Source organism: Streptomyces sp. NPDC001822 (genome assembly GCF_042892135.1).
Classification (GTDB): domain Bacteria; phylum Actinomycetota; class Actinomycetes; order Streptomycetales; family Streptomycetaceae; genus Streptomyces.
Genome location: NZ_JBIATW010000006.1, coordinates 227,279 through 284,004, shown reverse-complemented (window position 1 = coordinate 284,004; position 56,726 = coordinate 227,279). Strand labels below are relative to the sequence as shown.

At 70.9% G+C, this 56,726-nt stretch carries 51 protein-coding genes and 3 tRNA genes (2 of these 54 running past the window's edge); 38 read left to right on the top strand and 16 right to left on the bottom strand.

Annotation, left to right across the window (positions count from 1 at the left end; translation table 11 throughout):
- A protein-coding gene (locus tag ACFYY2_RS16835) for a class I SAM-dependent methyltransferase (RefSeq protein ID WP_388743018.1) crosses the window boundary here: on the bottom strand, positions 1-682 show its 5' portion. 140 nt of this gene lie to the left of the window's left edge; the window shows 682 of its 822 coding nt (coding positions 1-682); it begins with the start codon at positions 680-682; its stop codon lies beyond the left edge, outside the window.
- Between the two features lie 56 nt (positions 683-738).
- On the opposite strand from ACFYY2_RS16835, the gene ACFYY2_RS16830 reads away from it, so the two are divergent.
- The 8 genes from ACFYY2_RS16830 to ACFYY2_RS16795 all read left to right on the top strand — a co-directional run bounded on the left by ACFYY2_RS16830 (position 739) and on the right by ACFYY2_RS16795 (position 7,417).
- Positions 739-1,455: a GntR family transcriptional regulator gene (locus ACFYY2_RS16830; protein WP_388743014.1), complete on the top strand. Its 717-nt coding sequence runs from the start codon at positions 739-741 to the stop codon at positions 1,453-1,455.
- A gap of 614 nt (positions 1,456-2,069) precedes the next feature.
- Positions 2,070-2,336, top strand: coding sequence for a DUF6284 family protein (locus ACFYY2_RS16825; RefSeq protein WP_388743011.1), 267 nt, complete (start codon positions 2,070-2,072; stop codon positions 2,334-2,336).
- Positions 2,333-2,785, top strand: coding sequence for a Pycsar system effector family protein (locus ACFYY2_RS16820; protein ID WP_388743009.1), 453 nt, complete (start codon positions 2,333-2,335; stop codon positions 2,783-2,785). The genes ACFYY2_RS16825 and ACFYY2_RS16820 overlap by 4 nt, the downstream gene beginning before the upstream one ends.
- The gene (locus ACFYY2_RS16815) at positions 2,782-3,648 is read left to right on the top strand and encodes a protein spdB (protein WP_388743007.1); all 867 of its coding nucleotides are present in this window, start codon (positions 2,782-2,784) and stop codon (positions 3,646-3,648) included. Before ACFYY2_RS16820 ends, ACFYY2_RS16815 begins: the two co-directional genes overlap by 4 nt.
- The gene (locus tag ACFYY2_RS16810) at positions 3,648-4,004 is read left to right on the top strand and encodes an RRQRL motif-containing zinc-binding protein (RefSeq protein ID WP_388743425.1); all 357 of its coding nucleotides are present in this window, start codon (positions 3,648-3,650) and stop codon (positions 4,002-4,004) included. Before ACFYY2_RS16815 ends, ACFYY2_RS16810 begins: the two co-directional genes overlap by 1 nt.
- Before the next feature lie 4 nt (positions 4,005-4,008).
- Entirely contained in the window at positions 4,009-4,563 is a 555-nt protein-coding gene (locus ACFYY2_RS16805; protein ID WP_388743005.1) for a hypothetical protein, read from the top strand.
- Positions 4,564-4,631: 68 nt separating this feature from the next.
- On the top strand, positions 4,632-6,749 hold the full coding sequence (locus ACFYY2_RS16800) for an ATP-binding protein (RefSeq protein WP_388743003.1): 2,118 nt from the start codon (positions 4,632-4,634) through the stop codon (positions 6,747-6,749).
- 209 nt (positions 6,750-6,958) lie between these two features.
- On the top strand, positions 6,959-7,417 hold the full coding sequence (locus ACFYY2_RS16795; RefSeq protein ID WP_388743000.1) for a hypothetical protein: 459 nt from the start codon (positions 6,959-6,961) through the stop codon (positions 7,415-7,417).
- A 266-nt stretch (positions 7,418-7,683) separates the two neighbouring features.
- On the opposite strand, the gene ACFYY2_RS16790 is transcribed toward ACFYY2_RS16795, so the two are convergent.
- Entirely contained in the window at positions 7,684-8,691 is a 1,008-nt protein-coding gene (locus tag ACFYY2_RS16790; RefSeq protein ID WP_388742998.1) for an HNH endonuclease, read from the bottom strand.
- A gap of 188 nt (positions 8,692-8,879) precedes the next feature.
- Between ACFYY2_RS16790 and ACFYY2_RS16785 the strand changes: the two genes are divergently transcribed.
- From ACFYY2_RS16785 to ACFYY2_RS16760, 6 genes are all read left to right on the top strand, one after another.
- A complete protein-coding gene (locus ACFYY2_RS16785; RefSeq protein ID WP_388742995.1) occupies positions 8,880-9,578 on the top strand; it encodes a DNA cytosine methyltransferase in 699 nt (232 codons plus the stop codon).
- Positions 9,575-10,474, top strand: coding sequence for a bifunctional DNA primase/polymerase (locus tag ACFYY2_RS16780; protein WP_388742993.1), 900 nt, complete (start codon positions 9,575-9,577; stop codon positions 10,472-10,474). The genes ACFYY2_RS16785 and ACFYY2_RS16780 overlap by 4 nt, the downstream gene beginning before the upstream one ends.
- Positions 10,471-10,812: a hypothetical protein gene (locus ACFYY2_RS16775; RefSeq protein WP_388742991.1), complete on the top strand. Its 342-nt coding sequence runs from the start codon at positions 10,471-10,473 to the stop codon at positions 10,810-10,812. The genes ACFYY2_RS16780 and ACFYY2_RS16775 overlap by 4 nt, the downstream gene beginning before the upstream one ends.
- The gene (locus ACFYY2_RS16770; RefSeq protein ID WP_388742988.1) at positions 10,809-11,969 is read left to right on the top strand and encodes a DUF3631 domain-containing protein; all 1,161 of its coding nucleotides are present in this window, start codon (positions 10,809-10,811) and stop codon (positions 11,967-11,969) included. The genes ACFYY2_RS16775 and ACFYY2_RS16770 overlap by 4 nt, the downstream gene beginning before the upstream one ends.
- A gap of 167 nt (positions 11,970-12,136) precedes the next feature.
- Entirely contained in the window at positions 12,137-12,334 is a 198-nt protein-coding gene (locus ACFYY2_RS16765) for a helix-turn-helix domain-containing protein (RefSeq protein WP_250288263.1), read from the top strand.
- Positions 12,334-13,608: a tyrosine-type recombinase/integrase gene (locus tag ACFYY2_RS16760; RefSeq protein WP_388742985.1), complete on the top strand. Its 1,275-nt coding sequence runs from the start codon at positions 12,334-12,336 to the stop codon at positions 13,606-13,608. The genes ACFYY2_RS16765 and ACFYY2_RS16760 overlap by 1 nt, the downstream gene beginning before the upstream one ends.
- Positions 13,609-13,689: 81 nt before the next feature.
- Here the strand turns inward: ACFYY2_RS16760 and ACFYY2_RS16755 are convergent.
- Together ACFYY2_RS16755 and ACFYY2_RS16750 are read right to left on the bottom strand one after the other, a co-directional pair.
- Positions 13,690-13,762, bottom strand: a tRNA-Arg gene (locus ACFYY2_RS16755).
- Positions 13,763-14,013: 251 nt separating this feature from the next.
- Positions 14,014-14,104 (bottom strand) — tRNA-Ser (locus ACFYY2_RS16750).
- Between the two features lie 477 nt (positions 14,105-14,581).
- Between ACFYY2_RS16750 and ACFYY2_RS16745 the strand changes: the two genes are divergently transcribed.
- Both ACFYY2_RS16745 and ACFYY2_RS16740 read left to right on the top strand, forming a co-directional pair.
- Positions 14,582-15,049, top strand: coding sequence for an SSI family serine proteinase inhibitor (locus ACFYY2_RS16745; RefSeq protein WP_388742982.1), 468 nt, complete (start codon positions 14,582-14,584; stop codon positions 15,047-15,049).
- Positions 15,050-15,553: 504 nt separating this feature from the next.
- Positions 15,554-19,678: a PAS domain-containing protein gene (locus ACFYY2_RS16740; protein ID WP_388742980.1), complete on the top strand. Its 4,125-nt coding sequence runs from the start codon at positions 15,554-15,556 to the stop codon at positions 19,676-19,678.
- Between the two features lie 142 nt (positions 19,679-19,820).
- On the opposite strand, the gene ACFYY2_RS16735 is transcribed toward ACFYY2_RS16740, so the two are convergent.
- From ACFYY2_RS16735 to ACFYY2_RS16725, 3 genes are all read right to left on the bottom strand, one after another.
- A complete protein-coding gene (locus ACFYY2_RS16735; protein ID WP_388742977.1) occupies positions 19,821-21,467 on the bottom strand; it encodes a long-chain fatty acid--CoA ligase in 1,647 nt (548 codons plus the stop codon).
- A 192-nt stretch (positions 21,468-21,659) separates the two neighbouring features.
- The gene (locus ACFYY2_RS16730; RefSeq protein WP_388742974.1) at positions 21,660-22,214 is read right to left on the bottom strand and encodes a SigE family RNA polymerase sigma factor; all 555 of its coding nucleotides are present in this window, start codon (positions 22,212-22,214) and stop codon (positions 21,660-21,662) included.
- A 216-nt stretch (positions 22,215-22,430) separates the two neighbouring features.
- Complete coding sequence (locus ACFYY2_RS16725; RefSeq protein WP_388742972.1) at positions 22,431-22,748, bottom strand: hypothetical protein; 318 nt, start codon at positions 22,746-22,748, stop codon at positions 22,431-22,433.
- 319 nt (positions 22,749-23,067) lie between these two features.
- Here ACFYY2_RS16725 and ACFYY2_RS16720 point away from each other — a divergent pair, with 319 nt between their 5' ends.
- The 3 genes from ACFYY2_RS16720 to ACFYY2_RS16710 all read left to right on the top strand — a co-directional run bounded on the left by ACFYY2_RS16720 (position 23,068) and on the right by ACFYY2_RS16710 (position 25,558).
- Positions 23,068-23,949, top strand: a complete 882-nt coding sequence (locus tag ACFYY2_RS16720; protein ID WP_388742969.1) for a bifunctional DNA primase/polymerase — start codon at positions 23,068-23,070, stop codon at positions 23,947-23,949.
- 551 nt (positions 23,950-24,500) lie between these two features.
- A complete protein-coding gene (locus ACFYY2_RS16715) occupies positions 24,501-25,052 on the top strand; it encodes a SigE family RNA polymerase sigma factor (RefSeq protein WP_388742966.1) in 552 nt (183 codons plus the stop codon).
- Positions 25,049-25,558: a hypothetical protein gene (locus ACFYY2_RS16710; RefSeq protein WP_388742963.1), complete on the top strand. Its 510-nt coding sequence runs from the start codon at positions 25,049-25,051 to the stop codon at positions 25,556-25,558. The genes ACFYY2_RS16715 and ACFYY2_RS16710 overlap by 4 nt, the downstream gene beginning before the upstream one ends.
- A gap of 302 nt (positions 25,559-25,860) precedes the next feature.
- Here the strand turns inward: ACFYY2_RS16710 and ACFYY2_RS16705 are convergent.
- Positions 25,861-25,945, bottom strand: a tRNA-Ser gene (locus tag ACFYY2_RS16705).
- A 60-nt stretch (positions 25,946-26,005) separates the two neighbouring features.
- Positions 26,006-27,487: a S1C family serine protease gene (locus tag ACFYY2_RS16700; protein WP_388742960.1), complete on the bottom strand. Its 1,482-nt coding sequence runs from the start codon at positions 27,485-27,487 to the stop codon at positions 26,006-26,008.
- 197 nt (positions 27,488-27,684) lie between these two features.
- Here ACFYY2_RS16700 and ACFYY2_RS16695 point away from each other — a divergent pair, with 197 nt between their 5' ends.
- The 3 genes from ACFYY2_RS16695 to ACFYY2_RS16685 all read left to right on the top strand — a co-directional run bounded on the left by ACFYY2_RS16695 (position 27,685) and on the right by ACFYY2_RS16685 (position 30,468).
- Positions 27,685-28,512: a glycerophosphodiester phosphodiesterase family protein gene (locus ACFYY2_RS16695; RefSeq protein WP_388742957.1), complete on the top strand. Its 828-nt coding sequence runs from the start codon at positions 27,685-27,687 to the stop codon at positions 28,510-28,512.
- 140 nt (positions 28,513-28,652) lie between these two features.
- A complete protein-coding gene (locus tag ACFYY2_RS16690) occupies positions 28,653-29,261 on the top strand; it encodes an ATP-binding protein (protein WP_388742955.1) in 609 nt (202 codons plus the stop codon).
- Between the two features lie 241 nt (positions 29,262-29,502).
- Positions 29,503-30,468, top strand: coding sequence for a DUF5926 family protein (locus ACFYY2_RS16685; protein WP_388742953.1), 966 nt, complete (start codon positions 29,503-29,505; stop codon positions 30,466-30,468).
- A gap of 693 nt (positions 30,469-31,161) precedes the next feature.
- Here the strand turns inward: ACFYY2_RS16685 and ACFYY2_RS16680 are convergent.
- Positions 31,162-31,845 carry a bifunctional DNA primase/polymerase gene (locus tag ACFYY2_RS16680; protein ID WP_388742950.1) on the bottom strand — a complete coding sequence of 228 codons (684 nt, stop codon included), beginning with the start codon at positions 31,843-31,845 and terminating at the stop codon, positions 31,162-31,164.
- Positions 31,846-32,448: 603 nt separating this feature from the next.
- Between ACFYY2_RS16680 and ACFYY2_RS16675 the strand changes: the two genes are divergently transcribed.
- On the top strand, positions 32,449-33,873 hold the full coding sequence (locus ACFYY2_RS16675) for a PP2C family protein-serine/threonine phosphatase (protein ID WP_388742947.1): 1,425 nt from the start codon (positions 32,449-32,451) through the stop codon (positions 33,871-33,873).
- A gap of 100 nt (positions 33,874-33,973) precedes the next feature.
- Positions 33,974-35,437 (top strand): aminopeptidase P family protein, encoded by a 1,464-nt coding sequence (locus ACFYY2_RS16670; protein WP_388742945.1) that lies wholly within the window; start codon positions 33,974-33,976, stop codon positions 35,435-35,437.
- Between the two features lie 48 nt (positions 35,438-35,485).
- Here ACFYY2_RS16670 and ACFYY2_RS16665 read toward each other — a convergent pair whose 3' ends face one another.
- The gene (locus tag ACFYY2_RS16665) at positions 35,486-36,082 is read right to left on the bottom strand and encodes an ATP-binding protein (protein ID WP_388742942.1); all 597 of its coding nucleotides are present in this window, start codon (positions 36,080-36,082) and stop codon (positions 35,486-35,488) included.
- A gap of 258 nt (positions 36,083-36,340) precedes the next feature.
- On the opposite strand from ACFYY2_RS16665, the gene ACFYY2_RS16660 reads away from it, so the two are divergent.
- From ACFYY2_RS16660 to ACFYY2_RS16615, 10 genes are all read left to right on the top strand, one after another.
- Positions 36,341-37,135, top strand: a complete 795-nt coding sequence (locus ACFYY2_RS16660; RefSeq protein ID WP_388742940.1) for a hypothetical protein — start codon at positions 36,341-36,343, stop codon at positions 37,133-37,135.
- A gap of 101 nt (positions 37,136-37,236) precedes the next feature.
- Positions 37,237-37,986 carry a YcnI family protein gene (locus ACFYY2_RS16655; protein ID WP_388742937.1) on the top strand — a complete coding sequence of 250 codons (750 nt, stop codon included), beginning with the start codon at positions 37,237-37,239 and terminating at the stop codon, positions 37,984-37,986.
- Between the two features lie 45 nt (positions 37,987-38,031).
- On the top strand, positions 38,032-38,688 hold the full coding sequence (locus tag ACFYY2_RS16650; RefSeq protein WP_388742934.1) for an SCO family protein: 657 nt from the start codon (positions 38,032-38,034) through the stop codon (positions 38,686-38,688).
- Complete coding sequence (locus tag ACFYY2_RS16645; protein ID WP_388742932.1) at positions 38,685-39,131, top strand: copper chaperone PCu(A)C; 447 nt, start codon at positions 38,685-38,687, stop codon at positions 39,129-39,131. Before ACFYY2_RS16650 ends, ACFYY2_RS16645 begins: the two co-directional genes overlap by 4 nt.
- A gap of 14 nt (positions 39,132-39,145) precedes the next feature.
- On the top strand, positions 39,146-41,218 hold the full coding sequence (locus ACFYY2_RS16640) for a copper resistance CopC/CopD family protein (protein WP_388742929.1): 2,073 nt from the start codon (positions 39,146-39,148) through the stop codon (positions 41,216-41,218).
- Between the two features lie 5 nt (positions 41,219-41,223).
- Positions 41,224-42,531 carry an iron uptake transporter deferrochelatase/peroxidase subunit gene (efeB, locus tag ACFYY2_RS16635; protein WP_388742926.1) on the top strand — a complete coding sequence of 436 codons (1,308 nt, stop codon included), beginning with the start codon at positions 41,224-41,226 and terminating at the stop codon, positions 42,529-42,531.
- A gap of 32 nt (positions 42,532-42,563) precedes the next feature.
- A complete protein-coding gene (pheA, locus tag ACFYY2_RS16630; RefSeq protein ID WP_388742924.1) occupies positions 42,564-43,499 on the top strand; it encodes a prephenate dehydratase in 936 nt (311 codons plus the stop codon).
- Positions 43,500-44,100: 601 nt separating this feature from the next.
- Positions 44,101-45,378, top strand: coding sequence for a serine--tRNA ligase (gene serS / locus ACFYY2_RS16625; RefSeq protein WP_388742923.1), 1,278 nt, complete (start codon positions 44,101-44,103; stop codon positions 45,376-45,378).
- Complete coding sequence (locus ACFYY2_RS16620) at positions 45,375-46,205, top strand: HAD family hydrolase (RefSeq protein ID WP_388742920.1); 831 nt, start codon at positions 45,375-45,377, stop codon at positions 46,203-46,205. The genes serS and ACFYY2_RS16620 overlap by 4 nt, the downstream gene beginning before the upstream one ends.
- A gap of 442 nt (positions 46,206-46,647) precedes the next feature.
- On the top strand, positions 46,648-47,220 hold the full coding sequence (locus tag ACFYY2_RS16615; RefSeq protein WP_388742918.1) for a DUF3291 domain-containing protein: 573 nt from the start codon (positions 46,648-46,650) through the stop codon (positions 47,218-47,220).
- 68 nt (positions 47,221-47,288) lie between these two features.
- On the opposite strand, the gene ACFYY2_RS16610 is transcribed toward ACFYY2_RS16615, so the two are convergent.
- The 5 genes from ACFYY2_RS16610 to ACFYY2_RS16590 form a co-directional block, all read right to left on the bottom strand.
- Positions 47,289-47,978: a hypothetical protein gene (locus ACFYY2_RS16610; RefSeq protein WP_388742915.1), complete on the bottom strand. Its 690-nt coding sequence runs from the start codon at positions 47,976-47,978 to the stop codon at positions 47,289-47,291.
- Positions 47,979-48,254: 276 nt separating this feature from the next.
- On the bottom strand, positions 48,255-48,974 hold the full coding sequence (locus tag ACFYY2_RS16605) for an ABC transporter permease (protein ID WP_388742913.1): 720 nt from the start codon (positions 48,972-48,974) through the stop codon (positions 48,255-48,257).
- Positions 48,975-49,004: 30 nt separating this feature from the next.
- The gene (locus tag ACFYY2_RS16600; RefSeq protein WP_388742910.1) at positions 49,005-49,916 is read right to left on the bottom strand and encodes an ABC transporter ATP-binding protein; all 912 of its coding nucleotides are present in this window, start codon (positions 49,914-49,916) and stop codon (positions 49,005-49,007) included.
- Positions 49,913-50,821 carry an ABC transporter permease gene (locus tag ACFYY2_RS16595; protein ID WP_388742908.1) on the bottom strand — a complete coding sequence of 303 codons (909 nt, stop codon included), beginning with the start codon at positions 50,819-50,821 and terminating at the stop codon, positions 49,913-49,915. Before ACFYY2_RS16595 ends, ACFYY2_RS16600 begins: the two co-directional genes overlap by 4 nt.
- Positions 50,811-51,884 carry an ABC transporter ATP-binding protein gene (locus tag ACFYY2_RS16590; RefSeq protein WP_388742904.1) on the bottom strand — a complete coding sequence of 358 codons (1,074 nt, stop codon included), beginning with the start codon at positions 51,882-51,884 and terminating at the stop codon, positions 50,811-50,813. Before ACFYY2_RS16590 ends, ACFYY2_RS16595 begins: the two co-directional genes overlap by 11 nt.
- Positions 51,885-52,198: 314 nt before the next feature.
- On the opposite strand from ACFYY2_RS16590, the gene ACFYY2_RS16585 reads away from it, so the two are divergent.
- The 4 genes from ACFYY2_RS16585 to ACFYY2_RS16570 all read left to right on the top strand — a co-directional run.
- Positions 52,199-53,992, top strand: a complete 1,794-nt coding sequence (locus tag ACFYY2_RS16585; RefSeq protein ID WP_388742901.1) for an SDR family oxidoreductase — start codon at positions 52,199-52,201, stop codon at positions 53,990-53,992.
- A 339-nt stretch (positions 53,993-54,331) separates the two neighbouring features.
- Positions 54,332-54,874, top strand: a complete 543-nt coding sequence (locus tag ACFYY2_RS16580; RefSeq protein WP_388742899.1) for an RNA 2'-phosphotransferase — start codon at positions 54,332-54,334, stop codon at positions 54,872-54,874.
- A gap of 232 nt (positions 54,875-55,106) precedes the next feature.
- Positions 55,107-56,018, top strand: coding sequence for an LLM class flavin-dependent oxidoreductase (locus tag ACFYY2_RS16575; RefSeq protein ID WP_388742896.1), 912 nt, complete (start codon positions 55,107-55,109; stop codon positions 56,016-56,018).
- A 143-nt stretch (positions 56,019-56,161) separates the two neighbouring features.
- A protein-coding gene (locus ACFYY2_RS16570) for a Cof-type HAD-IIB family hydrolase (protein ID WP_388742894.1) crosses the window boundary here: on the top strand, positions 56,162-56,726 show its 5' portion. 281 nt of this gene lie beyond the right edge of the window; only the first 565 of its 846 coding nucleotides appear in the window; it begins with the start codon at positions 56,162-56,164; its stop codon lies off the right edge, out of view.

Sequence of the window (56,726 nt, the reverse complement as noted above, 5' to 3'; positions counted from 1 at the left end):
GTTGCTCGGTCGCCTTCACGAGGGACCATGCGGGCCCCTCGATACCGAATACCTGCACGTCCGTCAGACCGGAGGATGCCAGCTCGGCCGCGAGCTCATCGGCGCGGTGGAAGTAGGACAGGGTGAATCCGCGCACTCCGTCATAGACGGCCGTCTCAAGGATCTTGGAGACGGACTCGTGAATTCGCTCAGTGTGCAGGTGGGCGTATGTGACGTGCTCGAAGAGCGACGCGTAGCGGTTGATCGCGGCAGCAGCGATCAGCCCGCCCGGCTTCACCACACGGCGTGCTTCCGCCAGCGCCTTACGCCGGTCGTCCGGGTCGGGGAGGTGGTAGAGCGGCCCGAGCAGCTGCACTACGTCGAAGCTGCCGTCCGGTTGCGGCAGATCGCGGGCATCCCCCACGAGCGCTGAGCACACGGCCGCGGCCCTCTTGACGTGGCGGGGCACGGGGTCCACCAGCGTGACTTCGTAGCCGTCCTTCACCAGCCATTCAGCGTGGATCCCGGTTCCCCCTCCCACGTCGAGCACGCGTGCCGGCGCGGGAGGCAAAAAGCGTCGGAGGAGCTCTTGAGTCCTGGCCAGCTCCATTCGTCCGTCTGCCGAGCTGCGCAGGCGGTCATCCTCGTTCACTGTCTCGCCGTAGAACCGCATCACGGAGGGAGCCAATTCGAGATTCGACATGGTCGCAGTATCGTGTGTACCGGTGGACCAGTCCAGCGCGGGAAATAGGGGAAACCATGGCAGTCCTGAAGTACGAAGAGATCGCAGAGTTCCTGCGCGCCCGCATTGCCGCTGGTGAGATCGCTCCTGGGGACACGATCCCGTCGGGCCGCGAGCTTGCCGAGCAGTGGGATGTGTCACGAGCTACCGCCATCAAGGCCGTCGACGTGCTGCGCAACGACGGCGTGGTCGTGGCCAAGCAGGGAACCGGGTTCGTCGTCACGGAAACGCCCGTGGCGCGCCCTGCCGGCGCTCGCCGAGCAGGGTCGGCGCGCATCCTGGGCGGCATGCCGTTCCTGCGCGTCGGTACGCCTGACTGGGCGGAACCCCCCGCCCACGTCGCCACCGCTCTCCGCCTCCCCCCCGGGACTAAGGCGCTCCGGCGCGTTCGCGTCCTCCAGCTCCCGGACGGAACCCCGAATAGCTGCGTTGAGGCGTGGTTCCCCCCGGATATCGCGGAGGTGGCCCCACGCCTCGCCGACACCAACCCGATCGCCGAAGGCTCAACGCGCTACGTCCGGCGTCAGACTGGGCGAGGCCCAGTCGAAGGCGTGGACGTAACCACCGTGCGCCTTGCCTCGGAGACGGAGGCAAACCGCTTGAAGGTGCAGCAAGGGGCACCTGTGGCCGTACTTCTGCACACAGCGTATGACGAGCAAGGAAAGCCGCTGGTCTGCGAGGAGGGCGTAACGCCGTCCTCGCTCTTCGAGCAGGTAGACACCTACGCCATGTAGGCGCAGCACGAGCAGCAAAGGCGGCTGGACCGGTCCACCGGTTCAGCTTTTTTTGTAGCCCTGAAAGCACTCCTCACCTGCCCCTTTCATCGCGACGACGTGGCGGCGCATGGATTCATCGCTTGACTGGACCGGTCCACCGGTCCAGTCTCTTGCTGTGGCCATCGTCCAATCCGGAATCTCCGGAGGGGGCCGATTCAGTCACGCCAAAACTCAACAGCGTGATCCACCGCAGTACGGCGGCCCGTGACCCTTCCGGCCGAGGCGAGTGGAGACCAGCCGACCGAGAACCGGCCCCCTTCACACCGGGGCCCACACCTCCTGACCGGGGAACGCCATCGGCTCTAAGAACCGCACGGCACACCTTCGAAGCTGCCACCTCAGACTTCCGGGATTTCGGACCTCCCCGGAACGAGCAGCGCCGTGCGAACAGGAGATCCGGAGCACCAGCGCTCACGGTGCCCGGCATTCGGGCCTGCCTCTCTGGCGGGCTGTGGTGCCGGGTTGCCGTGGTCGCTCGTAGCCCACGAACGACTCTCAGACAGCGCGAGGCCCCGGTGCTCGAACACCGGGGCCTCATTTCGGGCCGTCCCACCGCAAGGAGAAAACGACCCATGAAGACCATCGTTGCACTTCCGGCCCTTGTTACGGCCGCGCCGCTCGATATCGAGCCGTCGGCCGCTGAGCTGGACGCGATCGAGCAGGAGATGCCGCTGATCCTGGCGCAGGTCGAGCTGCTGGACGCGCAGATCATGACCATCGACCGCCCGGTGAACGAGCTGGACGAGCGCCGTGTTCGCCGGGCCCGCCGGCGGGTGCTGGCCGCTCGCCGCGTGCTGGCGAACAAAGCCACGGCGCAGGTTCCGGGGGTGAGGGTATGAGCACGCTCACCCCTGTGCAGGCGCTCACCGCCGCTCACGCGGAAGTGAAGGCCGAGATCGCCCGGACCGACACCAAGGCCGGTCTGCTGCTCGCCTTCGTCGGCGCGCTCCTGGCCGGTGCCTGGACCGTCGCCAAAGACGCCCCCCTGAACCTCCCCGCCATTCTGGTGGGTGGTCCCGGGATGGGGCTGCTGGTCGCGGCTGCCGGGCTGCTGCTGCGGTCGGTCCGCCCGAGTCTTGGCGGCCGGCACGGCTTCCCGCTGTGGGCCACCCTCGCCGCCGAGGAAATTCCCGCCACCCTGTCCGCCGACCTGGGCGTGGCCGTGGCGGGTCTGTCCCGCGTGGCGGTCGCCAAGTTCACCCGCTTGCGCCGCGCGGTTGACCTGACCTGCGCCGGCGGCGCCCTGCTCGTCCTCGCCACACTCCTCACCCTCGGAGGTGCCGCGTGAACGCCAAGACTGTTCTGCCCGCCGTCGGGATGACGGCGGTGTCCATGGTTCTCACCCTGGCTGTGGTGATGATGTGGCTGGGTGCGGCGATGCCGTGGCCGGTCGCTCTGGTCGTCGGTCTCGGGATCGACGGCGGATGGCTCGCCACCCTCGCCTACGAACGCCGCCTCGCCGCGCAGGGCGACCACAGCAACCCGGTCACCGCCGTCGGCTGGTCGTTTGGCCTCATCGCCACCGGTGTTCTGATCGCGCATGCCCTCACCGCCGAAGAGTCGACGGGTGCGTGGCTGGCCGTGGCGTGGCTCCCGATTGCGGCCAAGGCCCTGTGGCTCGTACACGGCCTGTGGGAGCGCACTGCGCTCACCGGTGAGGCCCTGGACGCGATCCAGGGGATCCAGCAGGAAGCGCGCGACGAAGCCGCCGTTGCCCGCGCCCGGCTCCGCGCGGAAGCCTCCACCGAGGAGACGCGCTTGACGGCCGTGACGCAAGCCGGTGCTCGCGTCGCACGCGTACAAGCCAAGACTGCCGACACCCTCTCCCGGGCCTGGTCGACGCTGGAGGCGGCGCGGGAGGGTGAGGACACGGGACGGGCGCTGACCAGCGTGACGACCCGCGTCACGCCTGGCGTCACGCCCCGCTGGGAACTCCCCGTGTGGGGGCCCACGGAGCCGGTTTCGGCGTTCGCGTTGGAGTCGGCCGGCGCCCTCTCGGATGAGGCGCTGGACGCGCTCGTGGACAAGATCCGTCACAGCGAGACCCCGGCGCTGTCGTACCGGGAGATGGCGTCACGCTTCCGCACCGCCGGTCACTCCGCATCTGAGGTCCGGCTGCGGGCCGCGTGGAAGCGCGTGATGGCCGCCTGATGGGCGCGCTCCCCGTCTACCGGTGGCGCCTGGCCCCGGACGGATACGCCACCCGCCGCCAGCTCCGTGCCCTAGGGCTTCGGCCCGGCGGTCAGGACGTCGCCGCGCAACTCGAACGGCCGCGCCGCCGGCGTGGCCCGCTGGTCGCCTACCTCTACCGCGTCGACCGGGCCAAACCGGTTCGGCCGATGACGCCTGGCCGTCGGGCTGCTCTCGCGAAGGCGATGGCGGCCCGCCGGACTTGCCCGAACTGCCGTCGCGACGTCGGGTACTGCATCCCGCGTTCGCTCGGCATGTGCGTGCCCTGCTCAGACCTTTTCAGCAGCCGCCCGAGCTGCGGCGACGAGACGGAGTGACACGGTGAAGCTGGACGTCAGCACACACAAGCTCTTCGGCTACCGCTCCACCCTGCGCACCGCCAAGCGCCTGACCGAAGAGGCCGTCCGGGTCGTGGACCGGTCCGTGGCCGGCCGCATGCCCGACCTGCGGGTCGTGCTCACCTCGGAGCGGAACTTTGCCGAGGTGAGCACGACGGCTGAGTGGGAGACCGCAGGGTGCACCGACAAGCGCACCCAGTCCCGCGCCCTGCGGGCTGCGAAGAAGCTGGCCCGCGAGACCGCGGCCCGGGCCGTCCCGCTTGCGGACGGCGGGGTGTTGATCGTCGTCAACGTCGACCAGCACCCCAATGAGGCGACTTTCGCGATCACGCTCGTGCACGAGCTGGTCCACGCGATGCAGACCAGCCGCAAGGGCGTCCGCGACCGGCTCATCGCCGGTCTGCGGCACGACCTGGGTGTCGAGCGTCTGTCACGCCGCCAGAGCCGCGAACTCGACCGCCTCTTCGAGGCCGACGAGAAAGAGGCATACGGCGCGGAACACCTCGCCGGCCGCCTCGTCCCCGCCGCCGCAGCCTGACCACCCCACCCCCGCACCTTCCACCTTCCTCGCCCCCACCCCTGGGGGCAGTCAGGAGTCGTTCCGTCATGAGCGACAACGTCGTTCCCCTCTTCGAGAACACCACCCCCACCCCCGTGGCGCCCCCGAGTGTCGAGGCGGCTGCTGTAGCAGCGCCCACCGCTGAAAAGCCGTCTGTGCCCCTGTGGGTCCGCTCCGCACGCGGAATCCGCACGGTGGCCACGCACGAGAGCACCAAGACCGCATGCCGGGCCACCGCCCGCCACGGCCTCTACGTCCTGGGCGGGACACGGATTGTGGCGCGCCGGACGTGGGAGGGCCGCACCGCCTCCCGGTACGAACGTCTCCTGCGCGCTGCGGAAGCCGCGGGGAACATGGAGGCCGCCGCCGAGTGGGAGGAGCGCGGCCAGCGCTTCCGCCAGGAACGCCACCGCCGGCGGATGGACCTGCTCACCGCGCCGATGGATGCGGCCAAGGGCATTGCGGCCGGCGCCGGGATCGGGGCGGGTGGTCTCTTACTGCTCGGCATCATGCTCGCTGTCGCCAACAAAGACTGGCGGGACGTCTACGCCCCCACCATGGCCGTGGTGGAGCTGGTCCGCTGGATCGTCTTCATCATCACCGTGACCTGGGGCCCCCTGGTCACGATCGGCCCGTGGGCGGCCCTGCTCGGGCTGTGGGCCGTCGGCAAGAACCAGCAGGCAGCACCCCAATGGGCACTCCCCGCCAACGTCCGGTCCGGTGAGGGTGAGCCGATCACCCCGTCCATCGTCGTTCTCGCCCTGCGGAACCTCGGTATCGCGCCCTTGCGGACCGCCATCAAGGAGATGGGCGACGCCGGCGCGTCGATGTTGGGCCCGATCCGGATCGCCGGATGCGGCGTCGAAGTCGACGTCACCCTCCCGTCTGGTGTCTCCACGAACGAGGTGCAGAACCGGCGGCGCAAGCTCGCTGAGAACCTGTCGCGGCATGAGCACGAAGTGTTCATCACCATCCCGCAGGCCGCCCGCACGGTCCGGCTCTGGGTCGCGGACTCCGGGGCGCTGGACGAGCCGATCGGCCCGTCCCCGCTGACCACGGACCAGGACCTGACCGCGAACTACAAGACGGGCAAGGCCCCATGGGGTCAGGACCTGCGCGGCGACGCCGCAGCCCTGTCCCTCTACCAGCGGCACTTGCTCATCACCGGCCTGTCCAACCAGGGCAAGACCGCCGCACTCCGTGGGCTGGCCCTGTGGTTGGCGCTCGACAAGTCGGTGGAGTTCCGACTTGCCGACCTCAAGGGCGCGGGTGACTGGGCGATGTTCGACGGCCTGGCCACGGTGCTGATCCAGGGTCCGACCGATGATCACGTCGTCCAGGCAACCGAGATGCTGGAAAGCGGGGTGAGCGAGATGGAGCGCCGTCTCCAGGCACCGCCCGGGACAGCGTTCCCGCCGCTGGTGCTGCTGGTCGATGAGGCGCAGGTGGCGTTCATGTGCCCGGTCGTCGACGAGGAGAAGCGCCCCTACGGCGGGTCCAAGGCCACGTCCCGCTACTTCATGGCCGCGAGGAAGATTCACAACCAGGGCCGGGCAGTCAACGTGACCCTGTGGCAGGGAACCCAGGACCCCACGGACCAGAACCTTCCCAAGCTGGTCCGCGAGGGCGCCCACACCCGGGCGTCCCTCGCACTCGGCACCGAGTCGCAGGCCCGCATGGCGTTGGGTGACAAGGCAGTCGACGGCGGGGCCGCCCCGAACCTCCTGCGCCCCGGACTGGACAAGGGCACGCTCGTGGTCGCGTCGGACGGCATCGAGATCCCGGCCGGCCAGGCATCCATCACGGTCCGCACGCACTACATCGACACCGACACCGCCGCCCTCATCACCGCCCGCGCCCGGGCAATGCGCGACGGCGTCACCACCCTCCACGTCATCGAGCAGAACGAGGTGCGCGACCCGCTCGCGGACATCGCGACCGTCGTCGGCGACACGAAGCGCGCCCTGACACAGGACGTGCTGCAGCGCCTCGCGGTGCTGTCCGAGGACAGCTACGGCGCCTGGACGCACGCCGACCTCAAGCGCGTTCTCGACGGCACCGCGGCTGAGCCGTACAAGTCGGACGGCCGGATGGTCGTGGGCCGGGAGCGCATCGCCCGCGCCCTCGCGAACCGGAACGCCGACGGTTCCGCTTCTGCTTCCTGATCACAGGGAGCGCACCCCGCGCGGGTCAGGGAGACAGGGAGAACTCCCTGAACGCCTCCCTGACCCGCCTCCCTGGACCTGAACTGCACAAATGATGTCCAGGGAAGCAGGGAGTCACCCCAGCTCAACACCCCAACACCCCCCCCCTCACAGCGCCTCCCGAGGGGGGTGCTTCCGCCTCCCTGACCCAGCAGAGGAAGGGATTCCGCATGTTCCCCGAGAACACCACCCACCGGCCCGTCCAGCAGGCCGTGACCATCCACCAGCCCACTCCCATCACCCCCTACCCGGCCGCCCCGGTCGTGCCCGTGCAGCCCGGAACGCTTCCTGCGGTGACGTCAATCGTGCTGCCGGACGGGCGGGTCATCACCGGCTACGCCATCGACCCGGGCCAGCCCGAACCGGTCGTCGCCAAGCCGCTTGTCTCCCGCACCGCAGTGAACATCGCGCTCGGAGGGATCGGGTTCGGCGCCGTCTGCGGCGGGCTCGTTCTGCTGACCACGTTCATCGCCGCACTCGCCGCTCTGGTCCAGCAGCTCATCATCCTGGCCGCCGTCATCTTCGGCGGCTGGATCGCCGTCCAGGTCCTCACCGCCGGCCGCGAGCAGGGGTCCACGACGGTGAACATCCGCAAGGCCGTCATCAAGCGCAACCACTTCCACGGCTGACCACCCCAAGGAACAGCGCCCTCCCACATCGCACCCCAACCGGTCAGGAAGGCCGAGATGAGCGACAGCCGAGGAAAGGCCAACAAGCCCACCAGCAGCGGTCCTGCGATGCCGTGCGGGTCGGGCCCGGGCCGCTGGAACCCCGACAGCGGTAGTCGACCGTCCACCGCGACCACGCGCACGCCGACCCGCCCCAAGGGGCCGAGGGCTTCGTAGCCGCCCGGCCCCCAACCGTCGCCAATCGCCCGGCCGCTCGCGAGTTCCCGTTAAAGGGCCAAGCCCATCACCGCCGCGGCAGAGGGCTTGGTGCTCTGGCCGGGGATGGTATTCGTGGTGCGGTGCATGTCCCAGTGCTCAGCGATCCACTTCTTGTGAGCCTTGGTGACGGGCACGGTCAGCGGTTGGCCATGCAACTTGCCGTAGTCCGGATACTTCCGAGTGCCGGCCGTGACGTCGAGGGTGAGCGCGCTGGGGTCAATCGCGATCTGCCCCAGGTCGAAAAGCCGGTGGACGTCGCGTCGCAGCAGCAAGCCGCCGAAGGTGTGGTGCTTGCCGTTCGCGGCGTAGCTGTAGAGGTGCGCCGCCTCCAGCACCACGGCGGGCATGGGACCGGTGAAAGCGCACACCTCGCCGAAGTCCTCAAGCAGGGTGGATCGGAAGGCGGCCTGGCCGTTGCGGGCCCTGACCGTCCTGGTCGTGTGACCGTCGGCGATGACCTTGCGGGTCTTGTCGATGATGTCGAGGGGGGTGGCGTTCTTGCCGGTCTCCACGCGGGTTCGGAAGTCGTCCCAGCGAAGGCGCCGCAAGGCGTTCTGCGAGGTGGTCTCCTCGCACAGGTCGCGCAGTTCCTTCCCGTCGACGTGGCCGCGCAGGTCGATCCAGCCGGCTTCGTAGCGGGCGCGGTAGGTGACTACCGAGACCGTCTCCACCGTCGGGGTGTCGAACTCCGCCTTGCATGTCTTGGTCCAGCAGCGGTATTTCGGCGTCATCGTCTTACGCGCGGCGATATCCGCCTTTCCGCAGGACGGACACGAGCTGCAGTCCTTGGTCCCGGTACCGGTCGCGACGTCCTCGATCACGGACAAGCCCAGCAGGGTGTCCCCGTCCCACAGCACGATCGTGTCTCCGACCCGCACATAGGCGTGGTTGGGCACCTTGCTGTCCCAGCTGTAGTGCGTGGAGGGGCTGTCGTCATACCCGCCCCCCACGCGCTTGGGGCCATCACCCAGATACATCAACCACGCAACCATCAGACTCCCCACGTCACCGGACACCGCGCCCACTTGGGCGGCGGAACTGTCCTGATCAACGTATCGGGCACCACTGACAGTCCCGCCCGCCCAAGCGCGGCTCCGGGATGCCCTCACCCACCTGGTGAGGGCGGGAGCGACCGCCTCTCGGCAAAAGACCGCGACCGCTCCCCCTTCCCCACGTCCAACCAGACCTGTGGAGGTCCTCCAGCATGACTCAATCCACCAGCATCCGGCGAGAGCCCTGCAATCGGCCACGCTTACTCGACCTGTTCTGCCACCGCGGTGGCATGGCCATGGGCTATCACCAGGCCGGCTTCGACGTCGTCGGCGTCGACCTGGACGCCGACTGCGCCACCGAGTACCCGTTCCCGTTCATCCACGGCGACGCCATCGAGTACCTCCTCGCCCATGGCCACGAATACGACGTGGTCCACGGCTCGCCGCCCTGCCAGAAGTACAGCGCGCTCAACGCCTACAACCACAAGACGTATCCCGACCTCATCGCCCCCACCCGCGACGCCATGCGCACCGTCGGCCGGCCCTACGTCATCGAGAACGTCGAAGCCGCCCGCCCCGAGATGCGAAACCCCACCACGCTGTGCGGTCCGATGTTCGGGCTGCGTATGTACCGCCACCGCCTCTTCGAGACCAGCTTCCCCCTCACCCCACCGGACCACCCCGCGCACACGGCGCTCTGCACCCGCAACGGCTACCTCCCTACCCCTGAGAAGCCGTTCATGACCATCACCGGCGGCCGGCACTCCCGCGCCTGGCAACGAGCCGCCGCCGAGACCATGGGCACCCCCTGGATCACCACCATCCGTGGCGTCTGCGAGGCCATCCCACCCGCCTACGCCCAATGGATCGGCGGCCAGTTCCTCACCCAAGACAGGATGGCCGCGGCATGACTACCCACCTGCTGTCCGCCGCTCTAAACGCGGCGGAGCGCGGATGGCATGTCTTCCCGCTCCGCCCCGGCGACAAGCGCCCCGCCCTCCACGGCGAGAGCGCCTGCCCCCGCACCGGCCCCTGCACCACCGGCCACCTGAAGTGGGAGCAGCGCGCCACCACCGACCCCGCCCGCATCCGCGCCGCCTGGTCCACCGGAGCGTGGAACATCGGCATCGCCACCGGCCCATCCGAGCTGGTCGTCATCGATCTCGACATGCCCAAGCCCAACAGCAGTGCGGACACGCCTTGCGGCGTGACGACCTTCACGGCGCTCTGCGAGCGCGCCGGACACCCGGTGCCCCGCACCCGCACGATCCGGACCGCGAGCGGCGGATACCACCTGTACTTCAGTGCCCCCGCAGCCGCCCGCCTCCACAACACCGCCGGAACTCTCGCACCCCTGGTCGACACCCGGGCATGGGGCGGATACATCGTCGCCCCCGGCAGCACCATCAACGGCCACCACTACGCCATCGACGGCCCCGCCCTCATCAACCCCCTGCCCGGCTGGCTCCGGCAACGCCTCATGCCCCCGCACCCCAAACCCGCAGCCGTGCCGGGACCTGCTCCGGTGCCGCTCCGGGCCCGCCGGTACGCGGACATCGCCCTCCAGCGCGAACGCGAGACCGTCCGGGCGGCAGGGGAGGGCAGGCGCAACGCCACCCTGCTGGTGTCCGTACGGGCCGTGGGCCGGTTCGTGGCATGGGGAGACCTTCCCCGCCACATCGTCGAAGCGGCTTTTCAGGCAGAAGGCGAGGCAGTCGGGCTCACCGCAGCTGAGTGCCGCGCCACCATCGCCAGCGCCCTGGACTGGTCCATCCGCACCTGCCGGCCACGACCGGAGGCAGCATGACCACCCCGGCCAGTCCCCATCTGAAAAGCCTTCCCAACCTGCCCCAGCCACGCCAAACCGGCCCCAGCCACGCGAGCGATGGGGCGCCGAAGGTCGTCGCCGAAGGCGTCCGCGTTGCCGCTCTCCCCGCCCCGCACACGGTCACCGTGACCGGCATCCAGCCCGGTCTCACCGTGCGCGGGCTCGGCCGCTACGAACTCCCCGTCGCCGACTGGCTCTGCACCTGCGGCCACCACGAGCGCGCCCGGGGCCGCCAGGCCGTCACCGAACTCACCACCCGCGCAAGCGTCCAGCAGTGCCTCCACACCACCTTCGCCATCGGGAGGGCCGCCGCATGACTGATCCCGCAACGACACCGCCCATTGACGGCGCCGCGCTGCTCGACGAGGTGGAGGCCTTCCACCGCCGCTTCAACGTCTTTCCCAGCGAGGCCGCGTTCGTTGCAGTCGCCCTGTGGGACGCGCACGCCCACCTGCTCGACTGCTTCGACTCCACCCCCCGCATCGCCTTCCTGTCCCCCGAACCGGGGTCCGGGAAGACCCGGGCACTGGAGATCGTGGAAACCCTCGTCCCGCAGCCCATGACGGCCGTCAACGCGTCCGCCGCCGCCCTGTTCCGGTCCGTCTCTGCCGGCAGCGGAAAGCCCACCATCCTGTTCGACGAGATCGACACTGTCTTCGGGCCCAAGGCAGGGGACAACGAGGAACTGCGCGGCTTCCTGAACGCCGGACACCGCCGTACCGGGGTTACCTACCGGTGCATCGGCGACGGCGGGCAGCAGACCGTGCAGGCCTTCCCCTCGTACTGCGCGGTCGCGGTCGCCGGTCTCGGCTCGCTCCCGGACACGATCATGAGCAGGGCCGTCATCGTCCGCATGCGACGCCGGGCCCGCAACGAAACGGTCGAGCCCTTCCGGGCACGTATCCACGAGGCCGAGGGGCACAAGCTCCGGGACCGGCTCGCTCAATGGGCTGAGCACGCCCGCGGCTTCGTCATGGGCGCTTGGCCGGACATGCCGGATGGGGTCAGCGACCGGCCGGCCGATGTGTGGGAACCGCTGCTCGCCATCGCCGACGCGGTCGGCGGTCACTGGCCTGAGCGGGCCCGCGCCGCGTGCGTGACCCTCGTGACCGCCTCCCGCGCCAACGACAAAGGCAGCATCGGTGTCCGGCTGCTCACCGACCTGCGTGACCACGTCATGGTCGGCATCGACCGCCTGCCCACCGTCGCCATCCTTGACAGGCTCAACGCCCTGGACGACGCCCCGTGGGCCGACCTCCACGGCAAGCCACTCGACAACCGGCGCCTGTCCAAGATGCTCGCCGAGTACATGACGGCCGACAACGAGCCCATCGCCTCCCGCAACATCAAGACCGTCGGGAGCGTACTCAAGGGCTACTACACCGCCGATCTCTGGGACGCCTGGGCCCGCTACTGCCCCCCACCCCCGGAAAGTCCGCTACCTCCGCTACCCGGCACCGAAAACACCATCTGACCAGCACAAACCCGGTAGCGGCAAGCTGTCTCGCTTGCCGCTACCCATCCGCTACCGCTACCTCGTCCGCTACCTCCGACAGGCCATCTGACCTGCGAGGTAGCGGCGGTAGCGGAGGTAGCGGCTCTCAGAGGTACGCCCCAGGAGCATCCCGGAGGAGCCCCCGCATGACCACCGCCATGCCCGCCAGTCACGAAGCGCTCAAGGTCCCTGAAGTCATGGCGGCGCTTCGTCTCAGCCGCAGCAAGGTCTACGACCTCATCCGCTCCAAGCAGCTCCCCAGCTTCACGGCCGGCAGGGCGCGACGCATCCCGGTCGACGCCGTCCGCGAGTACATGCGCAACCAGATGGAGGAGGCCGCCTGATGGCCAAACGACGCGCCAATGGCGAAGGAACAATCACCAAGCGCACCGACGGCCGCTACCACGCCGCCGCCTACGTCTACCGTCCGGACGGGACGCGAACGCGGAAGTTCGTCTACGGCAAGACCCGCGAGGAAGTCGCCAACAAGCTGACCGAGTTGCAGGAGAAGACGCGTCAGGGCATCCCGGCCGCTTCCTCCACGATGGCACTCGGCGACTACCTGACTTACTGGCTCGCCGCCATCGCGCCGGAACGGCTCAAGCCCGCCACGCTCAACAGCTACGAGGGGCTGACTCGGCTCTACATTCGGCCGGCACTCGGCAAGAAGCGGCTCAACCGGCTCTCGCCTGCGGACGTGCGCCGATTCCTGACCGAATTCAAGGGCTCTTGCCTGTGCTGTCTGCGACGCGCCGACCACGAACGACCGGAAGGAAAGCGCGGGTGCTGCGCGGTGGGCAAGTGCTGCAAGCGGCTTCCGTCCGCTCGGACCGTCCAATACGTGCACGCCGTACTGCGGTCGGCCCTACAACAGGCGATGCGCGAAGAGCTGATCGCTCGGAACGTCGCACGCATCGTCGAGACCCCGACCATCACACGCAAGGAGGTGCGCCCCCTGGACGGCGCCGAAGTCCGAATCCTGCTCAAGACCGCCCGCCCGCACCGGCTGTACGCGCTGTGGCTGCTGCTCGTGTCGACCGGCCTGCGGCGCGGGGAAGCTCTCGCCCTCACATGGTCGGACGTTGACCTCACGAACCGACAGCTCCGGGTACGCCGGAACGTGCAGCGCATCCGGCGGGAGCTCCTCTTTGGGACACCGAAGACCACTCGGTCGATCCGCACGGTGTCCCTGCCGCGGCACCTCGTACGGGCGCTCACCCACCACCGCGAGCAGCAGGAGCGCGAACGCGCGGTCGCGGGCAAGAAGTGGCAGCCGACGCCTGGGCAGCCTGACGGGCTGATCTTCACCACACAGACAGGGAGGGTCATCGACCCGCGCAGCCTCAACCGGATGCTGACGATCCTGTGCAGGAACGCGAACGTACGGCGCGTCAGGGTCCACGACCTACGGCATACCTGCGCGTCAATCTTGCTCTCACGAGGGGTGGACGCTCGCACGATCATGGAGACGCTCGGCCACAGCACCATCACCATGACGCTGGACACCTACGCGCACGTGATGGACACGACGCTGCGGGCGGCTGCGGAGCGCATGGACGACGCGCTGAATCTCGATGACCTAGACGACGGGTCGGAGGAGGAAGTGTCGGACGACTGAGAGCGTCTTTCCGGGCGCGTTGATGTCACCCGCTGATGTCAAAGGCCCCCTGGACGATGTCCAGGGGGCCTTTGAGCTGCGTGCACTCGGCAGGATTCGAACCTGCAACCTTCTGATCCGTAGTCAGATGCTCTATCCGTTAAGCTACGAGTGCGTGGTCGCGGTGTTGGCCGGTGACCTTGCCTCCCGGTTTTTTTCTCCCCGGTCGGCGTTGCGAGAACAACATTACATGACCTGCGCCGTCACGCGAAATCCATTAGCCACACCTCGCCTGACCTGCGGAAACACCCATCTGGAGCAGGTGCCGCCGCCGAGCTGTCCCGCAGCCGCACCCCAGCGACCCGCACACGTACGGCCGGAAACGACCGAAGCCCCGTGCCAGTGGCACGGGGCTTCGGGATCTTGCGGAGGCGGAGGGATTTGAACCCTCGATGGGCTTTAAGACCCAAACCGCATTAGCAGTGCGGCGCCATAGACCGGACTAGGCGACGCCTCCAGCACACCCTGCGCGAGCGCGAGTGGTGCGTGCAGATGATGACACAGATGAGCGCGCTGTCACCAATCGCTATTCACGGTACTAGGCAGGCGGGTGGCGAGGCAAAGCGCCCCGGGCGGGTGAGGCATCCCGATCTGTCCGGACGGCCCGCGTGGCCGGGACGTGCCGTCCGGCCGCCGCAGCAGGGGCGATCCGCACGGCCGCGCCAGGGCCCGAGGCGCCCGGGCAGGCCCAGCGCCGGGACCGCACGCCTGCCCTGATGGCCCCCGGACGGGCCCGCACTCCGCTGCACCCGCTTGGGCGGGTCTTCCGGTCGGCCCCCCAGGAGTTGCGCAACGTGCGGGCGTGCGGAGCGTTAGAGAGGCGAGGGCTCCGCCCTCCGTCCGTGACCCCGTGTGCCCGGTGCGCCCGCAGTCCAGGTGCGTGCCTGAGCAGACCGGCGCGCCCCCGGGTGCGCCAGAGCAACTGGAGCCCCGCATGCTGCGCCGTCTCACCCTCACCGCTGTCGCGTCCGTCGCCGCGCTGACCGCCGCCACTCCCCTCGCCACCGCCGCGGCCCCCGCGCTGCCCCTGCCCCCTCTTCCGATCCTTCAGGGGGACTGGCCGGCCGAGGACGCGCAGACCAGGCTGACGGTCACGGTCTCGGACTCCGGCAACCCCGCGGCCGACGGCGTCTTCGAGCTGGAGTGCGACCCCGCGGGCGGCAGCCACCCCGCCGCTCAGCGGGCCTGCGACCTGCTGGACGAGGCGGCGGAGTCGGGCGACAACCCCTTCGTGGCCACCGACCGCAACGCCATGTGCACCCAGCAGATGGGCGGACCCGCCGCCGCCCGGGTCGAGGGGACCTGGCAGGGGCAGAAGGTGGACGCCCGCTTCAGCCGGGCCAACGGCTGCGAGATCTCCCGCTGGAACGCCCTCGTGCCCGTACTTCCCTCGGCCAGGTGACCTGGGCTGCCCCGGTCACGCAGACGGTTCGACGACGGTCACGCAGACGGTTCGACGACGGTCACGCAGCCGGTTCGACCCCGGTCACGCACACGGTTCGACGACGGTCACGCAGCCGGTTCGACCGCGGCCCCGTCGCCCCTCCACCGCGGCGGCGTAACCGGTTCGGCGGGGCGTGCGCCGGGACTTGGACCGGCCGCGGCGGCGCACACCGGGGCGTGAAATCGGCCGACCGGTGGTGCGTGACTGCCCCATTCCGGACTCTCCGCAGGCAGGTTGCGGCGGGCGCGGAACCGCGTTCGAGCACGTCAGAGGGGGCGCGCGGGGTCACATCGTGGACCACCGGCGTACACCGTGTGCACAGAACCTTGGTGAGAGCTCCCCCTCATCCGCCGCCCCTCACGCGCTCCCTGCCTTTAGACTCCTCCAGTGACAGCCTGAGGCCCGAGGGGCAGGATGGGGCCCGCTGTCGGCAAGGTGCGGTATTCAGGGAGGAAGCGTCTCGTGAGCAGCAGGCCATCCCGAGGCGCTGCTCGCCTCGCAGCCATACTCGACGCCCTTCCGGACGGGCTCCTGCTCGTCAACTGCAACGGCACGGTCGTCAACGCCAACACCATCGCGCTCGAAATGTTCGAGACCCCGGGCACCGCGCTCGTGGGACGCGGACTGCTCGACCTGCTTCCGGAGTTCGACTCCAGGCTGATCCCGGGGTCGATGCGCAGGCCGGACGCCGCGGACGAGCAGGGCAGGACCAAGCCCACGCGCATGGTCGCCCGCCGGACCGACACCACCGAATACCCCGCCGAGGTCACCAGCGCCTCCCTGGACAGCGGGCAGGCCGGGTACAACGACATCCACTCCAGCTACACGGGCGACGAGCTGCTCATGCTCGTCGTACGCGATCTCTCCGGCACCGTGGACACCGAGGCCGAGCTGGCCCGTTCGCAGCGGCAGACCGAGATGATCCTGCGCGCCGCGTCCGAGGGCGTCGTGGGTACGGACACCGACGGCCGGGTCGTCCTGGTCAACCCCGCCGCCGCGCAGATCCTCGGCTTCCGCGCGAGTGATCTCGGCGGCAAGGAACTCCACACGCTGGTCCTGCACTCGCGGGCGGAGGGGGAGCCCTTCCCGTACGACGAGTCGCCTCTCGCGGACACCCTGAGGTCCGGCCGCAAGCACCGGGTGCGCGGACAGGTGCTCTGGTCCAAGAGCGGGGCCCAGGTGCCGGTCGACCTGACCACCGCACCGGTGCGCGACGGGGACCAGCTGGTCGGCGCCGTCATGACGTTCACCGACCGCCGGCCGTTCGAGGAACTGACGCAGCAGCACACCGGCGAGGTCTCCGGCCTCACCGAGCAGCACGCCGCCGAGATCGCCGAGCTCACCGAGAAGCACCGCGCCGAAGTCGAGGCGCTCACCGAACGGCACGCGGCCGAGACCGCCGACCGCACCGAGCGCTACGCCTCCGAGGTCGAGGACATGACCGAGCGCCTGGCGGACCTCGGCGAGCGTCACGCCCAGCTGACCGCCGTCCTGGGCGAGTCCCTGCGGGGGCCCCTGGAGGAGCTGCGCGGCGAGCTCTCGGCGCTCGCCGCCGACCCGGCCGGCCAGCTCTGGCCCGAGGCCAACCAGATCCTGCACCACCTCGCCGCCGGCTACGCGCGTATGACGACGCTCGTCGACAACGTCCTGAGCTATCAGCGGCTGGACAGCGGCACCGAGGAGCTCAGCAAGCTCCCGGTGCTGCTCGACTCCGTGGTGACCGCGGGCATCGACGGGGCGGTCGAGCTCATCGGTCCCGGCCGTGCCCAGTTCGCGGTGCACGCGCCGCCGATCGAGGCCGAGGTCGACGCGGGCCGTCTGATCACGGCGCTGGCCCATCTGGTCGCCGACGTGGCCGGCGTCGACTCCACGGGCAAGGCCCGGCTGGTCCCCGGCGGCGGATACGTCGACTCCACCGTGGTCGTGGCCGCGGCCCAGCGGGGCGATGTGGTCAGGATCGAGGTGCGCGGACCGTTCGCCGGGGGCGACCCGGTGCACGTGCCGATCGTGCGCGGGATCGTGCGGGCGCACGACGGCGTGCTCCAGACGCATGAGATGCCGGGCATGAGCGGCAGCGCCTACGTCCTGGAAGTGCCGATCGGCACGGGTGCGGGCACGATCGCGCCGGTACCGCCGCCGGTCCTGGAAGTACCCGTCGCACCCGAACCCGTCGCACCCGAACCCCTCGCAACCGAGCCTCTCGCGCCGGAGCCCGTCGCACCGGAACCCGTCGCACCGGAACCCGTCGCACCGGAACCCGTCGCACCGCAGCCCGCCCCGGAACCCGCCTCGCAGCCCGCTCAGGGCGGGCGCCGCCGGGCGCGCAGGGCATCCACGGACGCCTTCCTGGACAGCGCGGTGGAGGGCCCCGCAGCGGACGGGGACACCGCGGCGGCGGAGCCGACCGGGCGCCGCAGGGCCCGGCGGGAGTCCGCCGCACCGCAGGAGCAGCAGCCCGAGGCGGAGATGACCCCGCCTCAGCAGGGCGAGGGCTCCGGGCGCAGGCGTGGCCGTCCGAGCCCCGCGGAGTCCGCCGCACCGGTCCAGGAGGAGCGTTCCCGGCAGGCGCTGGCTCTCCCCCCGGCGGCGTCCACCGGCGCCTCGGAGGGTTCCGTGGTGACGGCCGCCGAGGGCGCTCAGGGAGGTGGCGGACGCCCCCAGCTCGGGCAGACGGTGCCGCCGCAGGGCGTGCCGCTCGGCGCGTCCGGCCGGACAGGTCGTCAGGGTTCCCCCGAACAGCCCGCCCTGCCCGCTCTCGCCCCGGCCGAAGCCCCTGCCGGGCCGGAGCAGGGACAGCAGGCCGGCGGCCGGCGTGCACGACGGGCTCTCGCGGCCGCGCAGGAGCGCTCGGTGGCCGCCGAGCCCACAGGGCCGCGTACCGCGCTCGCGCTGCCCCCGGCAGCCGCGGACCGTATCCCGCCCGTGGCGCCGGGCACTCCCGTGGTGGCACCCCCGCAGGCCGTGCCTCAGGCCCCCGCGCCCGCCCGCCAGGACGGCCGGCCCGTCCAGGCGGCGCACCCGCGCAGGCCCGGGACCAGCCGGCCCGACGTGCCGGGCGCCCTGCCCGCGGGCATTCCGCCCGCCGAGCGCCACGACGCCGTACGGACGGAGCCGGACGCGGATCACACCCCGCCGCAGCCGCACCCCCTGCCGTCCGGCCGCCGGAGGGCACCTTCCGCCGAGGCTCCCGATGCCCACGCCGGTCCCGGGCAGCCGCTGCCCGTCGTCCCGCCGCAGCCGGACTGGTCGCAGTCCGGCACGTCCGGGCAGGGTCTGGCCGGACTGGGGGACGAGGCCGGTGCCGAGGCGCCCGGCGACGAGCCGTGGGAGGCCTCGGGCACCACCGCGCACACCACGGGCACGGCCGCCGCGTCGGCCGTCCAGGCCGCCCCGGGGACGGCCGAGGGCCGCCCGGCCGACGGCGGTTCACAGGCGCCGGACGCGCTGCGCCGGCCGCTGCCCGCCGAGGCCCCGATGCCGGCGTCGTCCGACTCGACCCAGGGCCGTGCGTTCAGCGTGCGGACCCTGGGCCAGGGCGTGCCCTTCGCACAGCACCTCGCGCATCAGCAGAACCAGACGACGGTCGGCGCCGGACGCCGGCGCAAGCTCACGGCACCGCCGGAGGCCGAACCCGCCGCGCAGAACACCCCGGCTCCGGTGCCGCCGCAGCCTGCGGCGGCCCAGGGCAGCACCACGCAGGGTTCGGGTTCCGGCCGGCTGCTGTCCGCACCGACGTCCGAGGGACGTGCGTACGCGATAGGCGCACCGGACGAGGGCGCCGAGGGACCGGAGCCGCTGGACGGCCCCGGTGGCGCCGTGGAGGTGGCCAACCGGCCGCAGCCGCACCCCGTCGACGACGAGTTGCCCCCGGAGCCCCTGGACAACCCGCGCCGGCTGCTCGTCTGGCCCGCGCCCGACGTCTCGACCCAGCAGGCCCTCAGCGACCGGGGGTACCGCCCGGTGATCGTGCACTCGCGGGAGGAGGTCGACGCCCAGATCGCGGCGTTCCCCGCCGCGCTGTTCGTCGACCCGCTGACCGGCCCGATCACCCGTACGGCGTTGCAGTCGCTGCGCCAGGCCGCCGTGGCGGCCGAGGTCCCGGTGCTGGTGACCGCCGGGCTCGGGCAGGCCACGAGGGAGGCGGCCTACGGCGCCGACCCGGCGGTGCTCCTGAAGGCGCTCGCCCCGCGCGACAGCGACCAGCATCCGCCGCGCGTCCTGGTGATCGAGGAGCACGAGCCGATCGCGCTGGCCCTGACGGAGACGCTGGAGCGGCGCGGCATGCAGGTCGCCCGGGCCTCGGGCGACAGCGACGCGGTCGAGCTCGCCACCCGGATCCGCCCGAACCTGGTCGTGATGGACCTCATGCAGGTACGCCGCCGCCGGGCGGGGATCATCGACTGGCTCCGCGCGAACGGCGCTCTGAACCACACTCCGCTGGTCGTCTACACCTCGGCCGGCATGGACGAGTCCGAACTGCCGAGGCTCAGCTCGGGCGAGACCGTGCTGTTCCTCGCCGAGCGTTCGACGAGCGACGAGGTGCAGTCCCGGATCGTGGACCTGCTGGCGAAGATAGGGACGAACTGACCGTCGTACGCGCGGAGTGCACGCGAAGGGCGCACGCGGGGCACACGGGACGAGGGCGGTACGGGAAGTCCCGTACCGCCCTCGTGCTCCGGCCCCGTGCCCCGGCCCTCGTGCCGTGCCGCGGCCCGGTGTCCACCCGGGGTCAGAGCTGGGTGACGTCCAGCTCGCCGGCCGCGTACTGCCGGCGGATCACCTTCTTGTCGAACTTGCCCACGCTCGTCTTGGGCACCGCCGGGATGACCGTCCAGCGCTCGGGCAGTTGCCACTTGGCGACGGACTGGCCGAGGAAGGTCCTGAGCGCCCCGAAGTCGGCCGTGGCCCCCTCCTTGAGCACGACGGTCGCGAGGGGGCGCTCGCCCCACTTGTCGTCCGGGACGGCGACGACCGCGGCCTCGGCCACGTCCGGGTGGGCCATGAGCGCGTTCTCCAGTTCGACGCTGGAGATCCACTCGCCGCCGGACTTGATGACGTCCTTGGCCCGGTCGGTGAGCGTGAGGTAGCCGTCCGCGCTGACCACACCGACGTCACCCGTCTTCAGCCAGCCGTCCTCGCTGAACTTGTCCTCGGGCCGCAGGTCCTCGCCGTTCGCACCGCCGTAGTACGCACCGGCGATCCAGGCGCCCCGCACCTCCAGCTCTCCCGCGGACTCACCGTCCCACGGCAGGTGTTCCCCGCCGGGGCCGACCAGGCGCGCCTCCACACCCGCCGGGAAACGGCCCTGCGTGATGCGGTACGGCCACTCCTGCTCCTCGGTGAGCCCGGCCGGAGGGTTGGACATGGTGCCCAGCGGAGACGTCTCCGTCATCCCCCAGGCGTGGCAGAGCCGGACACCCAGCTTGTCGTACGCCTCCATCAGGGAGGGCGGACAGGCGGCGCCGCCGATGGTGACGCTGGCCATGGAGCTGAGGTCGCGGGGCCTGGCCGTGACCTCGGCGAGCAGCCCCTGCCAGATGGTCGGGACGGCGGCCGCGTGCGTCGGCCGCTCCTTCTCGATCATGTCGGCGAGCGGTGCCGGCTGGAGGAACCGGTCGGGCATGAGCATGTTGACGCCGGTCATGAAGGTCGCGTGCGGCAGTCCCCACGCGTTGACGTGGAACTGGGGCACGACGACCAGGGTGGTGTCCTTGTCGGTCAGGCCCATCGACTCGGCCATGTTGACCTGCATGGAGTGCAGGTAGACCGAGCGGTGCGAGTAGACGACGCCCTTGGGGTCACCGGTGGTGCCGGAGGTGTAGCACATGGCGGCTGCCCGGCGTTCGTCCAGCTCCGGCCAGTCGAAGGCGGTGGGCCGTCCGGCGATCAGGTCCTCGTAGTCGTGCACCCTGGGCGTGACGCCCTCCAGCACGGACCGGTCGCCGGGTCCGGAGACCACCACGTGCTCGACCGATGGCAGGTGGGGGAGCAGCGGTGCGAGGAGCGGCAGCAGCGAACCGTTGACGAGGACGACCTTGTCGTCGGCGTGGTTGACGATCCAGATCAGCTGCTCGACGGGGAGCCGCAGGTTGAGCGTGTGGAGCACGGCGCCCATCGAGGGGATCGCCAGATACGCCTCGACGTGCTCGGCGTTGTTCCACATCAGGGTCGCGACGCGCTGGTCGCCGTCCACACCCAGCTCGTCGCGCAGGGCGTTCGCCAGGCGCGTGGCGCGTTCGCCGATGTCGGCGAAACTGCGCCGGTGCGGCTCGGGCTCGCCGGTCCAGGTCGTCACCTGCGACTTGCCGTGGATGGTCATCCCGTGGGTCAGGATGCGGGTGACAGTCAGCGGTACGTCCTGCATGGTGCTCAGCACGGCGTCCTCCCGGTGGGCGCTACGCGGCGGTAAGAGTGCGCTGATTCTGCTCACATACCACGCGGTATGTCACTACTTCCGGGAGTTACGAATCGATGCCGGGCGGCACGGCCGGTCCGGGACGGGGCGGCACGGGAGGCCGGGTTCACCGCACAGGGCCGGACCCGGAGGCCGCCGCGCGCGAGGCCGGGATCACCGTACGGTGCTGAGCTCCGGGTCCTCGCGGAGCTTCCCGAGCGCCCGCGACACGGCGCTCTTGACCGTCCCGACGGACACCCCCATCACCTCGGCCGTCTGCACCTCGCTCAGGTCCTCGTAGTACCTCAGGACGACCATGGCCCGCTGGCGGTCCGGCAGCCTGAGCACGGCCCGCCACATCGCGTCGTGCAGCGACTGCTGCTCGGCGGGGTCGGGGGCGGGCGGCGCCTCCTTCTCCGGCAGCTCCTCGCAGGCGAACTCGTCGACCTTGCGCTTGCGCCACTGCGACGTGCGGGTGTTCACCAGCGCGCGGCGCACGTAGCCGTCGAGAGCCCGGTGGTCCTCGATCCGCTCCCAGGCGACGTACGTCTTGGTGAGAGCGGTCTGCAGCAGATCCTCGGCATCGCTCGGATTCGCGGTGAGGGAGCGGGCGGTGCGCAGCAGCACGGGCCCCCGCGCCCGTACGTACGACGAGAACGACGGATAGCGGCGGTGTCCTGCGGATGCGGCGGCCGCCCTGGAGGCACCGGCACAGACTGGCGTGGTCATGTCTCCACGCTAGGAGCGGGCGCCCGCGAGGGGATCGGCCCCAGGTCCCGAAGCCACGTCCGCCTCAGGTTGTAGGGGTGGGGCGGGCTCCACCTCCTGAAGGTGGAGGGCGTCTCCACCGTCCTCAGGGTCCTCACCCCGGGGACACCCGGTCCCCGGGGCGGGCGGGACAGGCCCGTGCGGCAGGGGCGGCGCCACCGCCGCACGGGCTCCCGGTCAGTTCACCCAGAGCGGGGAGAAGGTGACATAGACGAAGGTGGTGGACTGGTCGATGTAAGCGAAGGGTGACCCGATCACCTGCGCGGAGTTGCTGTGGTTGGAGGCCCCCGCGCCGACGGCCTGCTGCTGCGAGGTGGACGAATTGCCGGAGTTGTCACCACCGACACCGCCGGACCCGATGGTCGCCACCCCCGCGTTCGATCCGTCACTCGCCAACGCGCCGTTGTCGGCCGCGGCGACTCCACCGAACAGAGCGACGGCCAGAGGTGCGGCGGCCAGCACGGCGAGGGCGCGGGCGGTACGGGTACATGCCATGTCAATTCCTCCAGGAACCGGAAAACGGCTTGGTACGGCTTATTACGGCCTGTTACGTCTTGATCCAGCCCGTTACGGCTTGCTATGACCCATTGCGGCTTGCCAGGGCTGATTCCGGAGCGGCCGGCCGACCGCTCCGACGCAGGGTCGCGACGTCGCGGTGCAGAACTGCCCATCGCCTCCCGGGCGAACCGCACGGACCCCTCGGTTCCCCCGCACGGATGAGGGAGGCCGGTCAAACCTCCCGCGCGCGGGACGGCGCACCGCCACCCGCACACGCCCCCTTCCCTTCTTCGAACGCCTGTACGAAAATATCCGTATGGCCACCACCGACCGGCAGACCGCCACTCTGGCCCTGGCCCACGCGCTCTCCGCCGCCGAGCGCGGGCTCCCCGTCTTCCCACTGTCCGCCACCAAGCTCCCCGCCCTGCGTTCCCCGCACCACGACGAGGTCCCGCCCGTGCGCTGCCGGGGTGAATGCGGGCTGCCCGGTCACGGCGTCCACGACGCCACCACCGACCCGTCCGCCGTGCGCGCGCTCTTCGCCGCCGCGCCCCGAGCCACCGGCTACGGCATCGCCTGCGGACGCCCCCCGCACCGCCTCATCGGCATCGACCTGGACATCGACACCACCCACGGCAACGACTCCGTCGCCGCGCTCCAACAGCTGGCCCTCGAGCACCTGTTCACCATCCCGCCCACCGTCACGGTGCTCACACCCAGCGGCGGCCGGCACCTCTGGCTGACGGGCCCGTCAGGCGTCCGCGTCCCCAACTCCGCCGGCCGCCTCGCCCCCGGCATCGACGTCCGCGGGGCCGGCGGCTACCTGGTCGGCCCGGGCTCGGTGACCACGCACGGCAGATACCTCCTCGCCACCGGCACCGCCCACCTCGCACCGGCCCCCTGCCCCAGCGCCCTCCTGCACCTGCTCAGGCCACCGCCACGCCCGCACCACCCCAGGAGCCGGAACTCCCCCGCCCGGCAGGGCCAGGGCCTGGTCCGGTTCGTACGCGCGGCGCACGAGGGCCAGCGCAACACCCGCCTGTTCTGGGCGGCCTGCCGCGCATACGAACACGGCTTCGGCGACGCACTCGCGGACGCGCTCACGGACGCGGCGATCAGCACGGGTCTCAGCGAACAGGAGGCCCGCGCGGCCATAGCCTCGGCGGCCCGGCTCACGACACCCCGGCGGACAGCCTGACCCCACGGCCGGCTCCGTCCACCAGGCCCCGGTACCGCGCCCGGCCGGGGCCTGATGGACACACGCGCACCATCCGTAAGTGATCTTGAATTAGTCCGCACTCAGCCGCGACAGGGACCCGAAGTCCCGTCCCGTACCCCGAGCCCAGTTGCGCGAACGGACGGCGCATCGCAGCAGTCCGTACCGGCGTCCCACGTGCCGACGTGCTGGAACGCAGAGATGCGCAGACGTTCGCGTGAACCGACTACTCCCCTACTTCACCGGTCAGGCCAGCACCAACGCCCCTGCGTGACTCGTGGCTTGAGTCGGCAGCCTCCCGCCGGACCTTCGGTGGCCCACACACGGCCGGCTCGCGGCAGAGCGGCGCACTCGAAGTCGCCCGACAGACTCCCGGACCCACTCCCACCCCGGCACCGCCGCACCAGCCGGCGGTGCGGATCTGTGACCCAGGTCTCACGATGTGCGTGCAGCACACGGAGCCGCCATCCCGTTGGGGAGGGGTGACAGGAAGGGATGGGGATGTGGATCTGGCAACCGAGCGCGTTATCCGTATGAGAGTCCGTGAGTCCGGGCCGGCGGAAGCCGGGTCGGCGTACGACTTCCACGACTTCGTCGTCGCCCGGTCCGCCGTACTGTTCCGCGGGGCCCTCGTCTTGACGGGGAACCGCGACACCGCGGAGGACTTGGTCCAGGAGACGCTGGAACGGGCCTGCCGCAAGTGGCGCACCATTGCCGCCAAGGAGGCTCCGGAGGCGTACGTGCGGCGGATCATGGTGAACCTGGTCAACGACAGGTGGCGGAGGTTCCGTCGCATGGCGCCGCACCACCACAGCGGCGAACCTGCCGCGCCTGGGGACCAGTACGGGCAGGTGGACACGAGGGACCAGCTGGTCCGGGCACTCCAGGGTCTGCCGGTTCGCATGCGGACGGTCGTGGTCCTGCGGTATTTCCACGACCTGCCGGATGACGAGATAGCAGCGGACCTGAAGATCTCGCCCAGCACCGTGCGGTCGCAGCTCGCTCGCGGGATCGACAAGCTCAGAGGTCAGTTCCCCGCACTCTCCAGCCCTTCACCACCGCAGCCGACGGAAGGAATCCCATGAGCTCACACGACTCGCAGCCTTCCGGCTGCGGACTCTTCGAACAGGAACTGGTGAACGCCATGAACGACTTCGTGAAAACCGCCGAGACGCCGCACTTCGACACGGCCGTCATCAGGCGCGGGGCCCGCCGCAAGCAGGCCATCACCACCGCGGGCATCGCCGCCGCCCTGATGGTGGCCTGCGGCGCGGGCACGGCCCTGGCCACCAACGCCGCGGGCGGCGCTTCGCACACCTCGGTGCAGACCGCCGCGACCAGCACCGCCGGCGACGGCACCACCGTGCTCGTCCGCACCAGCAACGGCAAGATCGTCAGGCAACAGCTGGCCGGCGTGAGCTCGACGGCCGCCAGGGCGGCGCTCATCCGCTACGACCTCACGCCCGCCTTCACCCGGGTGAAGATGTCCGACTGCGCGAAGCAGCAGGACGCCGTGGCCGCGGTTTCGCCGCACGCCCCGACGCTCGTCCACGCCGGTGACACGATCCGCATCACCACCTGCTACCGCTGAGCCCAGCGGAACCGGCCTGACCGGACAGAGGAGCGAAAAGGGTGGTGGCCCCGTCGGAACCGGGGCCACCACCCCCCGCATTCCACCACGCGTGCACCCGCGAGCGATGGGCGCACCGCGTGCTGCCAGGGTCGGCCGGAACCGCCGAACGCGGCGCCAAGCCCTCCGGACAGCCTTGGCCCCCGGTCCACCGCGCCACGCACCCGAGCAGTGCGCACGTTGGTGGAACAGGGGGAGTGCAGGAAGGGCGGGCCTCCATTCCGGAGACCCGCCCTCTGACGTGCTGCTTCTCTGACCTGCTGCGGTGGGTGTGGGATTTGAACCCACGGTGACTCGCGCCACGACGGTTTTCAAGACCGTTCCCTTAGGCCGCTCGGGCAACCCACCCCGCTTCGGAGCCCGTCCCGGTGCCCGGGGCCAGCTCGATGCGTGGAACAGCCTAGCCGGTCAGCTGTCGCCCTTGCGCTCGCCCAGGGTGACTTCGGCCGTCGCCGTCTTGCCGTCGCGCTTGTAGGTGAGCGTCACCTTGTCGCCGGCCTTGTGGGTCCAGATCTCGCCGATCAGGGTCGGGCCGCTGTCGACCACCGTGTCGTCGAACTTGGTGATCACGTCGCCGGCCTTCAGGCCCGCCTGGGCCGCCGGGCCGTTCGGGGTGACGGCGGGGGTGCCGCCCGCGCCCTCCTCCGAGATGACGGCGCCGCCGGTCTTCTCGTCCATCGTGACCGTCGCGCCGATCACCGGGTACACCGGCTCACCGGTCTTGATCAGCTGCTCGGCGACGTTCTTCGCCTGGTTGACCGGGATGGCGAAGCCCAGGCCGATCGAGCCGGCCTGCGACTGGCCGACGCCGCCGCCGCTGGTGGACTGGATGGCGGAGTTGATGCCGATCACCGCGCCGCCCGCGTCCAGCAGCGGGCCGCCGGAGTTGCCCGGGTTGATCGAGGCGTCGGTCTGCAGGGCGCTCATGTACGAGTTCTTGCTGCTGGATCCGTCACCCGAGGCCACCGGGCGGTGCTTGGCGCTGATGATGCCCGTGGTGACCGTGTTGGACAGACCGAACGGTGCGCCGATCGCGATGGTGGAGTCGCCCACGGCGACCTTGTCGGAGTCCCCCAGGGCCAGCGGGGTCAGTCCGTCCGGGGCGTTCTTCAGCTTCAGCACGGCCACGTCGTAACCCTGGGCGCGGCCGACCACCTCGGCGTCGTACTTCTTGCCGTTGGAGAAGGTCGCGGTCAGCTGACCGCTGTCCGCCGCGGAGGCCACCACGTGGTTGTTGGTGAGGATGTGGCCCTCCTTGTCGTACACGAAGCCGGTCCCCGTGCCGCCCTCGCCGTCGCCGGACTGCGCGTCGATGGTCACCACGCTGGGCAGCGCGCTCGCCGCGACACCCGCGACCGTGCCCGCGGCGCGCTTGAAGTCCTTGGGGCTGTTCGAGGCGGCGACGGTGGTCGACCCGGAGGAGGAGCCGGAGTCGCTGCTGTCGGCGGCCCAGTAGCCGAGGGCTCCGCCCACGCCGCCCGCGACGAGAGCCGCGACGGCGACCGCGGCGACCAGGCCGCCCGCACGGCGCTTGCGCGGGTGCTCGGGCGTCGCGTGCGCGGGGGCGCCCCAGGCCGGCGGGCTGCCGCCGTCGGCGTACGAGGGGATGGCGGGCGCGGGCGGCGGCCAGGCCGCGGAGCCGGCGGGGGCGTGCTCCGGTGCCGGCGGGGTGTACGGGTACTGCGGGTACTGCTCGTGCCCGGCGGAGGCCTGCTCGGCGTCTCCCTGGTGCGCGGCCGGAACCTGGGCCGTCGGCGCGTCCGCGGGCGTGGCGGGCGGGGCCCCCTGCGGGGTGCCCTCAGGAGCGGCAGCCGGCACGGGAGGTGCGGACGGAACAGACGGTACGGACGGACCCGCGGTGCCCTCGTAGCCCTCGTTCTCGGTGCTCACAGCTCTTTACTCCTCGGTTCCACTCGGCATTCGGCAAGAGATCCGCTGTGCACGTGTCTGCAGTCAGCTTTTCCCACAGCACGTCAGGCCACTGTAAGCAGGACCTGTGCATCCGCACACCAATCTTTACATCAGGCAAAACGGTCGTACACAACAAGCTGTCGGCACCCGCCGCGTCTCGGTGACACGATGGCGCCGTGACCCACGCACGCCTCCCCTCCGAGAAGCCTCCCATCCAGGTCATCGCCCACCGCGGCGCCTCGGACGACGCACCCGAGCACACTCTGGCCGCGTACCGGAAAGCCATCGACGACGGGGCCGACGCCCTGGAGTGCGACGTACGTCTCACCGCCGACGGGCAGCTCGTCTGTGTCCACGACCGCAGGGTGAACCGCACGTCCAACGGCCGGGGTGCGGTCTCCGCCCTGGAGCTGGCCGATCTGGCCGCGCTCGACTTCGGTTCCTGGAAGGACCACGAGGAGTCCCCCGACTGGGATCCGGCACCGGGTGAGCTCACGTCCGTACTCACGCTCGAACGCCTTCTCGAGCTGACCCATGACACCCGGGCGGGCGGGCGGCCGCTCCAGCTGGCCATCGAGACGAAGCATCCGACCCGCTGGGCCGGCCAGGTCGAGGAGCGGCTGCTCCATCTGCTCAAGCGCTTCGGCCTGGACGAGGCGCCCGCCGAGGGGCCGTCCCCCGTGCGCGTCATGAGTTTCTCCGCCCGTTCCCTCTACCGGGTGCGGGCCGCCGCCCCCACGCTGCCGACCGTCTTCCTGATGCAGTTCGTCTCTCCGAGACTGCGTGACGGCCGACTCCCGGCGGGGGCACGGATCGCCGGACCCGGGATGCGGATCGTACGCAATCACCCCGGTTACATCGAACGCCTGCACGGGGCGGGCCACCGGGTGCACGTGTGGACGGTGAACGAGCCGGAGGACGTCGACCTCTGCGTGGACCTCGGAGTGGAGGCAATCATTACGAACCGCCCCAAACAGGTCCTGTCACAACTTGGCCGTTCTTAACATCAGTTACACGGTGTGCACCGGCGCATTCACTCCGCATTCGATCGTTACGAGTGCATCACTGCCAGGGCTTTGGCCGGTTTCCGGCACATCCCAGGAGGGCATCCAATCCCTGGCGTGGGGCAAAGGAGGTCTCGGGGGTGGCGTTTGTGGTGGCACAGGAAGTGCCGACGTCGTCGAGCATGGCCGTACCCCATGGCCCAGCGGGTGTGGGGCAGGCGCGGCACCGTATGCGCGAGCAACTGCGCAGCAACGGGGTCTCGGACACCGTGGTCGACGACGCTGTACTGATTCTCTCGGAACTCCTCAGCAACGCCTGCCGGCACGGCAGACCGCTGGGGAGACACACGGAGGTGGGCGACGGCGACATCCGCGCCGCGTGGCGCGTGGACGGAGAGGGTGACCTGACCGTCGAGGTCACGGACGGCGGCGGACCGACCAGGCCCGTCCCGGCGACGCCCTCGGTCACCGCGCGCGGCGGGCGCGGGCTCAACATCATCAGCGCCCTCGCCCGGGAATGGGGCGTGCGGGACGATCCGGCGGGTGAGGTCACCGTCTGGGCCCTGGTCCCCGCGGCTCACAGGCGTCGCGGGTTCCCCGCGGTCGGCCACGGCCGTGCCGCGGCCACCCGCCGGGACCCGTCCGGCGGGCCGGGCGGCCTGGCGGGATTCGCCGGGCCGGGAGGGCTGGGTTCGCTGGAAGGCCTGGAACTGGCCGCCGCTCTCGACGCCTTCGACGACGCGGGCTGAGAGCTCCGCGGGTACGCCGGCCGGCAACTCCTGGGCGCCACCGGCCGAGAGGTCCGTGAGGGCACCGGCCGACCTGAGGACCCCGGCCGAGAGGTCCGTGAGTCGGCACGGCGGGTGGACGTGCGGGCCGTCGGCGGCCGGACAGGCGGCCGGGCACCGCGAGATGTGTGCCCCAGGGGGTGACAGGGACGGCTAGGCTCGCGCCCGAGACCGCACTGTCGCAATCGGGAGAACGTCCACCATGGCCAAGAAGCGCCCTCAGTCCAAGGCCGGGAAGCCGCAGCTCAAGGATGGTGAAATCCCGGTCGTCGGGGCACGCGAGCCCTGCCCGTGCGGTTCGGGCCGCCGCTACAAGGCGTGTCACGGACGCGCCGCCGCCCACGCCGTGACCGAGCTGGTCCAGCGCCCCTTCGAAGGGCTCGCCGGCGAGTGCGACTGGATCGCCCTGCGCGAGCTGGTCCCCGCCGCGACCGTCGGCCTGACGCTCAAGGGCGGGCTGCCCGAGGGCGTGCCCTCCGTGACCCTCGCGACCGTACTGCCGATGGCCTGGCCCGCGCTGCGCCGTGACGACGGCTCCGTCCTGCTCGCCCTGCAGAACGACACCTCGTCCGGCGACCTCAGCCGCGACCTGGCGGACACCCTGCAGCGGGCACTGGAGGCCGAGCCCGGTTCACCGGTCGCAGCCCGCCGTGTCCCGGCGGACGGCCCGCGCCTGCAGGACGTACTCGACCCCGAAGCGGCGTTCGAACCCGTCGTGCACACGGGCTTCGAGTTCTGGGTCCCGGACGCGGAGAACGCCACGGCGGAGGTGTCGGCCTCCCTGGAACGCGCCAACGCGGCCGCCATCCCCACGACCCGGCTCGCCGGTGTGGACGCGGCCTACTGGTGCGAGACGCCGGAGAAGAACCACCTGCGCTGGGTCATGCCGCACCCCGAGGAGCAGCTCCTCGACGCCCTCGCCCGTCTGCACGCCGCGGGCACCTCCTCGCTCGGCGAGGGAACCCGCCTCGTCGGCTCGTTCCGCGCCCACGGGCTCATGGTCCCGGTGTGGGACCTGCCGAGCGCGATGGGCGCCGAGCAGTGCGAGAAGCCCGCGGCGCAGTTCGCCGAGCGGCTCTCGGAGGCCCTCGCGTCCGACGCCCCGCTCACCGCCGACGAGCGCCGGGCCCGCGGCGGGCTCACCAACCGCCAGGTGACGCTCAGCTGACGGTCGCGGCGCGGGACGTGGCGGTGACTCCTGTCACAACTCCCCGTACCCGTCGGTGAATAGCTGACCGAATAGACGAGATCGAATTTGCTCACGGCAGATCTCTTGTTACGGTTCTGGAAGTCCGGTCGCTGGTGCATCCCCCGTCGCCAGCGGCCGGACCTTCTCGTTTCCGGGCCCGGGCGCCCACGGCGCACGCCGGAGCGCGCGGTGGACCCGCGGCCTGCGGCAACCGCCCCGGCCCTCACCCGCCTTCGGCCCCCGGCGCCCGTGGCTCCACAGGTCCGTGGCTGTTCGCCACCGGTGTGCGGGGCGAGTTCGGATCCGCACGCCGACTGTGCGCCCCCACGGAGCCCCTTGGACCCGGGCCGTTCGCTTTCGGACAGAATTTCGAGCTCTCCGCCCGCACCGCGAATGCACCGGCAACACCTCGGAAATCACCCGCACCGGCACCACCGCGCGCCCGTTCCGGCGCTCCGTGGAAAGAGCGTCAGAAAGCGGTCCGGCAGTAACCCCCTCGCACCGCGGAACGGGACGCGCGGGGCGTGCGGGGCCCTGAGCCGAGGTGCGGTCGCCGCCCGACGCCCGTGCGGGTGAGCCGTCCGCTCGTCCCGCACACGCCGCGGCCGCGTACCGCGCGGCGCCCACCCCGGCGGCCGGAGTGCCGTCGACGGGCCGCCGCGCCTACTCCGGTCAGTAGGAGAGCCGGCTGCCGCCGTCAGGAGCGCTGTTGCTCGCCTCGACGAGCGCGTCCAGGACCGTCTCCACGTCGGGAAGCCACGGCGCCGCGTCGCCCGCCTCCGGCGCACGCTCCCAGCGCACCTGTCCCGTACCCACCTCGGACGGAGGCAGGACCATATATCCGCCCTCCCCGTGGAACCGCAGGGAGCTGGGCACCCGGTCCTTGGCGTGCAGGAGCTCGCCGAGACGTTCCAGCGTGTAGGGGGAGACCATCAGCGACCAGCGGGTCGGGGTCGCGACGACGGGCCCGAGCCGCAGCCCCATGCCGTCGAGGGCCACCAGCGCACGGGCACCGGCGACGGCCGGCAGGCTCAGCGCGCAGGGGGCCGCGCCGCCCGTGGCCAGGACGACGGGGGCGCCGGGCCTGTTGGTCCACCACCAGCGCACCATGCGCGCGTCGGTGGTCGCCGCGAGGAGACCGGGATCGAAGGGGTGCGCGCCGGGTACGGCGCACTCGGGGTCGGGACAGGCGCAGCCGCGACCGCGTTCGCCGCGGACGGCTCCCGCGGCCAGCCCCGCTCCTGGGAGCACGGGCCACTTCCAGACGGTGGCACAGGTCAGCGCCGCGTCGAGCTGGGCGGAACTTTCCTTGCGCCGGGGCCGGCGCCTGCGTCGCCTTCCGAGGATCTCGCGCATGAGCGCTCGTTCCTTTCCGTTGAACGCCGAGGTCCACATCACACCACGCGTGTGCGTTACACCACGTGTGCGTCTCTTCGCCGTGCGTGCCTGCTCACCGGATTCCGGGCACGGACGAACCGTCGATGCCGGACGTGAGCCGAGCCGAGCAGAGTGGAACCGAACAGAATGGGGCTGAGCCGAGTCGAGCCGGGTTGAGCCGAGCCGAGTCCAGTTGAAACATCGCGCGGTCGGCGTGCGCATCGCGCGTGCCGTCCCTTGTGCTGCCCCGCCACTCAGGGCCGGGCGGGCGGCCGTCATCGGTGAGGACGCCCGGGCTCGCTGTCGGGTTCCGGGGCGATCGCGACTGCCCCTGGCCATCCACGGTTACGTACCCAGCATGCCCGGGATGACGCTCCCTCCGGCACTTCACCCCGAGGGTTCCCGCTGTCGAGCACGCCCAGTCGATCGCAAATAGCCGCCCGGGGGTGCATTTTTTGGCCAAGTTGACAGACGCCACGGACACCATAAATACCGCGAGGACAATGCTGGACATGACCTCAGTTGTGCGTGTAGATGTGGGGACGTGTACATGCGGATGCACTGATAGCGGCGCAGAACGACATGGGGGTTTGCGATGCTATTCGACAGAACGCACCGGTCGGAAAGACGGCCGGCGTGAGCGCCCCCCACCTGCCGAAAGTGGCTGGAATCGATCCCATGGTTCCCGTTTCAACGCAGACTGACGCGCCGCCGAGAGAAGTGCCCCCCGCTCCAGGGGTGTTCCTCCAGGACCGCCTGGCAGGCTGGGTCTCCGATCTGACCACCCTGCACGAGCTCACGGAGCGGCTGGCCGGAACCGGCACCCTCGACCACGCCCTGCCCGAAATCCTGAGCGCCGGAGCCGCCCTCGTCGGCGCCGCCCGCGGGCTCCTCGTCCTCGAACCAGCCGACGGCGGCGGACCGGTCCGCACCATCGGACTCGGCCTCGCCCACGCGGAACTCGGTCACATCGAGACCGTGCCCCGCAGCGCCACCCCGTACGGCCGCTTCCTCGACGGCCTCACCCACACCGACAAGCCGCTGGCGAGCCCTGACATCCTCGGCGACACCGGCCTGGACCCCCGTTGCCGCGAGGTCGCCGCCCGGCTCGGGTACGCCGCGAGCTACGCCCTGCCCCTCTCCACCGACGCCACCGGAAGACTCGGCGTGGCCGTCTGGCTCTACGACGAGCCCGCCGAGCCCCTGGAACGCCAGTGCCATCTCGCCGGGGTGTACGCCCGCTACGCGTCCGCGCACCTGGCCCGCCTGCTGGAACTCGAACGCTCCAGGGCGGACACGGCCGTCATCACCGAGGAACTCCTCCCCACCCGGCTGCCCCGCGTGCCCGGCGTCCGGCTGGCCGTGCGCCACCGCACCGCCGAGGGCGGCGGGGGCGACTGGTTCGACGCGCTGCCCCTCCCGGACAACGCGCTCGGCCTGGCCGTGGGATCGGTCGGAGGTTCGGGGCCCGCCGCCCTGGCCGCCATGGGGCGGCTCCGCGCGGGTCTGCGCGCGTACGCCGTGATGGAGGGCGAGGATCCCGTCGCCGTACTCTCCGACCTCGAACTCCTGCTGCGGCTCACCGAACCGGCTCGCGCGGCGACCGCCCTCTACGCGTACTGCGAACCCGAGCGGCGCACGGTCGTACTCGCCGGCGCCGGGCACACGCCTCCGCTCGTGATCGGCGACCGGCGCACCGAATTCGTGGAGACGACCCTGTCCGCGCCCCTGGGCATGCTCTCCTGCTGGGAGGCGCCGAGCGTGGAGTTCACGGCAGCGCCGGGCGAGACCTTCCTGCTCTACACCGACGGCCTCCTGCGCCGCGCCAGCGACTCCATGGACCGCGCGTTCGCACGGCTCCACGCGGCGGCGGCCGCGGTGCCGAGGACCGCCCGCCAGGACCCCGGGGCCGTCGCGGACCACATCCTGCGAGCCGTGCTCCCGGAGGACCACGGCCGGGACGACGCCGCCGAGGACGTCGTCCTGCTGGCCGCCCGCTTCGACTGACGGCCGCTCCCCGGACGGGTAATAGTTCCTCCGCACCTGTGCCCCCTTCCGTACGCCCGTACGATGGGCACGGCCCAGTGTCATAAAAGGAGGACAAATCGTGTCTGAGGAGCTCACCCCGGAGACCCCGGAAACAGCTGAGACAGAGCCGATCAAGCAGCGGAAGAACGGCCTCTACCCGGGCATTTCAGACGAGCTCGCCGAGAACATGAAGTCCGGCTGGGCCGACACCGAGCTGCACGGCCTGGAGCCCATCGCCCAGGCCTCGCAGACCGCCGCCCGCCGCGCCGCGCTCTCCGCGCGCTTCCCGGGCGAGCGCCTGGTGGTGCCCGCGGGCAATCTGAAGACCCGCTCCAACGACACCGAGTACGCCTTCCGGCCCGCCACGGAATACGCCTACCTCACCGGCGACCGGACCCAGGACGGCGTCCTGGTGCTCGAACCCACCGAGGACGGGCACGAGGCCACGGTCTACCTGCTGCCCCGCTCCAACCGCGAGAACGGCGAGTTCTGGCTCAACGGCCAGGGTGAGCTGTGGGTCGGCCGCCGCCACTCCCTGAGCGAGGCCGAGCAGCTGCTGGGCATCCCGGCGAAGGACGTCCGCGAGCTCCCCGCCGCGCTGGCCGAGGCCACCGGCCCGGTCCGCAACGTCCGGGGTCACGACGCCGGCATCGAGGCCGCCCTGACCGACAAGGTCACCGCGGAGCGCGACGAGGAACTGCGCGTCTTCCTCTCCGAGGCCCGTCTGGTCAAGGACGACTTCGAGGTCGCCGAGCTCCAGAAGGCCTGCGACGCCACGGCCCGCGGCTTCGAGGACGTCGTGAAGGTCCTCGACAAGGCCGAGGCCACGAGCGAGCGCTACATCGAGGGCACCTTCTTCCTGCGCGCCCGCGTCGACGGCAACGACATCGGCTACGGCTCGATCTGCGCCGCCGGTCCGCACGCCACCACGCTGCACTGGGTGCGCAACGACGGCGAGGTCCGCCCCGGCGAGCTCCTGCTGCTCGACGCCGGCGTGGAGACCGACGAGCTCTACACGGCCGACGTGACGCGGACGCTGCCCATCAACGGCACCTTCTCCCCGCTGCAGCGCAAGATCTACGACGCGGTGTACGAGGCCCAGGAGGCGGGCATCGCGGCGGTGAAGCCCGGCGCCGCCTACCGCGACTTCCACGACGCCGCGCAGCGGGTGCTCGCCGAGAAGCTGGTCGAGTGGGGCCTGCTCGGCGACCTGTCCGTGGAGAAGGTGCTGGAGCTGGGTCTGCAGCGCCGCTGGACGCTCCACGGCACCGGGCACATGCTCGGCATGGACGTCCACGACTGCGCCGCCGCGCGCACGGACTCGTACGTCAACGGCACCCTGGAGGCCGGGGTCTGCCTCACGGTCGAGCCGGGGCTGTACTTCCAGGCCGACGACCTGTCCGTGCCCGAGGAGTACCGCGGCATCGGCGTCCGGATCGAGGACGACATCCTCGTCACCGAGGACGGCAACCGGAACCTGTCCGCCTCGCTGCCGCGCCAGGCCGACGAGGTCGAGGCGTGGATGGCCGGGCTCAAGGGCTGACATGGGTGGGCGCGGGAATCCGCGCCCGCGCACCGGAGGGCGCGCTGCTCAGGACACCATGAGCAGCGCGCCCTCCCGCCATTTGAGGATCTTGTCGAAGCTCACCACGGCCCCCCGCCCCGGGCGGTTGCCGAAGTGGACGTGATCGGCGAGCTCTTCGATCAGGCCGAGTCCCCGGCCGCTCTCCGCGGTCTCCGGAGGGTGCACGGTGGTGCGCGCCGGCCACGCGTCGGCCGCTGGACCGACGGCGGACGGCTGCTGGTCCACGGAGTGTCCGGCGGCGGACGGCTGCTGGTCCGCGGAGTGTCCGGCGCCCGGTCGTGCCGCGGCGCGAAGCGTGCGCCGTACGGGGAAGCCCGGCCCCGAGTCGGCGACTTCGATCCGGCACTTCTCGCCGTCCAGATACGCGGTGACCCGGTACTGGCCGCACGCGTGGCCGGCCCGATCGTGGCCGGTCTCGTCCGCGTCGTCATGTCCGCCGCCGTGCTCGACGGCGTTCGCGCAGGCCTCGCTGAGCGCGACGGAGAGATCGTAGGAGACGTCCGGGTCCACCCCGGCGGTCTCCATGGTGCCGAGCAGGAAACGACGGGCGAGCGGGACGCTCGCAGCCTCGCGCCGCAGATGCAGTGACCACCACATGCTCATGCTCCAGCCTCCTGGCTGCGGCTCGACATACCGTTACGTATTGCCGGGGAGAACCCTCCGTAAGCACAAATCCCCTGTGACAGCGCTCATTCGGCGGATGCGGATATTCCGGTCCTCGGTGTATACCCGGCGGGACGAGGGCCTCGGAGGGGGCGTGAACAGGTGCAACACGTCCCGATCACTCCCGGATGGGACGGATGCCGACCTTCCGGACCTGCCGTACGGGGACCGGGGGCCGGGTGCGATGATGACCCGGCCATGTCTATCCCCGTCGCACGCGCCGGAGCCGGTATGCGGCTCCTGAGGACCGCGGTGTTCACCGCGGTCTGTGTCGTGCTCGCCGCGGCCGGGCATGGGATGGCCGCGGGCACGGGAGTCTCCGGGTGGCCCCTGGCGGCCGGTTTCGCCGGGGTGTTCACCGTGGCCGCCGTGCTCGCCGGACGCGAACGGACCCTCCTGTCGATCACCGCCGCTCTCGCGGCCGGGCAGGTCGCCCTCCACGTCCTCTTCGGACTGGGACGGCACGCGCCCGGCGCCGCGGCGGACGACTCGCTGATCCGCTTCGCCGCAGGGCTCGTGTGCGGCGAGGGATCGACGCGGCTGAGCGCAGGTGAGGCCCACCGCATCGTGACGACCGCCGGGCTCGACCCCGCGACCGTGACCCAGGGGCACACGCACCTGGCCTCCGGGGCGGACCCGATGTCCATGGCCTCGTTGCTGACCGGGCTGCCCAGCCTGCCGATGTTCCTGGGACATCTGCTCGCCGCGGTCGCCACGGGCTGGCTGCTGCGGCGCGGTGAGATCGCGCTCTTCCGGCTGGCCACGATCTCGGCCAGGGGCGGCCGTCAGCTCGCCGCCGGGGCCCGGCTCGGAGCCCTGCGCGCGGCGATGGCACTCGTGCGCGCCCTGCGCGCGGGACTCCCCGGGCAGCTCACGACCGCGCCGGCCTTCCCCCGCAGCGGCGCGGACGCACGTGTGCCCGCCACCGGGGATCCTCTGCAGCACATGGTGATCAGGCGCGGGCCGCCGCCCGTATACGTACGCGCAGCCTGACGCGACCCCTCCGCCGGACCCGGTGAAGAGGCGGTCGTGATGCCGTCGTGCGTCCGCGCGCCGGACCGCCTTCCCTCTCGTCCTGTGGAGTGATCACCGCCATGAACGTTTCCCGCATCGCCCTCGCCGGCGGCGTCGCCGCGTCCGCCGTCGTGCTGCTCGCCGGTACCGCCTCCGCACACGTCAGCGTGCAGCCGCAGGGACCCGCCGCGAAGGGCGGCTACGCCACCGTCAACTTCAAGGTTCCCAACGAGCGCGACAACGCCTCGACCGTGAAGCTCGAGGTCAGCTTCCCGGCGGACCACCCCCTCTCGTCGGTCAGCCCGCAGCCGGTGGCCGGCTGGAAGATCGACGTCACCAAGAGCAAGCTGGCCAAGCCGCTCGACGTCCACGGCAAGAAGATCAACGAAGCCGTCTCCAAGGTGACCTGGACCGCGGAGGGCGACGGCATCAAGGCCGGGTTCTTCCAGCAGTTCCCGCTCTCCGTCGGGCAGCTTCCCGAGGACGCCGACCAGCTGGTCTTCAAGGCGCTCCAGACGTACAGCAACAAGGAGGTCGTCCGCTGGATCGAGGAGCCCACCGCGGGTGGGGAGGAGCCCGAGAACCCGGCTCCCGTCCTCGCGCTGTCGGCTCCCGCCGAAGGCGCCCACGGTGCCGCCGCGGACGACAAGGACGACGCGGACGCCAAGGACGACCACGCCGCAGAGGCGAAGAAGGAGACGGCGGCCACCGAGACCGCGTCCTCGTCGAACAGTGACGGCACCGCCCGCGTCCTGGGCATCGTCGGCATCGTCGTCGGCGTCGCGGGGGTGGCGTTCGGCGTCCTCGCGGGCCGTCGCCGCACCGCCTGATCCGCCAGGGACCACCACTCGTACGACAGACCAGGGATCAGCTCCATGCACAGCAAGAAGACGGTGCTGGCCGCGGCGTTCGCCGCCGTGGCCGCACTGACCCTGTCGGCCTGCGGCAGCGGCGAGGCCGCGGCGGACAAGTCCGTCGCCGACGTCTCCACCCAGCCCCCGTCCAAGCCGGGGACCGTGCTCGACCAGCCGTTCACCAAGCCCGACCTCGTCCTCACCGACACGCACGGCGAGAAGTACGACCTGCGCGCACGGACGAAGGGCAAGCCGACCCTCATCTACTTCGGCTACACCAACTGCCCCGACGTCTGCCCGCTGACCATGAGCAACATCGCGCTCGCCAAGCGCGCCCTGCCCAAGGCCCAGCAGGACGCACTCCAGGTCGTCTTCGTCACGACCGACCCGGAACGGGACACCCCGGCCTCCCTGGGCAGCTGGCTCAAGGCCCAGGACCCCGCCTTCACCGGCCTCACCGGCGACTTCCCGGCCATCCAGGCGGGAGCGCGGCAGATCGGCATCGGCATCGACCCGCCGAAGAAGGAGAAGGACGGCACGGTCGTCTCGATGCACGGCGCCCAGGTCATCGCCTTCTCCCCGAAGACCGACCAGGGCTATGTGCTCTACGGCGAGGACACCACGGCCGAGGACTACGAGAAGGACCTGCCGAAGCTCGTCGAGGGGGCCACCCCGTGAGGCGGCGCACGGCCGTCGCGGGGACGCTGACGCTCGCCACCGGGCTGGCCCTGACCGCGTGTTCGTCGGACGGTCCCCCACGTCTGGAGGTCACCGGGGCGTTCATGCCGCAGCCCGTCAGCGACATGGCGGCCGGTTTCCTCCTCGTCAGGAACAGCGGCGGGGCCACCGACCGGCTCACCTCGGTGACCAGTTCGCTCTCCGACCACGTCTCCATCCACGAGACGCGGAATCAGACGATGCGGATGGTCACGTCGTTCGAGGTGCCCGCCAACGGCGAACTCGACCTCGAACGCGGCGGCAGCCACATCATGTTCACGGACCTCAAGCAGCGGCCCAAGCAGGGACAGACGGTTTCCGTGGAACTGCACTTCGAGAAGGCCGACCCCATCAAGGTCGACATTCCCGTGAAGGAGACCACCTACAACCCGAAGAAGCAGTGAGGTACTGACACCCCATGACAGCCACCGCCCCGCACTTCGGGCCCTCCCCGGCACGACGGCCGCTCGCCGCGGTCCCGCTCCTCGTCGCTCTGATCGGCCTGCTGTTCGGCCTGGTCCTGGCCGGCGCGAGCCCCGCGTCCGCGCACGCCGCCCTCACCGGGAGCGACCCACAGGACGGGGCGGTGGTCGCCACCGCCCCGGAGGAGGTCACCCTCACCTTCTCCGAACAGATCGCCATGGGCGACGACTCGATCCGGGTGCTGGACCCGGACGGCAAACGCGCCGACGACGGCGCACCGCGTGACCTCACGGCGGGCGGTGCGGTGCGCTACGGCGTCACGCTGCACAGCGGTCTGCCCGACGGCACCTACACCGTGGCCTGGCAGGCCGTCTCCGCGGACAGCCACCCGGTGTCCGGGGCCTTCACCTTCTCCGTCGGCGCCCCCTCGGAAACGACCGTGGCACTGCCCTCCTCCGGAGCCGGCGGGGGCCTCGTGGGGGTGCTCTACGGCATCGCGCGCTACGCCGCGTACGCCGGATTCATCCTGCTCGCGGGCGGATCCGCCTTCGTGCTGGCGTGCTGGCGGCGCGGAGCCGGGTCCCGTCCCCTGCAGCGGCTCGTCGTACGCGGCTGGATCACGCTCACCGCCTCCACCCTGGCCATGCTGCTCCTGCGCAGCCCGTACACCGGTTCCGGCAAGCTCTCGGACGCCTTCGACCTCGACGGGCTGCAGACGGTGCTGGACACCAAGCCGGGGGCCGCGCTGGTCTCGCGGCTGCTGCTCCTGGGCGCCTCCGCACTCTTCATCGCCGTGCTCTTCGGGGCGTACGCCAAGCGCGAGGAAGGGAAGGAGAAGCAGGACCTCACCTTCGGACTCGCGATCGGCGGAGCGGTCATCGCGGCGGGCATCGCCGGTACGTGGGCCCTGGCCGAGCACGCGTCGACGGGCGTCCAGCCCGGTATCGCCATGCCGGTCGACGTGCTCCACCTGCTGGCCGTGGCCGCCTGGCTGGGCGGTCTCGCCGCGCTGCTGGTCGCCCTGTACCGGGCGCCGGACATCTCGAGCGATGCCGTTCGGCGGTTCTCCCGGATGGCGTTCGGCAGCGTGGTCGTCCTCGCCGCGACCGGGATCTACCAGTCCTGGCGGCAGGTCGGCTCCTGGTCCGCCCTGACCGGCACCCGGTACGGGCAGCTCCTGCTGCTGAAGGTGGCGCTCGTCGCCGTGCTGGTGGGCGTCGCGTGGATCTCACGGCGGTGGACGGCGCGGCTGGCCGCGGGCGCCGTATCCGCCGATCCGGTTCCGGCCGCCGCGGGGAGCCCGTCGGCCGGGCCCGGCGAACCGGCCGCCTCCGGGGCCGCGGGTTCCGACGGTGTACCGAACACCCCTGTGGGCACAGCGGCTTCGGACGCGACGGTCACCACGGCCGTCGCCACGGCCGACCAGACCGACGAGACCGACGAGATCGCAGAGACCGACGAGAGCGGTACGGCCGAGGACGACGTCGATCCGGAACGTGCCGCCCAGCTCTCGCGGCAGCGCGCCGCTCTGACCGCGACGAAGGAGAAGCGCGCCCGGGACGCCGACCCCGAACGCTCCGGGCTGCGCCGCTCCGTGCTGGTGGAGACCGGCATCGCGGTGGTGCTGCTCGTCGTGACGACGATCCTCACGTCCACCGAACCCGGCCGGACCGAGGAGGAGGCGGCCCGCGGCAGCACCACGGCCGCGGCCACGCCGGTGACCGGCGGACAGGTGGCCGTGAGCCTGCCCTTCGACACCGGCGGCCGGGGCGGGAAGGGCATCGTGCGCATGGACATATCGCCGGGCGGAACCGGGTCCAACAACGTGCACCTCTGGATCGAGGCGCCCGGGAACCTCCCCATGGACGTCCCCGAGGTGAAGCTCGCCTTCACGCTGGAGTCCAAGGACATCGGTCCCCTCCCGGTGGTGCCGGACCGGCTCACCGAGGGGCACTGGACGGCCGCCGACGTACAGATCCCGATGGCGGGCGACTGGAAGGTCGCGGTCACCGTGCGGACGTCGGACATCGACCAGACGACCGTCGACAAGAACGTGAAGATCGGCTGAGCAGAGTGAGCACGAAGAAGACCAGTCCCAGGGCCGGCCGTCCCGCCGGCGCCCGCCTCGACACCTCGGGTGACTCAGGAGGCGTCTCGCGGCGACGGCTGATCGGTGGCGCGGGAGCGGCGGGCGCGGCGGGCCTGGTCCTCGGCGCGGCAGGCGGCGCGGGCGGTTATGCCGCGACCCGAGGTGACGAGCCGACGGCCCTGACCACGGTCGGCTCGACCGAGGCGATGTTTCACGGGAAACATCAAGCGGGGATCACCACTCCGCTTCAGGCTCGCGGGCACCTGATCGCGTTCGATCTCACGCCGGGCTCGGGACGCAAGGAGGCCGCCGCCCTCATGCGCCGCTGGTCGGCCGTGGCCGCGGGGCTGATGGCCGGCGAGCCGGCGGAGGGCCGGGGGCACGACACGGGAGTGGCGCTGGACGCGGGGCCTTCCTCCCTGACGGTCACCTTCGGCTTCGGGCGTACCTTCTTCGACCGCACCGGTCTGACCGACCGCAGGCCGCCGTCCCTGGACCCGCTGCCCGCCTTCTCCTCCGATCACCTCGACCCGAAGCGGTCCGACGGGGACCTGTGGGTGCAGATCGGCGCCGATGACGCTCTGGTCGCGTTCCACGCGCTGCGCGCGCTCCAGAAGGAGGCCGGGACGGCCGCCCGCGTGCGCTGGCAGATGAACGGCTTCAACCGCACCCCCGGTGCCACGGACCGGCCGATGACCGCGCGCAACCTGATGGGCCAGGTCGACGGCACGAACAACCCGAAGCCCGCGGAGAGCGACTTCGACGAGCGGATCTTCGTGCCGTCCGGCGGTCCCCCGGCCCACGCCTGGATGGCGGGTGGTTCGTACGTCGTCGTACGGCGGATCCGGATGCTCCTCGACGACTGGGAGGAGCTGACGGTGAAGCGGCAGGAGCAGATCATCGGGCGGCGCAAGGCCGACGGCGCTCCGCTCAGCGGCGGCTCGGAGACCACCCCGATGGACCTGGACAAGGCGGGACCGGACGGCGAACTGCTCGTGCCCGGCAACGCCCATGCGCGGATCTCCTCCCCCGGGAAGAACGGAGGCGCGGCGATGCTGCGCCGGCCGTTCTCGTACCACGACGGCATCTCGGACGACGGGACGCCGGACGCGGGGCTGCTGTTCGTCTGCTGGCAGGCCGACCCGTTCAAGGGGTTCATCCCGGTGCAGCGCAAGCTCGACCGGGGGGACGCGCTCTCGCCGTTCATCCGGCACGAGGCCGGCGGGCTCTTCGCCGTACCCGGAGGCGCGGCGTCCGGGGAGTACGTGGGACAGCGGCTTCTGGAGGCGTGAGGCGCCCGGTGCGGGCCCACTAGGGTGACCGCATGTCAGCCACGCGTTACGCCTACCTCGGCCCCGAGGGCACCTTCACCGAGGTCGCCCTCCGCACCCTGCCCGAGGCCGCCACCCGGGAGCTCGTGCCGATGGTCTCCGTACCGGCCGCACTGGACGCGGTGCGGTGCGGAGAGGCAGCCGCGGCTCTCGTCCCCATCGAGAACTCCGTCGAGGGCGGTATCAGCGCGACGCTCGACGAGCTGACCACGGGCGCCCCGCTGATGATCTACCGCGAGGTCCTCCTCTCCATCACGTTCGCGCTGCTGGTGCGTCCCGGGACGAACCTGTCGGACGTCAGGACCGTCACCGCCCATCCGGCCGCGCAGCCCCAGGTCCGCAACTGGATGGCGGACCGCCTGCCCAACGCGGTGTGGGAGTCGGCGGCCTCGAACGCCGACGGTGCCCGGCTGGTCCAGGAGGGGCGCTTCGACGCGGCCTTCGCGGGCGAGTTCGCGGCGGCGACCTACGGGCTCGAACCCCTGGTGACCCGGATCCACGACGCGGAGAACGCGCAGACCCGCTTCGTGCTGGTCGGACGCCCGGCCAGGCCGTCCGCGCCGACCGGGGCGGACAAGACCTCCGTGGTCATCTGGCTCGGGGACGACCACCCGGGCGCCCTGCTCGAACTGCTCCAGGAGTTCGCCGTGCGCGGGGTCAACCTGATGCTGATCCAGTCCCGGCCCACGGGGGAGGGCATCGGGAACTACTGCTTCGCCGTGGACGCGGAGGGGCACATCGCGGACCGCCGGGTCGGCGAGGCCCTGATGGGGCTGAAGCGCATCTGTCCCAACGTCCGGTTCCTGGGGTCCTATCCACGTGCCGGAGTCACGCCCGGGGAGGTCGGCCCCGTTCGGGCCGGGACATCGGACACCGACTTCACCGAGGCGTCCGACTGGCTGGCGCGCAGCCAGGACGGCAGAGCCTGAGGGGCTGGGGCACGTCCCCGGTCCGGCGGCGTGAACCGCCGTGTGCAGGTGATCGCCGGGCACACCCCACACAGAGTTATCCACAGGGCCCACCCGCAACCTGGGGACAAGTCGACACCGCAATGCGACATGGTCGACAAATCACCTCAGGCGACCTAGATCACCCATGAGGTCACACCTCACCCGCGTCCACCCGATTCCCTTGATCAACGCACGGGAACGACGAATACCCACCCGAATGAGTGCACGGTTCAGGTTTAAGACACGAATCCCTGTCCCGTCATGCCGCTTTCGGAACGATCTCTTCCGATGTCCACAGATCTTCTTCACAGCCTGTGGATAACTAAATGGATCACCGGATCCCTGTGGACAAGCCGTCCGGGAGAGGCGCCCCCAACTCCCGTCACACGCACCGTCGATGCGCCGTACCGCGGGCCGGTTATTCCCTTTTCGATGCAATGGAGTCCGTTTATCGACGAGCGCCCGGACCCTGAGCGTCCACGATTGCCCCCAGGATTGTCGATCCCGGCAATTCGGGCAAAGCGCCGCGCTCGGTGATATCGGTTCGAGTGGCGGATCCCCGCACCGGTAGCCTTGAGGGGTGATTGACCTTCGCCTGCTCCGTGAGGACCCCGACCGTGTTCGCGCCTCCCAGCGCGCCCGTGGAGAGGACGTCGCGCTCGTCGACGCCCTGCTCTCCGCCGACGAGCTGCGCAGGTCGTCCGGCGTCCGCTTCGACGAACTCCGCTCCGAGCAGAAGTCGCTCGGCAAGCTGGTCTCCAAGGCCACCCCCGAGGAGCGCGCCGAGCTCCTCAAGAAGGCCGAACAGCTCAAGTCCGAGGTCAGGGCCGCCGACGCCGCGCAGGATGAGGCGGACGCCGAGGCCAAGCGACTTCTCCTGCTCCTCGGCAACATCGTCCACGAGGACGTGCCGGTCGGCGGCGAGGAGGACTTCGTCGTCCTGGAGACGCACGGCACGATCCGCGACTTCGGTGCCGAGGGCTTCGAGCCCAAGGACCACCTGGAGCTCGGCGAGGCCCTGGGCGCCATCGACATGGAGCGCGGCGCCAAGGTCTCCGGATCGCGCTTCTACTACCTGACGGGCATCGGCGCGCTGCTCGAGCTGGCCCTGGTCAACGCGGCGATCGCCCAGGCCACCGAGGCCGGCTTCGTGCCCATGCTGACCCCGGCGCTGGTGCGCCCGCGCGCCATGGAGGGCACGGGCTTCCTCGGCCAGGCCGCGGAGAACGTCTACCACCTGGAGAAGGACGACTACTACCTCGTCGGCACCTCCGAGGTCCCCCTCGCGGCGTACCACATGGACGAGATCATCGACGCCGACAAGCTGCCCCTGCGGTACGCCGGCTACTCGCCCTGCTTCCGCCGTGAGGCCGGCACCTACGGCAAGGACACCCGCGGGATCTTCCGCGTGCACCAGTTCGACAAGGTCGAGATGTTCTCGTACGTCGACCCGGCCGACGCCGAGGCCGAGCACCGCAGGCTCCTGGACTGGGAGAAGCAGTGGCTCACCGGCCTCGAGCTGCCGTTCCAGGTGATCGACGTCGCGACCGGCGACCTGGGTGCCTCGGCCTCCCGGAAGTTCGACTGCGAGGCGTGGATCCCGACCCAGGGCAAGTACCGCGAGCTGACCTCCGCGTCGAACTGCGACGGCTTCCAGGCCCGGCGCCTCTCCGTCCGCATGCGTGACGGCAAGAAGGTCCAGCCGCTGTCGACCCTGAACGGCACGCTCTGCGCCGTACCGCGCACGATCGTGGCGATCCTGGAGAACCACCAGCTGCCCGACGGCTCGGTGCGGGTCCCGGAGATGCTCCGGCCGTACCTGGGCGGGCGTGAAGTGCTGGAGCCGGTCTCCAAGTGAGCTTCCCCTACAAGCTCGTCGCGACCGACCTCGACGGCACCCTGCTGCGTGACGACCACACGGTCTCCGAACGCACCCGGGAGGCGCTGGCCGCGGCCACCGCGGCCGGCGCGGCGCACATCGTCGTCACGGGCCGCGCGGTGCCCTGGACCCGGCACATCCTGGACGACCTGGGCTACGACGGGCTCGCGGTGTGCGGTCAGGGTGCGCAGGTCTACCACGCGGGCGAGCACAGGCTGCTGACCTCGCTCACGCTCGACCGGCAGCTCGCCGGGCTCGCGCTGTCCAAGATCGAGGCGGAGGCCGGCCCGCTGGCGCTGGCGGTCAGCCGCGACGGGCTCGACGGGGAGGTGCTGGTCGGCCCCGGGTACCGGGTGCAGGAAGGGCCGGTGCCCGCCCAGTACATGAAGGATCCCGCCGAGATGTGGGCCGCGCCGCTGAACAAGATCTACATACAGCATCCCGAGCTCGACGACGACGCGCTGGCACGGACCGCGCGCCAGGCGGTCGGCGGCCTGGTGAACGTGGTCATGGCGGGGCCCGGTGTGGTGGAGATCCTCCCGCTGGGGCTGAGCAAGGCGACCGGCCTCTCGCTGGCCGCGCGCCGGCTGGGGCTCAAGGCGGCGGACACGCTGGCGTTCGGTGACATGCCGAACGACATCCCGATGTTCGGCTGGGCCAGGCACGGGGTCGCCATGGCCAACGCGCACGACGAGCTGAAGGCCGTGGCGCACGAGATCACCGCGTCGAACGAGCACGACGGCATCGCGCTCGTGCTGGAGGAACTGCTGCGCACGGCCCCGCGCGCTCAGGACGACCGCCACTAGGACACACCGGCGGCCCGAGGGCCTGACGAGGAGCGGGTACGAGCCCCGGTGATCCCTGAGTCTCCACACTCCGGGATCACCGGGGCTCGTGTCTGCTCCGCCCTCACACATCCTCGCCCCCGGCGGGCAGGGCGGGACGACGCCCGCCCCGTCGGCCCGCCACGCATCGCCCCGGCCCGCCGGACATCTGTATGCGGGAAGCCACGTGCGCGGAGAAAGCGCAACGTCGACAGGGGCCGCGAAGGCGGCTACCTTCACGTGGTCCTCGGCGATCGCCCGCACCGCACAGGAGTTCCGGCGGGCTTGAGCCACCCGCGGCGGGACGCGTCGGCCACGCCCCACGAAACCGCGCCCCATGCGTATGAAGCCACCGAACCGGGTCCGCCATGCGTAAGCCACCGAACCGGGTCCGCACCGGGCAACTCCGACCGGGGAGAGACGCATGCCCCATCTTGCTCTGTACACATTCGGCGTCCTGAAGTCACCTCTCGCCGATCCCACGCCTCTCACACGCGAGTTCTACGCCATGGGTGAGGCCGTCTACGGGACGATCGGGCGGCAACCGGGATACCTCGGGCGTGCCGAACCGGCGGACGGCGCCCCGGGCGTGCTCTTCGACGCGGACTGGGGCGCATGGGGAGAGTTCGCCGTACCGGCCTGGTACGGCAAGGGCCACACGCCGGAAACCACCGCCCTGGCCACGACCCTGTCCCTCTGGACCGACCTGCGCCCCGCCTTCGACGCCGTCTACACCGGTCTGCACCGTGAGGCGCTGCGCAGGCGTCACGACTGGTTCGAGAGGGCGGAGCACCCGAACTACGTGTTCTGGTGGGTCCCCGAGGACGCGATACCCACCTGGCGGGACGGGGTCTCCAGGCTGGAGCACCTCGACGCGCACGGCTCCGCGCCGCACGCCTTCACCTTCCGCGACTCCTTCGCCCCGGACGGAACTCCGACCGCGGTCAGTGGCACCGGGCCGGAGAGCGACCGGGTCCGCGCGGACAAGGACGCCTGAACGCCGGTCCGCCGGACCGACGGCCTCGGTGGCGCCTCCTTCCCGGTGGCCTCCGGGCCGGGGCGGCCTCAGGCGTTCCGGCGGCCCGCGTCCCCCAACAGGTCGGCGGGGCCGGCCATGCGGGCGTCGAGCCGGGCGACGTCCTGTGCCACGTCGGCGAGCCGGAGGCCGACGCCACCGACCGCCTGATGGGTCCGGTCGAGCTTGCGGTCGAGGGAGTCGAGCCGCTGGGACATACGCACCAGCACGGGGCCCAGCTCCTGGAGCGCGCTGCCCACACCGGCCAGACAGCCCTCGATCCGGGTGACGCGCTGGTCGAGGGAGACGTACGACGTCCTCAGGTCCCCCTCCGCGTCGAGCAGGTGGGTCCGGACGCTGCGCGCGATGTCGCTGTCACGAAGAAGCATGGCGACGGCGAGGACCGTCCTGCGGGTGTACAGCGTGAGCTGCGTGGGCGCCTGTGGACAGCTCTCCCCCTCCTCACCGCCCCGCAGCGACTTCATGTCCCTTTGGAAGGTGTGCAGTTCAGCGCCCCGCAGCAGCCTCAGGCCGTTTTCCCCGACCTCGGTCCGGTGCCGCTGGGTCAGCTTCCTGACCACCTCGGTGGGCACTTCGAAGTAGCGAGCGACGTCCTCCGTGCGAAGGTGAATTCCGTCGGGGAGCGTGACCAGCGTCTTGACCTTGTCGAGGGCTTCGACGCGTCCCATCTGCTCGGCCCGGAGAGCGTGGGATTCGAGCAGGGCGACTTCGGTGGGCATGGGAGTGCCTTTCGTGCGCGGGAACGGCAGGGGGCCCTGTCCCCGGGCTGAGAGGGCGGAGGGCGCTCACGGTTGCCACTTGCTCGATGACCGGCCGGCGGGCACTTCCTCACCGGTGCCGGCGTTCCCCGAATTCACGAAAGCTCGACGCCACGGATTCCAGTTGCCTCCACGCACTCCGCACAACGAGCGAGGCCGCGTGCGGACACGCACGTACGCCGGCCGAACATGCGACAACCCCCGCCCTGTGGGCGGGGGTTGCGCGCCAGCCGGTCCTCACTCCTCGCCGGCGAGCTTCAGCGCCCGGAGCTTCTGTCCCGCGTACCACGTCGCGACGACCGTGACAGCGACCAGCAGCAGGGACGCCAGCGGCAGGCCGACGTCCGAGGTGACCTGCCCGTCACCGGCGACCTTCTCGGCCACCGAGAGGGACCACTGCTGCACACTCAGCGTCCGGGCACCGGGTACGAGGCTGCCGAAGAGCGCTTCCCACACCAGCGCGTACACGAGGCCGAAGACGACCGCGTGCCTGCTGACCGTGCCGAGCAGCAGGAACAGCGCGCTGTAGGCGATCGAGGCGACGAGGGCCGCGATCGTGTAGGCCACGGCGATCTGTCCGCCGTTGCCGTTGAGGATGAGTCCCGCGATCAGCGTCGGCAGGGCCGAGAACAGCATCGTCACGCCGATGGCCACGATCAGCTTGGTGAAGATGATGGTGGGCCGCTTCACCGGCTTGGCCAGCAGGTAGACGATGGAACCGTCGTCGATCTCCGGCCCGATGGCACCGGTCCCCGCGATGACACCGATCAGCGGCACCATCGTGGCGATGGCGAAGCCGCCCAGCACCCCGGAGGCCACGCCGTCGTCGGCTCCGGCGAACGCCCGTACCGCCACGGCGATGGCCACGAGGAGAACGGGCAGGACGAACAGGATGGCGGCCCGGCGCCGGCCGAGCAGGGCCCGGTAGGTGAGCCGGGCGACTGTGGGGTCGTACATGACGCTTCACAGCTCCTTTCAGGCCACTACTCAGGCCGCTACGAGATAGGAAAAGACCGATTCGAGGGACTCGTCGGACGGGGAGACGGTCAGCAGCCGGATGCCGTGCTCGCGCGCGACCTTGGGCAGCAGCGTCGTGAAGCGGCCGAAGTCGACCGCCTGGATGCGCAGGGCCCGCTCCGTGACGTCGACCTCGATACCGGCTGTCGAGGGGTCAGCGATGAGCGCCGCGGCGAGCGCCCGGTCGTCGCTGGACCGGACGAGATAGCGGTGCGGCCGGTCCGTCATCAGCCGGCGGATCCTGCGGAAGTCGCCGGAAGCGGCGTGCCGGCCCGCGACGACCACCTCGATGTGCGAGGCGAGCTGCTCGACCTCCTCCAGGATGTGGGAGGAGAAGAGGACCGTACGGCCCTCGGCGCCCATGCGGCGCAGCAGTTCCATCAGCTGCATCCGCTGCCGCGGGTCCATGCCGTTGAACGGCTCGTCCAGCAGGAGCACCGAAGGGTCGTGGACCAGGGCGGACGCCATCTTGACGCGCTGGCGCATCCCCTTGCTGTACGTCGAGATCTTCCGGTCCTGCGCGTACTCCATCTCGACGGTGGCCAGCGCCTTCGCCGCTGCGGCGTCGCCCAGTCCGTGCAGCTCCGCGTTGGCGACGACGAACTCGCGGCCGGTCAGGAAGTCGTACATCCCCTCCCGCTCCGGGACGATCCCGATGGAGCGGTAGACCGCCTCGTTGCGCCAGATCCGCGTGCCGTCGAGCGTCACCCTGCCGGTCGACGGTTCGAGGAACCCGGCCATCATGTTGATCAGTGTGGACTTGCCGGCGCCGTTGGGGCCGAGCAGCCCCGTCACACCGGGGCCCACGGTCATGCTGACGTCGTTGACGGCGACCACGTTGCCGAACCAGCGCGAGGTGTGGTCGATCTCGATGGTGGTCACAGCCCGACCCTCCGGTAGCGGCGCATGAGTACGGCGTACGAGCCGGCGACGAGCGCGAGGACAACGGTCAGATAGACGACGCCTGCGGCCGCTCCGGGCCCGTCCCCACCGGGGAAGGCGGAGGTGGCGCCGAGGAACGCGGTCTGCACGCCGCCGATCAGCGTGATGGGCGAGAACAGCCCCAGCCAGGTGATGGCGTCGGGGGAGCCCGTCTCCCAGGCGATCGCCTGGACGGTGGAGACCGCCCCGTAGGTGATGGTCAGGACCGCGATCACCGCGGCGACTCCGAAGCCGCGGCGGGGTGTGAGTGCGGCGACGACCAGGCCGAGCCCGGCGAACAGCACGGAGAGCAGCGCCACGGAGACCAGCCCCTGCCCGAAGCCCTTGGTCTGGTCGGCGAAGTCGAACTTCGCGAGCAGCGAGCCCGCGTAGAGGATGACGAGGGGCAGCCCGGTCAGGATGAGCAGGGCGGACGCCATGGCCGCGAGCTTCGCGAGGACGTAGTCGACGCGTTCGATCGGGCGCGAGAAGTACAGGGGCACGCTCTTGAAGCGGAGGTCCCGGGATACGGACTGCGGCGCCTGCGAAGCGAGGAAGAGTCCGATCACGCCCTGCAGGTAGAGCGCGAAGTCCGTGTACTTGATGGGGAGTTTCGTCATGCCGGGGGTGGCGATGGCGACGGCGACGAGGATCAGCGCCACCAGGCACATCACGCCGCACAGGATCATCGGGAGCACCTTGGACTTGGCGGACCTGCCGAGTCCGAACGAGCCCCGCAGGGACTGCGAGTAGAGCGACCGCCTGGCATAGGCCCGGCCCAGCCGGACCCCGTCGTAGGAGCGGTATCCGATGTTGTGGATGCGGGAGGTGTCGCTCCCGGCCGTCGTTCCGGTCTCAGTGCTCATCGCGACCGCTCCCCTTCTGCTGTCCGGCGCCGGCCGCCGCTGCCGGAACCGCCGCGGGCGTCTCCCCGGCGCGGAAGACCTCGGCGATGCGGTGGCGCCGCTGTTCCATGCGGATGAGTCCGAGACCGAGGCCGGCGACACTGTCGCGGACCAGGTCGTAGGTCTCCTCGCCCGTGGCCTCCACCAGGAGGATGTGTCCCGCTCCCGGCAGGCCCTCTGCGTCCAGACCGTCATGGCCGACGAGCTTGATGCCCGCCCCGGTGAGGGCCCGGCGCAGCGCGTCCGTGCCGTCGGGGTGGTCGTCGCTGTCGGTGACCTCGACGGCCAGCGTCGTGGTGGTCTGCGTGAAGTCGCTGGTCGAACTGGACCGCAGGAGCGCCCCGCCGTCGATGACGACGACGTGGTCGCAGGTCCGCTCCAGCTCCCCCAGGAGGTGCGACGTGACCAGCACCGAGATGCCGAAATCGGTGTGGACCCGGCGGATCAGGCCGAGCATCTCGTCCCGGCCGACGGGGTCCAGGCCGTTGGTCGGCTCGTCGAGGAGGACCAGCTTCGGGTCGTGGACCAGGGCCTGGGCCAGCTTCACCCGCTGCTTCATGCCGGTCGAGTACCCGCCGATGGGCCGGTACCGCTCCTCGTAGAGCCCCACGTGCCGCAGCGTGTCCGCAGTGCGCTCACGGGCCGCGGTCGGCGGCAGTCCGGACATCCGTGCCATGTGGACGACGAACTCGGTGGCCGAGACGTCGGGCGGCAGGCAGTCGTGCTCGGGCATGTAGCCGACCCGTTCCCGGATCGCGGCGCCCTCGGTGGCGACGTCGAGCCCGAGCACCGCGGCCCGGCCCTCGGTGGCGGGGGACAGACCCAGCAGGATCTTGATCAGTGTGGACTTGCCGGCCCCGTTGGAACCCACCAGACCGGTCACGCCCGGTCCGATGTCCAAGGAGAGCCGGTCAAGAGCGGTCACCCTCGGGAACCGCTTGCTCAGGCTTTCGGTTGCGATCACAGTCACATGTTCGAAGGTAGTGGCGCGCGCCACAGGAGTCGTCAGACCTGACGGTTGCATCCGCCTCCGACTCGAGGCGTACGGACCCGTAGGGGGACCCCACGGAGGAGGACGCGGGAACCCGGACCGACCGCACGGCGACGGGATCCTGGCTGATCAAGGGGCTTGCCGCCGTAGGCCGTGCGGCGGCGTCGCCCCGGCGCGGCCCGTGCCGTCCGCGGCCCACCGCGACGCAGGACGGCGAAGTCGCGCCCGACGGGCTGTTGTCCACAGGCCACGGGCATCCCTTGACGCGATCACCCGTCGGTTGCCACATTCAGCGGTGTCACGTTACGGACGCGTACCGCGACGTCGGCACGGGACGAGGAGGCGGCGTGGATCTGCGAGGCGCGCGCGAGCGCTGGGTGCGTACGGGCGGAATCGAGCTGTGTGTGGCCGAGTTGGGCGACTCGGCGCGGCCGACGATCGTGCTCGTGCACGGCTATCCGGACAGCAAGGAGGTCTGGTCCGAGGTCGCCGCCCGGCTCGCCGGGAGCTGGCACGTCGTGCTGTACGACGTGCGCGGCCACGGCAGGTCGACGGCGCCCCGCCCGCTGAGGGGAGGCTTCACGCTGGAGAAGCTGACCGACGACTTCCTGGCCGTCGTGGACGCGGTGAGCCCGGACCGCCCGGTCCACGTGGTCGGCCACGACTGGGGTTCCGTCCAGTCCTGGGAATTCGCGACCGTCGAGCGGACCAAGGGCCGCATCGCCTCGTTCACGTCCATCTCCGGCCCCTCCCTCGACCACTTCGGGCACTGGATCAAGCAGCGCGTGGCCCGCCCGAGCCCGCGCCGGGTCGCGCAGCTGCTCGGCCAGGGGGTGAAGTCCTGGTACGTGTACGCCCTGCACACGCCCGCCCTGCCCGAGCTGGCCTGGCACGGGGTGCTCGGCAGGCAGTGGCCGCGCATACTCCGCCGGATGGAGAAGGTACCCGCGGACGGCTATCCGACGGCGTCACTCCCGCAGGACGCCGCGCACGGGGCCTGGCTCTACCGCGACAACATCCGCTCCCGCCTCCGCCACCCGCGTCCCGACGCCTACGCACACGCGCCGGTCCAGCTGATCACGCCGACCGGGGACGCCTTCCTCTCACCGGTGCTCCACGACGACCTCGACACCTGGGTGCCGGATCTGGTGCGCCGCACCCTGTCCGCGAAGCACTGGGTGCCGCGCACCCGGCCCGATCAGCTGTGCACCTGGATCAGCGATTTCGTGACCGCCGGCGAGAGGACGGGGTCGGCTCCGGCCACCGGCTCCTCCGTGAAGGGAACCGTGACGGACAGCGTGCCCGCGGGGCTCCATGCCGCCCGTTTCGGCGGCCAGTTGGTCCTGGTCACCGGAGCGGCGAGCGGAATCGGGCGCGCGACGGCACTGTCCTTCGCCGAGGCCGGGGCCCGCGTCGTGATCGTGGACCGCGATGCCGAGGGGGCCGCCCGAACTGCCGCCACCGCGCTGCTCATAGGCGCCCCGTCGGCCTGGGCCGAAGTGGTCGACGTCGGTGACGAGCAGGCGATGGAGGCGCTCGCCGAAAAGGTCGCCACCGAGTACGGCACCGTCGACGTGCTGGTGAACAACGCGGGTGTGGGGCTGGCCGGTTCCTTCCTGGAGACGACCGGCGAGGACTGGCGGCAGGTGCTGGACGTCAACCTCTGGGGAGTCATCCACGGCTGTCGGCTCTTCGGCCGGCAGATGGCCGAGCGGGGTCAGGGCGGCCACATCGTCAACATCGCCTCCGCAGCGGCCTATCAGCCCTCCCGCATGCTTCCCGCCTACAGCACCTCGAAGGCCGCCGTGCTGATGCTCAGCGAGTGCCTGCGTGCTGAACTCGCCGAGAGGTCGATCGGCGTCAGCGCCGTCTGCCCCGGCTTCGTCAACACCGGCATCACGGCGACCGCGCGCTTCGCAGGAGTGGACGAGGCGGAGCAGGACCGGCTCCGCGATCGGACCGGCAAGCTCTACTCCCGTCGCAACTACCCTCCGCAGAAGGTGGCTCAGGCCATCCTGGACGCGGTCGTGCACAACCGTGCCGTGGTCCCTGTGACACCCGAGGCCCGGGGCACACGGATGCTCTCCAGAGTCAGCCCCCGGCTGCTGCGCGGCGTGGCACGGATGAACCCACCGCTGTGACGCTGTCCGGTGTTGATCGCTCCGCCGTCCATCTGTGCGCCCAAGAAGCCGACTTGATCAAGCGCGTGGCAACTGCGGCCAGGAAGAGCCGTCTTCATGAACAGGCAGTGCGGTACAGCAGGTTGTCGCAGACAAAAGCCACCTCTACGCACATATACCCACATGGCTAGCATAGTTACTCAAATGCCGCACACTGAAAGCCACTTGTCCACAGAGCAATCAAAAAGCCTGTGGATAAGGCAAGTTGGCTGTGGATCAAACCTGGCGACGTCAAGGAAAGCGAAAAACATCGGGTGAAATCCGGGTGCGGCACGGCACGCGGCGCGCCACTCTGGCGGGATGGACGAACGACGCACCGTCAAGGTGTCCAAGTACCTGTCGAAGCACCTTCGGCATCAGCCGGAGCGGATCGGAATCCGTCTGGATCCGCACGGCTGGGTGGCCGTGGACGAGTTGCTGAAGGCTTGCGCACAGCACGGGTTCACGATCACCCGTGAGGAGCTCGACCACGTCGTCGCGGTGAACGACAAGAAGCGCTTCATGGTCGCCGGCTCCCTCATCAGGGCCAACCAGGGCCACACCGTCACGGTCGACCTCGGACTGCCTCCCGCCGAACCGCCCGCGTATCTCTACCACGGCACCGTCGCCCGGTCACTGGACGCCATTCGCGCGGAGGGGCTCCGCCCCATGGCCCGCCACCACGTCCACCTGTCGCCCGACCGCGAGACGGCGGTGCGGGTCGGAGCGAGGCGCGGTGTGCCGGTCGTCCTGGCCGTGGACGCCGGCGCCATGCACCGGGCGGGCCACCTCTTCCACGTCAGCGCGAACGGGGTGTGGCTCACCGACCACGTGCCGCCCGAGTTCCTGCGCCTGCGCGACTGAGGGCCCTCCCGCTCCCGCAGGCCCGCGCCCCGGCCGGTACGGGGGCCGACGCCGTACACCGATTTCCGTCCGGCGGGTCGGCAGGAACAGGGGCGGGGCTGTCCGTGCCCCCTGTGCTGCGCCTGTGCGGAAGACGTCGCCACGCCCCACGGCCGTCCCCGCGAGCCCGCTCGTGACGGCCGCCGCTGCCACGCCCCACGGCACCCGCGGCCATGACCGTAGAGTCTGTTCCATGACCTCCTCCCGCCGACTGAGCACCGTGATCCTGCCCATCAACCGCTGGCACGACGGCGGCCGGGCCCTATGGGTGCGAGCCGAGGAACTGGGCTTCCACGCCGCGTACACCTACGACCACCTGGCCTGGCGGACCTTCCGGGACGGCCCCTGGTTCGGTGCGATCCCGACGCTGACGGCCGCAGCCGCGACCACGGAGCGGCTGCGCCTGGGCACCCTCGTGACCTCGCCCAACTTCCGGCACCCGGTGACGCTGGCCAAGGAACTCATCACGCTGGACGACGTGTCCGACGGACGGATCACGCTCGGCATCGGCGCCGGCGGCAACGGCTTCGACGCCACGACACTGCGCGGGAGCGGCGAGGAGCCGTGGACTCCGAGGGAGCGCGCCGACCACTTCGAGGAGTTCGTCCCGCTGCTGGACAGGCTGCTGAGGGAGCCCTCCGTGACCCACGAGGGCCGGCTCTACTCCGCCTCCGAGGCCCGGAACATCCCCGGCTGCGTGCAGCGCCCCCGACTGCCCTTCGCGGTCGCCGCCACCGGTCCGCGCGGGCTGAGACTCGCCGCACGCCACGGACAGGCCTGGGTCACCACCGGGGATCCGAAGCTGTACGAGAGCGGTACCGCCGAGCAGTCCCTGGCGGCCGTCGGCGGCCAGATCAGCCGCCTGGGAGCGGCCTGCGAGGAGGCCGGGCGGGATGTCGCGGAGCTGGACAAGATCCTGCTCACCGGCTTCACCCCGGGCAGCCCTCTGCAGTCCTTCGACGCCTTCGTCGACTTCGCCGGGAAGCACTACGAACTCGGCTTCACCGAGATCGTCGTCCACTGGCCGGTGGCGGACAGCGTCTTCGACATCGACACGAAGGTGTTCGAGCGCATCGCGACGGAGGCCGCGGCCCAGTTCGACTGACATCCCCGGCGTCCGTGCCAGGTCCCGGCGGGCCCGGCAGCCGTCGGCATATGCCTCTGACATGTACCGCAGTTCAGGGGCTCGCGCACTCAGATGTGCGACCCTGCGCACGCCCGTGCAGTCCCGTACGGGAGAATGACCACGTGACCTCAGCTACCGCATACCCGCTGCCCGCCGTGACCCGGCTGATCGCCACCGACCTGGACGGCACCCTGCTGCGTGACGACAAGACCCTGTCGGACCGTACGGTCGCCGCTCTGGCTGCTGCCGAAGCGGCGGGGATCGAGGTCTTCTTCGTCACCGGCCGTCCGGCCCGCTGGATGGACGTGGTCAGCGCCCACGTCCAGGGACACGGCATGGCCATCTGCGCGAACGGTGCCGCAGTGGCCGACCTGCACGACGACGGCCGGCTGATCGAGGTCCACCCGCTGGAGCGGTCGGTCGCACTGGAGGTGGTCCGCATCCTGCGCGTGGCGGCCCCCGGCGTCTCGTTCGCCGTCGAGCTGACCACCGGCATCCACTACGAACCGGCCTACCCTCCCTTCCACATGGACCCGGGTGCCACGGTCGCGGTCGCGGAGAAGCTCCTGCACGAGGAGGCGCCGGGCGCGGGCAAGCCGGTGCTGAAGGTCCTCGCCCACCACCCCGAGCTCGCCCCGGACGCCTTCCTGACGGTGGCCCGGGAGGCCGCGGGGGACCGGGCGTCCT

Bases quoted from the DNA above. Each gene is read 5' to 3' on its own strand.
- ACFYY2_RS16830 (WP_388743014.1), top strand. From the start codon at position 739: ATGGCAGTCCTGAAGTACGAAGAGATCGCAGAGTTCCTGCGCGCCCGC.
- ACFYY2_RS16825 (WP_388743011.1), top strand. From the start codon at position 2,070: ATGAAGACCATCGTTGCACTTCCGGCCCTTGTTACGGCCGCGCCGCTC.
- ACFYY2_RS16820 (WP_388743009.1), top strand. From the start codon at position 2,333: ATGAGCACGCTCACCCCTGTGCAGGCGCTCACCGCCGCTCACGCGGAA.
- ACFYY2_RS16810 (WP_388743425.1), top strand. From the start codon at position 3,648: ATGGGCGCGCTCCCCGTCTACCGGTGGCGCCTGGCCCCGGACGGATAC.
- ACFYY2_RS16800 (WP_388743003.1), top strand. From the start codon at position 4,632: ATGAGCGACAACGTCGTTCCCCTCTTCGAGAACACCACCCCCACCCCC.
- ACFYY2_RS16795 (WP_388743000.1), top strand. From the start codon at position 6,959: ATGTTCCCCGAGAACACCACCCACCGGCCCGTCCAGCAGGCCGTGACC.
- ACFYY2_RS16785 (WP_388742995.1), top strand. From the start codon at position 8,880: ATGACTCAATCCACCAGCATCCGGCGAGAGCCCTGCAATCGGCCACGC.
- ACFYY2_RS16780 (WP_388742993.1), top strand. From the start codon at position 9,575: ATGACTACCCACCTGCTGTCCGCCGCTCTAAACGCGGCGGAGCGCGGA.
- ACFYY2_RS16775 (WP_388742991.1), top strand. From the start codon at position 10,471: ATGACCACCCCGGCCAGTCCCCATCTGAAAAGCCTTCCCAACCTGCCC.
- ACFYY2_RS16770 (WP_388742988.1), top strand. From the start codon at position 10,809: ATGACTGATCCCGCAACGACACCGCCCATTGACGGCGCCGCGCTGCTC.
- ACFYY2_RS16765 (WP_250288263.1), top strand. From the start codon at position 12,137: ATGACCACCGCCATGCCCGCCAGTCACGAAGCGCTCAAGGTCCCTGAA.
- ACFYY2_RS16760 (WP_388742985.1), top strand. From the start codon at position 12,334: ATGGCCAAACGACGCGCCAATGGCGAAGGAACAATCACCAAGCGCACC.
- ACFYY2_RS16745 (WP_388742982.1), top strand. From the start codon at position 14,582: ATGCTGCGCCGTCTCACCCTCACCGCTGTCGCGTCCGTCGCCGCGCTG.
- ACFYY2_RS16730 (WP_388742974.1), bottom strand. From the start codon at position 22,214: ATGACCACGCCAGTCTGTGCCGGTGCCTCCAGGGCGGCCGCCGCATCC.
- ACFYY2_RS16725 (WP_388742972.1), bottom strand. From the start codon at position 22,748: ATGGCATGTACCCGTACCGCCCGCGCCCTCGCCGTGCTGGCCGCCGCA.
- ACFYY2_RS16720 (WP_388742969.1), top strand. From the start codon at position 23,068: ATGGCCACCACCGACCGGCAGACCGCCACTCTGGCCCTGGCCCACGCG.
- ACFYY2_RS16715 (WP_388742966.1), top strand. From the start codon at position 24,501: ATGAGAGTCCGTGAGTCCGGGCCGGCGGAAGCCGGGTCGGCGTACGAC.
- ACFYY2_RS16710 (WP_388742963.1), top strand. From the start codon at position 25,049: ATGAGCTCACACGACTCGCAGCCTTCCGGCTGCGGACTCTTCGAACAG.
- ACFYY2_RS16685 (WP_388742953.1), top strand. From the start codon at position 29,503: ATGGCCAAGAAGCGCCCTCAGTCCAAGGCCGGGAAGCCGCAGCTCAAG.
- ACFYY2_RS16680 (WP_388742950.1), bottom strand. From the start codon at position 31,845: ATGCGCGAGATCCTCGGAAGGCGACGCAGGCGCCGGCCCCGGCGCAAG.
- ACFYY2_RS16675 (WP_388742947.1), top strand. From the start codon at position 32,449: ATGGGGGTTTGCGATGCTATTCGACAGAACGCACCGGTCGGAAAGACG.
- ACFYY2_RS16665 (WP_388742942.1), bottom strand. From the start codon at position 36,082: ATGAGCATGTGGTGGTCACTGCATCTGCGGCGCGAGGCTGCGAGCGTC.
- ACFYY2_RS16660 (WP_388742940.1), top strand. From the start codon at position 36,341: ATGTCTATCCCCGTCGCACGCGCCGGAGCCGGTATGCGGCTCCTGAGG.
- ACFYY2_RS16655 (WP_388742937.1), top strand. From the start codon at position 37,237: ATGAACGTTTCCCGCATCGCCCTCGCCGGCGGCGTCGCCGCGTCCGCC.
- ACFYY2_RS16650 (WP_388742934.1), top strand. From the start codon at position 38,032: ATGCACAGCAAGAAGACGGTGCTGGCCGCGGCGTTCGCCGCCGTGGCC.
- ACFYY2_RS16640 (WP_388742929.1), top strand. From the start codon at position 39,146: ATGACAGCCACCGCCCCGCACTTCGGGCCCTCCCCGGCACGACGGCCG.
- pheA (WP_388742924.1), top strand. From the start codon at position 42,564: ATGTCAGCCACGCGTTACGCCTACCTCGGCCCCGAGGGCACCTTCACC.
- ACFYY2_RS16615 (WP_388742918.1), top strand. From the start codon at position 46,648: ATGCCCCATCTTGCTCTGTACACATTCGGCGTCCTGAAGTCACCTCTC.
- ACFYY2_RS16610 (WP_388742915.1), bottom strand. From the start codon at position 47,978: ATGCCCACCGAAGTCGCCCTGCTCGAATCCCACGCTCTCCGGGCCGAG.
- ACFYY2_RS16605 (WP_388742913.1), bottom strand. From the start codon at position 48,974: ATGTACGACCCCACAGTCGCCCGGCTCACCTACCGGGCCCTGCTCGGC.
- ACFYY2_RS16595 (WP_388742908.1), bottom strand. From the start codon at position 50,821: ATGAGCACTGAGACCGGAACGACGGCCGGGAGCGACACCTCCCGCATC.
- ACFYY2_RS16590 (WP_388742904.1), bottom strand. From the start codon at position 51,884: ATGCAACCGTCAGGTCTGACGACTCCTGTGGCGCGCGCCACTACCTTC.
- ACFYY2_RS16580 (WP_388742899.1), top strand. From the start codon at position 54,332: ATGGACGAACGACGCACCGTCAAGGTGTCCAAGTACCTGTCGAAGCAC.
- ACFYY2_RS16575 (WP_388742896.1), top strand. From the start codon at position 55,107: ATGACCTCCTCCCGCCGACTGAGCACCGTGATCCTGCCCATCAACCGC.